The organism is Flavobacterium faecale, from assembly GCF_048320115.1.
Classification (GTDB): Bacteria; Bacteroidota; Bacteroidia; order Flavobacteriales; family Flavobacteriaceae; genus Flavobacterium; species Flavobacterium faecale_A.
Window position 1 is genome coordinate 3344944 of sequence record NZ_CP182943.1, and the last position, 57671, is coordinate 3402614.

The 57671-nt window shown below is 34.7% G+C and carries 45 protein-coding genes (1 of these 45 running past the window's edge); 33 read left to right on the plus strand and 12 right to left on the minus strand.

From position 1 onward, the window contains the following. The 7 genes from clpB to ACNH59_RS13920 form a co-directional block, all read left to right on the plus strand. Positions 1 to 1775 carry the 3' portion of an ATP-dependent chaperone ClpB gene (clpB, locus tag ACNH59_RS13890; protein WP_418263122.1) on the plus strand. It extends 829 nt beyond the left edge of the window, so only the last 1775 of its 2604 coding nucleotides appear in the window; its start codon lies off the left edge, out of view; it ends in the stop codon at positions 1773 to 1775. A gap of 560 nt (positions 1776 to 2335) precedes the next feature. Next, the gene (locus tag ACNH59_RS13895) at positions 2336 to 3541 is read left to right on the plus strand and encodes an HNH endonuclease (RefSeq protein ID WP_418263123.1); all 1206 of its coding nucleotides are present in this window, start codon (positions 2336 to 2338) and stop codon (positions 3539 to 3541) included. 1066 nt (positions 3542 to 4607) lie between these two features. Further along, positions 4608 to 5063 carry an SRPBCC family protein gene (locus tag ACNH59_RS13900; protein ID WP_418263124.1) on the plus strand — a complete coding sequence of 152 codons (456 nt, stop codon included), beginning with the start codon at positions 4608 to 4610 and terminating at the stop codon, positions 5061 to 5063. Between the two features lie 10 nt (positions 5064 to 5073). Continuing rightward, a complete protein-coding gene (locus ACNH59_RS13905; RefSeq protein ID WP_418263125.1) occupies positions 5074 to 5871 on the plus strand; it encodes a DUF1853 family protein in 798 nt (265 codons plus the stop codon). Positions 5872 to 6134: 263 nt separating this feature from the next. Further along, on the plus strand, positions 6135 to 8462 hold the full coding sequence (locus tag ACNH59_RS13910) for a DNA topoisomerase 3 (protein ID WP_418263126.1): 2328 nt from the start codon (positions 6135 to 6137) through the stop codon (positions 8460 to 8462). Between the two features lie 248 nt (positions 8463 to 8710). Then, entirely contained in the window at positions 8711 to 10081 is a 1371-nt protein-coding gene (gene rmuC, locus ACNH59_RS13915) for a DNA recombination protein RmuC (RefSeq protein WP_418263127.1), read from the plus strand. Positions 10082 to 10216: 135 nt separating this feature from the next. Next, positions 10217 to 10801 carry a YceI family protein gene (locus ACNH59_RS13920; RefSeq protein ID WP_418263128.1) on the plus strand — a complete coding sequence of 195 codons (585 nt, stop codon included), beginning with the start codon at positions 10217 to 10219 and terminating at the stop codon, positions 10799 to 10801. Here ACNH59_RS13920 and ACNH59_RS13925 read toward each other — a convergent pair. After that, positions 10798 to 11676: a DUF5777 family beta-barrel protein gene (locus ACNH59_RS13925; protein ID WP_418263129.1), complete on the minus strand. Its 879-nt coding sequence runs from the start codon at positions 11674 to 11676 to the stop codon at positions 10798 to 10800. The genes ACNH59_RS13920 and ACNH59_RS13925 overlap by 4 nt on opposite strands. A gap of 6 nt (positions 11677 to 11682) precedes the next feature. Continuing rightward, positions 11683 to 12069: an OB-fold protein gene (locus ACNH59_RS13930; protein WP_418263130.1), complete on the minus strand. Its 387-nt coding sequence runs from the start codon at positions 12067 to 12069 to the stop codon at positions 11683 to 11685. Positions 12070 to 12164: 95 nt separating this feature from the next. Between ACNH59_RS13930 and ACNH59_RS13935 the strand changes: the two genes are divergently transcribed. Continuing rightward, positions 12165 to 12536 (plus strand): c-type cytochrome, encoded by a 372-nt coding sequence (locus ACNH59_RS13935; protein ID WP_418263131.1) that lies wholly within the window; start codon positions 12165 to 12167, stop codon positions 12534 to 12536. 5 nt (positions 12537 to 12541) lie between these two features. Beyond that, entirely contained in the window at positions 12542 to 13084 is a 543-nt protein-coding gene (locus ACNH59_RS13940; protein WP_418263132.1) for a YceI family protein, read from the plus strand. A 3-nt stretch (positions 13085 to 13087) separates the two neighbouring features. Here the strand turns inward: ACNH59_RS13940 and ACNH59_RS13945 are convergent, their stop codons facing one another. From ACNH59_RS13945 to ACNH59_RS13980, 8 genes are all read right to left on the minus strand, one after another. Then, the gene (locus ACNH59_RS13945; protein ID WP_418263133.1) at positions 13088 to 13996 is read right to left on the minus strand and encodes a TIGR01777 family oxidoreductase; all 909 of its coding nucleotides are present in this window, start codon (positions 13994 to 13996) and stop codon (positions 13088 to 13090) included. Positions 13997 to 14003: 7 nt separating this feature from the next. After that, positions 14004 to 15299, minus strand: coding sequence for a cryptochrome/photolyase family protein (locus ACNH59_RS13950; protein WP_418263134.1), 1296 nt, complete (start codon positions 15297 to 15299; stop codon positions 14004 to 14006). A gap of 2 nt (positions 15300 to 15301) precedes the next feature. Beyond that, positions 15302 to 15760: an SRPBCC family protein gene (locus ACNH59_RS13955; RefSeq protein ID WP_418263135.1), complete on the minus strand. Its 459-nt coding sequence runs from the start codon at positions 15758 to 15760 to the stop codon at positions 15302 to 15304. Next, entirely contained in the window at positions 15747 to 16445 is a 699-nt protein-coding gene (locus ACNH59_RS13960) for a lycopene cyclase domain-containing protein (protein ID WP_418263136.1), read from the minus strand. Before ACNH59_RS13960 ends, ACNH59_RS13955 begins: the two co-directional genes overlap by 14 nt. Before the next feature lie 128 nt (positions 16446 to 16573). Continuing rightward, on the minus strand, positions 16574 to 17014 hold the full coding sequence (locus ACNH59_RS13965) for a carotene hydroxylase (protein ID WP_418263137.1): 441 nt from the start codon (positions 17012 to 17014) through the stop codon (positions 16574 to 16576). Between the two features lie 27 nt (positions 17015 to 17041). Next, entirely contained in the window at positions 17042 to 17881 is an 840-nt protein-coding gene (locus ACNH59_RS13970; RefSeq protein WP_418263138.1) for a phytoene/squalene synthase family protein, read from the minus strand. Positions 17882 to 17884: 3 nt separating this feature from the next. Next, positions 17885 to 19354, minus strand: a complete 1470-nt coding sequence (locus ACNH59_RS13975; RefSeq protein ID WP_418263139.1) for a phytoene desaturase family protein — start codon at positions 19352 to 19354, stop codon at positions 17885 to 17887. 33 nt (positions 19355 to 19387) lie between these two features. Then, positions 19388 to 20287, minus strand: coding sequence for a MerR family transcriptional regulator (locus ACNH59_RS13980; RefSeq protein WP_418263140.1), 900 nt, complete (start codon positions 20285 to 20287; stop codon positions 19388 to 19390). A 676-nt stretch (positions 20288 to 20963) separates the two neighbouring features. Here ACNH59_RS13980 and ACNH59_RS13985 point away from each other — a divergent pair. The 5 genes from ACNH59_RS13985 (at position 20964) to ACNH59_RS14005 (ending at position 28289) form a co-directional block, all read left to right on the plus strand. After that, positions 20964 to 21623 (plus strand): dienelactone hydrolase family protein, encoded by a 660-nt coding sequence (locus ACNH59_RS13985; protein WP_418263141.1) that lies wholly within the window; start codon positions 20964 to 20966, stop codon positions 21621 to 21623. Between the two features lie 353 nt (positions 21624 to 21976). Continuing rightward, positions 21977 to 23206, plus strand: coding sequence for a DUF4856 domain-containing protein (locus ACNH59_RS13990; RefSeq protein WP_418263142.1), 1230 nt, complete (start codon positions 21977 to 21979; stop codon positions 23204 to 23206). A 159-nt stretch (positions 23207 to 23365) separates the two neighbouring features. After that, the gene (locus ACNH59_RS13995; protein WP_418263143.1) at positions 23366 to 24475 is read left to right on the plus strand and encodes an imelysin family protein; all 1110 of its coding nucleotides are present in this window, start codon (positions 23366 to 23368) and stop codon (positions 24473 to 24475) included. Between the two features lie 39 nt (positions 24476 to 24514). Further along, the gene (locus ACNH59_RS14000; RefSeq protein ID WP_418263144.1) at positions 24515 to 25873 is read left to right on the plus strand and encodes an HTTM domain-containing protein; all 1359 of its coding nucleotides are present in this window, start codon (positions 24515 to 24517) and stop codon (positions 25871 to 25873) included. Then, on the plus strand, positions 25812 to 28289 hold the full coding sequence (locus tag ACNH59_RS14005; RefSeq protein WP_418263145.1) for a TonB-dependent receptor domain-containing protein: 2478 nt from the start codon (positions 25812 to 25814) through the stop codon (positions 28287 to 28289). Before ACNH59_RS14000 ends, ACNH59_RS14005 begins: the two co-directional genes overlap by 62 nt. A 542-nt stretch (positions 28290 to 28831) precedes the next feature. Here the strand turns inward: ACNH59_RS14005 and dnaK are convergent. After that, positions 28832 to 30718, minus strand: a complete 1887-nt coding sequence (dnaK, locus tag ACNH59_RS14010) for a molecular chaperone DnaK (protein WP_418263146.1) — start codon at positions 30716 to 30718, stop codon at positions 28832 to 28834. 342 nt (positions 30719 to 31060) lie between these two features. Here dnaK and ACNH59_RS14015 point away from each other — a divergent pair, with 342 nt between their 5' ends. From ACNH59_RS14015 to ACNH59_RS14080, 14 genes are all read left to right on the plus strand, one after another. Further along, on the plus strand, positions 31061 to 31450 hold the full coding sequence (locus ACNH59_RS14015) for a DUF1398 domain-containing protein (RefSeq protein ID WP_418263147.1): 390 nt from the start codon (positions 31061 to 31063) through the stop codon (positions 31448 to 31450). Between the two features lie 162 nt (positions 31451 to 31612). Beyond that, complete coding sequence (locus ACNH59_RS14020) at positions 31613 to 32050, plus strand: acyl-CoA thioesterase (protein WP_418263148.1); 438 nt, start codon at positions 31613 to 31615, stop codon at positions 32048 to 32050. Between the two features lie 129 nt (positions 32051 to 32179). Then, complete coding sequence (locus ACNH59_RS14025; protein ID WP_418263149.1) at positions 32180 to 32479, plus strand: HPF/RaiA family ribosome-associated protein; 300 nt, start codon at positions 32180 to 32182, stop codon at positions 32477 to 32479. A 187-nt stretch (positions 32480 to 32666) separates the two neighbouring features. Next, positions 32667 to 34001 (plus strand): MATE family efflux transporter, encoded by a 1335-nt coding sequence (locus ACNH59_RS14030; RefSeq protein WP_418263150.1) that lies wholly within the window; start codon positions 32667 to 32669, stop codon positions 33999 to 34001. Between the two features lie 132 nt (positions 34002 to 34133). Further along, positions 34134 to 34952: a 3-methyl-2-oxobutanoate hydroxymethyltransferase gene (panB, locus tag ACNH59_RS14035; RefSeq protein WP_418263151.1), complete on the plus strand. Its 819-nt coding sequence runs from the start codon at positions 34134 to 34136 to the stop codon at positions 34950 to 34952. Between the two features lies 1 nt (position 34953). Continuing rightward, positions 34954 to 35643, plus strand: coding sequence for an RluA family pseudouridine synthase (locus ACNH59_RS14040; protein WP_418263152.1), 690 nt, complete (start codon positions 34954 to 34956; stop codon positions 35641 to 35643). A gap of 63 nt (positions 35644 to 35706) precedes the next feature. Beyond that, complete coding sequence (locus tag ACNH59_RS14045) at positions 35707 to 37059, plus strand: DUF5723 family protein (protein ID WP_418263153.1); 1353 nt, start codon at positions 35707 to 35709, stop codon at positions 37057 to 37059. Between the two features lie 158 nt (positions 37060 to 37217). After that, positions 37218 to 37973, plus strand: coding sequence for a nitroreductase family protein (locus ACNH59_RS14050; protein ID WP_418263154.1), 756 nt, complete (start codon positions 37218 to 37220; stop codon positions 37971 to 37973). Positions 37974 to 37997: 24 nt separating this feature from the next. Next, complete coding sequence (locus ACNH59_RS14055) at positions 37998 to 38753, plus strand: hypothetical protein (protein ID WP_418263155.1); 756 nt, start codon at positions 37998 to 38000, stop codon at positions 38751 to 38753. Between the two features lie 652 nt (positions 38754 to 39405). Further along, positions 39406 to 42933: a PAS domain S-box protein gene (locus tag ACNH59_RS14060; protein ID WP_418263156.1), complete on the plus strand. Its 3528-nt coding sequence runs from the start codon at positions 39406 to 39408 to the stop codon at positions 42931 to 42933. Positions 42934 to 43007: 74 nt separating this feature from the next. After that, positions 43008 to 43868 carry a neutral zinc metallopeptidase gene (locus tag ACNH59_RS14065; RefSeq protein WP_418263157.1) on the plus strand — a complete coding sequence of 287 codons (861 nt, stop codon included), beginning with the start codon at positions 43008 to 43010 and terminating at the stop codon, positions 43866 to 43868. A gap of 335 nt (positions 43869 to 44203) precedes the next feature. After that, positions 44204 to 45139, plus strand: coding sequence for a phosphatase PAP2 family protein (locus tag ACNH59_RS14070; RefSeq protein ID WP_418263158.1), 936 nt, complete (start codon positions 44204 to 44206; stop codon positions 45137 to 45139). Positions 45140 to 45395: 256 nt separating this feature from the next. Then, positions 45396 to 46682 carry a DEAD/DEAH box helicase gene (locus ACNH59_RS14075; protein ID WP_418263159.1) on the plus strand — a complete coding sequence of 429 codons (1287 nt, stop codon included), beginning with the start codon at positions 45396 to 45398 and terminating at the stop codon, positions 46680 to 46682. Positions 46683 to 46999: 317 nt separating this feature from the next. Continuing rightward, a complete protein-coding gene (locus tag ACNH59_RS14080) occupies positions 47000 to 48877 on the plus strand; it encodes an ATP-dependent nuclease (RefSeq protein WP_418263160.1) in 1878 nt (625 codons plus the stop codon). A 934-nt stretch (positions 48878 to 49811) separates the two neighbouring features. Here ACNH59_RS14080 and ACNH59_RS14085 read toward each other — a convergent pair. Further along, on the minus strand, positions 49812 to 51347 hold the full coding sequence (locus ACNH59_RS14085; protein ID WP_418263161.1) for a YifB family Mg chelatase-like AAA ATPase: 1536 nt from the start codon (positions 51345 to 51347) through the stop codon (positions 49812 to 49814). Positions 51348 to 52177: 830 nt separating this feature from the next. Here ACNH59_RS14085 and ACNH59_RS14090 point away from each other — a divergent pair. The 5 genes from ACNH59_RS14090 (at position 52178) to ACNH59_RS14110 (ending at position 57671) form a co-directional block, all read left to right on the plus strand. Then, positions 52178 to 53650: a sodium:solute symporter family protein gene (locus ACNH59_RS14090; protein ID WP_418263162.1), complete on the plus strand. Its 1473-nt coding sequence runs from the start codon at positions 52178 to 52180 to the stop codon at positions 53648 to 53650. Beyond that, positions 53631 to 54065: a GNAT family N-acetyltransferase gene (locus tag ACNH59_RS14095; RefSeq protein ID WP_418263163.1), complete on the plus strand. Its 435-nt coding sequence runs from the start codon at positions 53631 to 53633 to the stop codon at positions 54063 to 54065. Before ACNH59_RS14090 ends, ACNH59_RS14095 begins: the two co-directional genes overlap by 20 nt. A gap of 237 nt (positions 54066 to 54302) precedes the next feature. After that, positions 54303 to 55457, plus strand: coding sequence for an amidohydrolase (locus ACNH59_RS14100; protein ID WP_418263164.1), 1155 nt, complete (start codon positions 54303 to 54305; stop codon positions 55455 to 55457). After that, the gene (alr, locus tag ACNH59_RS14105) at positions 55447 to 56598 is read left to right on the plus strand and encodes an alanine racemase (protein ID WP_418263165.1); all 1152 of its coding nucleotides are present in this window, start codon (positions 55447 to 55449) and stop codon (positions 56596 to 56598) included. The genes ACNH59_RS14100 and alr overlap by 11 nt, the downstream gene beginning before the upstream one ends. Beyond that, a complete protein-coding gene (locus ACNH59_RS14110; protein WP_418263166.1) occupies positions 56598 to 57671 on the plus strand; it encodes an alanine/ornithine racemase family PLP-dependent enzyme in 1074 nt (357 codons plus the stop codon). The genes alr and ACNH59_RS14110 overlap by 1 nt, the downstream gene beginning before the upstream one ends.

A 57671-nucleotide genomic window follows, 5' to 3' on the forward strand; every position in this document is an offset into this window, starting at 1 on the left:
AGATTCACACCCTAGTCGGAGCTGGTGGTGGTGAAGGTGCTATGGATGCTGCAAATATCCTAAAACCTGCGCTGGCTCGTGGAGAACTTCGTGCCATCGGAGCAACAACTTTGGATGAATACCAAAAATATTTCGAAAAAGACAAAGCGCTAGAACGTCGTTTCCAAAAAGTATTGATCGATGAACCTGATACTGAAAGTGCAATTTCAATTTTGCGTGGTATCAAGGAAAAATACGAAACCCATCATAAAGTACAAATTAAGGATGAGGCCATTATTGCCGCGGTGGAATTGTCACAACGTTATATTACCAGTCGTTTTTTACCCGATAAAGCCATTGACTTAATGGACGAGGCAGCGTCAAAAATCCGAATGGAAATCAATTCCAAACCTGAGGAACTGGATATTTTGGACCGTAAAGTGATGCAACTCGAAATTGAGATAGAGGCAATCAAACGAGAAAAAGACGAAAGTAAAATCAAAATTCTGGGGCTGGAATTAGCCAATTTGAAAGAAGAACGCAACCAAGTATTTTCTAAATGGAAATCGGAAAAAGATGTTGTCGATCATATCCAAGCTGTAAAAACCGAAATTGAAGATTTCAAACACGAAGCTGACCGTGCAGAACGTGATGGTGATTATGGAAAAGTAGCAGAAATTCGCTACGGTAAAATCAAAGAAGCACAAGAGCGTTTGGATGCTTTAAACGTCCAATTACAAGAAAATCAATCGGGAAGCTCTTTGATTAAAGAGGAAGTTACTCGTGAAGATATTGCCGAAGTAGTCGCCAAATGGACTGGAATTCCAGTAATGAAAATGTTGCAAGGGGAACGTGAAAAACTCTTGCACTTGGAAGAAGAATTGCACAAACGAGTAGTAGGACAAGAAGAAGCCATCGAAGCCGTGAGTGATGCTGTGCGTCGTTCCCGTGCCGGTTTGCAGGACATGAAAAAACCTGTGGGTACCTTTTTGTTCCTGGGAACAACAGGTATTGGTAAAACTGAGCTGGCCAAAGCCTTGGCAGAATATCTTTTTGATGACGAAAATGCCATGACTCGTATCGATATGAGTGAGTACCAAGAACGCCACAGTGTGAGCCGCTTGGTAGGTGCACCTCCGGGTTATGTGGGTTATGATGAAGGTGGACAATTGACTGAAGCCGTACGCCGTCGTCCCTATTCTGTAATATTGTTAGATGAGATAGAAAAAGCACATCCAGATACTTTCAATATCTTACTTCAAGTATTAGATGAAGGTCGATTGACAGATAATAAAGGACGTTTAGCCGACTTCAAGAACACGATCATTATCATGACCTCAAATATGGGTAGTCATATTATTCAAGAAAAATTTGACAATCTTAAAGGAAGTATCGATGCAGCTACAGAGGCAGCAAAAATGGAAGTCTTAGGCTTATTAAAACAAACTGTTCGTCCAGAGTTCATCAACCGTATTGACGAAATTGTGATGTTTACACCGTTGACCGTAGCCAATATCAAAGACATTGTAGGGCTACAATTAAAATCAGTGACCAAGATGTTGGCACAACAAAACATTACCATGGATGCCACTCCTGAGGCTGTAGACTATTTATCCCAAAAAGGATTCGATCCACAGTTTGGTGCACGTCCCGTGAAGAGAGTCATCCAAAGAGAAGTGCTCAACAAGCTCTCTAAGGAAATCTTAGCCGGTACCATCACAACCGAGAGTATCATACTGTTAGATTCCTTTGACAATGAATTGGTTTTCAGAAACCAAAGCGAGTCAGAGAACTAAGCAACCACCGTCAGTTCGAGTAAGTTTTCAGAAAATGCGAATAGCTTTTTCAGAAAATTTGTACCGAGAACCCTAACAACCCTGTCAGAGTTTTGAACTATGACAGGGTTTTATTCCTACACCAGTCATTAATACTGGTGTTCTTTTTTGGGAGCAGAAACCTACCTTTTCATAACAACCTCCCCTCCTGCTCCCGACGCTTCGGGACCTTTATCTTTTTATTTTGTCAGACTGAACTTGTCAGACTGTGCTTGTCGAAGTCATTTCCAATGAGTAAAATCACACTCAATTACCCTAAGTCTAAAAACAAAATAAAAAGTATATCGGCTCGATCAGGGCTATTTTTTACGTTACATTTCCAAAATATCGTATAGTAAAATTTCGTTCAGTAAAATGTCTTACAAATTAAATTCACTACAACTATTTGTAAGAAAAAAAGAATATATTTGAAATAATGAATTACACGCATAAATTCAAACAAAATCATGCGCATATCATACCAATTAAGCATAAAACAAGTTTGATTTATGCGTGTATAAATTAGTTACCAGTAAGTGTAAATGACGACAACGACACCAAATATCAGTAAGGAACTTTTTGTAGAAATTCTGCAAGACAAAGACCTTGTACAACCTGACGACCTTCTCATTTTTCAAACTTTATATTCACTCGACAAACAAGAAGCATCAGCGACAGACCTTGCAAGAATTATCGGCTGGTCAGACAAAAACGGTGTTGTAGGGAAAATTGTTGGACTTGGAAAACGCATCCTTAAAAAACACGACATTAAACAAACAGAACGTGAAGACGGAACGAGAAAACTGTGGGACTTCTTTTTTACGGGATATTACAAAGGGACGTTTTTCATTTATCAACTCAAACCAGAATTAAAAGAGGCATTAGAAGAATGTGGTTTGACAGAAAACATAAAACCGATTTCAATTCAAAATTCTTATCTCTTTGTTTGGAACCCTAACAAATGGAGCCAATGGACAGACCCAAACAATGAACCATACATTGAAAAAAACATTGAAGAACTTAAAAACACAGGTAAGGTAACATTAATGTGGAGTTGCCGAAGCCATAAAAGTATTAGACCAGGTGACAGAGCATTTTTAGCAAGAGTTGGTTCGACACCAAGAGGAATTTTCGCATCAGGGAAAGTTGTTTCAGAACCTTTTCTTTCACAACATTGGAGCGGTGAAGACAAAGACGTTCCGAGAGTATTAATTGAGTTTGACACTTTATTAAATCCCGAAAAAGAACCAATTCTAACAGTTGACAATCTTGACAAAGGAAATTTATCAAAGCAAACTTGGACACCACAATCTTCAGGAATTTCAATAAGACCTGAAGCTGCTGACGAACTTGAAGAAGAATGGTTTGAGTTTTTAAGAACACAGAACATTCGTTACAGTCCATTTTCAGAAACAACCGACACGACAATAACATATATTGAAGGTTCGGCAACACAGGTTACACAGACACGATACGAACGAAATATTTATGCAAGGAAGGAATGTTTAAAACATTTCGGTTACTCTTGTTCTGTTTGCAACTTCAACTTTGAAAAGTTTTATGGTAGTTTAGGTTACAAATTTATTCACGTTCATCATTTGACACAGGTAGCGACAATCAAACAAGAATATAAAGTAAATCCAATTCAGGACTTACGACCTGTTTGCCCAAACTGCCATTCAATGTTGCATAAACAAAATCCACCATTGACAATTGACGAACTTAAAGACATAATAAAAAATGGTTGAGACTTCATCTGGTGCTCGTCTTTGACGAGTACCTACTTAAATTAAACGCAAAATCGTAGCGTTTGCAACGCGGGAAACTAGAACAGGAATGACTTAAAAAATATTCCTGTTTTTTTGTTTACTGAAAAATCACAATTATCACGTTTTGAACAAAGTATCCGCGTTAAAAACGCTTCATTTAGTACTCAAAACTAAGTAGGCACTCGGTGCAAACGAGCTCCAGAACGTATGTGAAAATAATTTGTCGAGTTACTTATTGAGATTGCTTCGTTCCTCGCAATGACAAGATTGTGGATACTAGCAATTAAAAACTAAACTATCCTCCACTGGTGCTCGTCTTTGACAAGTACCTACTTAAATTAAAAGCAAAATCGTAGCGTTTGTAACGCGGGAAACTAAAACAGGAATGACTTAAAAGCTATTCCTGTTATTTTGTTTGCTGAAAAATCACAATTGTCGCGTTTTGAGTAAAGTATCCGCGTTAAAAACGCTTCATTTAGTACTCAAAAGAAAATAGGCACTCGATGCAATCGTGCGCTCAATGTCATTAAGTTAAGAAATTACACGTCACTTCGAGTGATTTTTAATAGTAATGCGACAGCTTTTACTATTAAAAATTGTATCGAGAAGTCTTGTTTAAACTAGAGTTCTCGATACTGAGATATAATTTTCTGTCGCAAATTTCATCTCAACTCGAACTGACGATAGCTTAACTTAATGACATTGAACGAGTGCTAGAGCGTATGTGAAAATACTTTGTCGAGTTACTTACGGAGATTGCTTCGTTCCTCGCAATGACAAGAGCGTGGTTACTGCCTGTTAAAAACCCCAGCTGTACCCATACCGCCAAACCTTTCGGCTTTGTTCTAGATAAACCAAAGGATTCATCGACCAAACTTGGCGGCTTATCTAGATTGTAAATTTTGCCATCGAATCATCTATTCCTATCTCAAGAAATTTTATCTTTAACATAAAATAGTCGGTTCTTAAGTTTGCCGTTTTGCAAAGCTTCAGAACTTTAGGCTTCAAAACAAAAAAACATCTCAAAATTTTAATTCTCATAATCATGAAAAAACTACAATTCAAGAAAGAGATTAAGGCAGCTGCTGAGAAGGTTTATGACGCCATGCTTGGTATTAGCGCTATTGAAACCTACCAGCAATGGACCGCTGAATTTAATCCTAGCTCAACTTATGAAGGCAGCTGGGAGAAAGGCGCAAAAATCTACTTTATCGGAACGGGCGAAAACGGTAAAAAGGGCGGAATGGTGGCTGAAATTGCCGAGAACATTCCTTTTCAATTTGTTTCCATTCGGCATTACGGCATTCTAGACGGTGACAATGAAATTACCGAAGGTCCCGACGTTGAGAAATGGGCCGGCGGACTGGAAAATTATTCTTTCCATGAAAATAACGGTCTGACTACGGTAACTGTAGATTGTGATGTAACTGAGGAATATGTTGATTTTTTTAACACCGCTTGGCCAAAGGCGCTGAATGCACTCAAAGCTCTTGTGGAATAGCAGTAATCCAATGCAAACAAACTCAAGAATAGCTTCCATCATAAATGCAAATAGTCTCGACTTTTCGGTTACGGGTATTCCTGCTTTTGATTTATCTGTTCTGGAACTACCAGATAAGTTACATGTTGAGTTACCAACTAATCTAAGATTGGGACATTTGGTAGAAAAAATTATTTCTGAGCTAATTAAAGCCTCTAGCAATTACAATATTGTATATGAAAACCTTCAGATTATTGAAGACAAAAAAACCATTGGCGAAATTGATTTTATCATTCAAAACGAAATTACAAAGCAGTTAACTCATTTGGAGTTAGCTTATAAATTTTATCTCTACGATCCTACCCTTTCTGCTGAACCTATTAACAACTGGATTGGACCAAATAGAAACGATTCATTACAAGAGAAATTAGAAAAATTAAAAACGAAACAATTTCCTTTATTATACCATGATAGTACACAATCAACATTAGATACTATTGCAATCGATACCGTTTCAAACGCTTTATGTTTGTTGATTTCTTTATTTATTCCTTATGAATATAAAGCTAATTTTGACCCTAGTTTTCAAAAAGCCATCAAAGGCTACTATATTAACTTTGAAACGTTTATAAGTCATCATAGCAAAGGCAATACTTATTATTTACCTCAAAAAAAAGAATGGGGCATAGATCCTTCAGATAACGAAATTTGGTTGGAATTTGAAAACATTGAAAAGAAGCTGAGTTTGAATATCTGTGAAAAACAATCCTCTTTATGCTGGCAAAAGAACAAAGACTCCTATTTAGCTTTTTTTATCGTTTGGTGGTAAAACACTTAATAGTTTATGTTTTCTAGAGATGCTTTGTACTAGCTCTTCGATTGAAACTTCTATGCAATAACAAAACCTAAACGGTATATTAAGGATTCATCCGTTTAGCCCGAAAAAACAGTTTCAACTTATTAAGTCCTTTTGTAACAACCAATAGTGTTGCAAAACTAATCTGTTAACAAAAATGCACTAAACCTATCAATTCTGTTTCTTTACCAAATTGAAAATCCCTAATTTGCATCCTCAAAAAACAGCAGAAATAAATGAAGGTTTGTATTGCCGAAAAACCCAGTGTAGCAAGAGAAATTGCCTCCGTTTTAGGAGCGAATACCAAGCATGACGGCTATTATGAGGGCAATGGTTACGCAGTGACTTATACATTTGGTCACCTTTGTACCTTAAAAGAACCCAATGATTACAAACCCTATTGGAAAAGTTGGGACTTAAACAACCTTCCCATGTTACCCGAAAAATTTGAAACCAAAGTAGTGGAGAATTCGGGCATTCAAAAGCAATTTAAAATCATCAAAGGTTTGTTTGACAAAGCCGAGTTGGTCATCAACTGCGGGGATGCTGGACAAGAAGGCGAATTGATTCAGCGCTGGGTGATGAACGAAGCCAATTACAAAGGGAAAGTCCAACGTTTGTGGATTTCGTCCTTAACAACCGAAGCCATCAAAGAAGGATTTGAAAACCTAAAACCATCCACTAACTATGATAATTTGTATTACGCTGGTTTTTCAAGAGCGATTGGGGATTGGCTTTTGGGAATGAATGCGACTCGTTTGTACACGGTAAAACATGGTGGTTATAAGCAAGTATTATCAATTGGTCGCGTGCAAACACCCACTTTAGCAATGGTAGTGGATCGATGGAAAGAAATTGAAAATTTCAAACCACAACCCTACTGGGAACTTCAAACCTTATATAGAGAAACTCTTTTCAGTTATGAAGAAGGCCGTTTTTTGAAAAAAGAAGACGGTGAATTGCTGGCCAATAAAGTCAAAGAAAGCGAATTCGAAATTGTTTCAATAGAAAAAAAGAACGGTAATGAGTATGCGCCCAAACTCTTTGATTTGACAGGCTTACAAGTTTATTGCAATACCAAGTTTGGTTTCTCGGCAGAAGAAACTTTGAAAATAGCCCAAACTTTATACGAACAAAAAGTAATCACCTACCCTAGAGTAGACACCACTTTTTTGCCCAATGACATTTACCCCAAAGTCCCTGGAATATTGCAAAAATTAACCAATTATGCTGCCCTAACCGAGCCGCTTTTGGGAAAAAAAATAAAAAAATCGACTAAGGTTTTTAATGATAAAAAAGTAACGGATCACCATGCAATTATTCCCACTGGAGTACAATCTAATTTGCAATTCAATCAACAACAGGTGTATGATATTATAACAAAGCGTTTTATTGCTGTATTTTATGATGATTGTTTGGTAGCCAATACTACTGTAATGGGTAAAGCGGCTGATGTACTTTTTAAAACCACAGGTAAAGTAATCTTGAAAAAAGGTTTTAGAGTTGTGTTTGATACTTCGGCTACGCTCAGTATTAAAACAAAAGAAAAAGAAGCCGATTTACTTCCTGATTTTGTCATTGGTGAAAAAGGCCCACACCAACCTTCTTTTTTAGAAAAAGAAACCAAGCCACCCAATCAATTTACCGAAGCCACTTTACTCCGCGCTATGGAAACGGCTGGAAAACAAGTTGATGATGAAGACTTACGCGAATTAATGAAAGAAAACGGCATTGGACGACCTTCCACCCGTGCCAATATCATCGAAACCTTGTTCAAACGTCAATATATTGTTCGAAATAAAAAACAAGTACTGCCTACCCCTACTGGAATTCAACTGATTGATACGATTCAGAATGATTTAATCAAATCGGCTGAGCTTACGGGAACTTGGGAGAAACAGTTGAAAGATATTGAAAAAGGAGAATATTCTGCCGCCGCTTTTATCAAAAACATGAAGCAGATGGTGGACGCCCTGGTCTATGAAGTGCGAAGCGAAACGGTGCGTGCTAATATTTCGCATGTCGCTAGTATGCAGCAACAAGAAGCTAAAGTCGAGAAAAAGAAAGCCGCTGGTATTATGGCTGAAACCTGCCCTAAATGCAAAAAAAACACCTTAATCAAAGGAAAATTGGCCTATGGTTGTGGCAATTATAGCTCAGGCTGCGATTTTGTATTGCCTTTTACTTTTGCAGAAAAAAAGATTTCTGAGAATCAATATTTACGATTGTTACAAAAAGGATCAACAGTCAATTTGAAAGATTTCAAAACAAATTCAGGTACAGTAGAAGGTTTGCTGCGCTTGGATGAAAATTTCAAACTTAAATTGGAACCCAAAAAAACAATTTCTCCAACTCTAAAAACTGAAAACAAAACTAAATCAGACGATTTGCCTTGTCCAAAATGCCAAAAAGGGTATGTTATCAAAGGTAAAACCGCTTATGGTTGCAGCGACTACAAAACGGGTTGTGACTTCAAAGTAACTTTTAATCTTGTTAGAGAAAAAATCAAAAATCAAAAACCAACAAGGGAATTGGTATATGAAATTTTAAAATCAAATTTTTAACGCATCTTGGCTAAAGTTAGTCCTGATTGAAGTCTAGGGACTCAATGAGGCCTAATAACAAATTAAACTTTGTATTATCACGATTAACATAAACGTTATATTCAAACCCAGACTCCGCATTAGACTTCATAACGAATCTTGATTATTCAATATAAAACAGTCGATACAACAAACTACTTTTGATTTTTGAAATTGCTTTTTGAACTTAAATATATGTACTTTTACTTTTTATAAAAAACACACATTATATGCCTACAATTATATCTTTTTTATTGATTTTTATTATTGCCTTAGCGATTGGTTTTGTGATTGGAAAAATGCTTTCTTCAGCAGGATTTAAGGCAGAAAAAAGTGGTCTTGAAGAACGACTTTTAGGAGTACATTCGCAACTAGAACAAACTAAAGAACAACTTGTACAAGAGCGTGCTGGTTTTGAAAAACAATTCTTGTTGAGTCAATCGGAAAAGGAACAACTACGCCATGAGAAAGAGAGCTTGATGGTCCAGCTCTCTAAAAAAGAAGCCGACTTTGAGAACCTTTGGGAGCGTAACAAAGAGCAAAAAGAAGAAGTGGAACAACTTCAGGAAAAATTCACTAAGGAATTTGAAAACCTTGCCAATAAAATCCTAGACGAGAAGTCTAATAAATTCACTGAACAAAATAAAGAGAACCTAAAAAATATCTTATCCCCTTTACAAGATAAGATTCAGTTGTTTGAAAAGAAAGTGGAAGATACTCATAAGGAAAGTATCGACTATCATGCAGCTTTACGCCAACAAATTCTTGGTTTGCGCGAAATGAATTTACAAATGAGTAAAGAAACCTTGAATTTGACCAAAGCGTTGAAAGGTGACAGCAAAATGCAAGGAAACTGGGGGGAATTAGTATTAGAACGTGTCTTAGAAAAATCTGGATTGGAAAAAGGACGCGAGTATGAAGTACAACAGAGTTTCACCACTGAAGAAGGCAATCGTGTCTTTCCTGACGTTGTCATAAACTTACCTGATGGTAAGAAGATGATTGTAGATTCTAAAGTTTCCTTAACCGCTTACGAAAAATACATCAACGATGATGATGATGATACAAAGTCAAGTCATTTAAAAGAACATGTTAATTCCATCAAGCGACACGTTGAACAGTTAGGAAATAAAAACTACCAGGATTTGTACCAAATAGAAAGTCCCGACTTTGTCTTATTATTTATTCCTATTGAACCAGCATTTGCCATGGCACTGAATGAAGACACAACTTTATACAATAAAGCTTTTGAGAAGAACATTGTTATTGTAACTCCTGCTACCTTACTCGCTACCTTACGCACTATTGACAGTATGTGGACCAATCAGAAACAACAGGAAAATGCTTTTGAAATTGCACGTCAGGCGGGCGCCCTATACGATAAATTTGAAGGCTTCCTTGCGGATTTAATCAAAATAGGAAAAAAGATAGATGAAAGTAAGGTGGAATACAGTGGCGCCATGAACAAATTATTTGAAGGTAAAGGAAACCTCATCACTAGTGTTGAAAAACTAAAAAAGATGGGAGCCAAAGCTAAAAAATCGCTTCCCGAAAATATCTTAGCTAGAGCTGATAAAGACGGGAACAAACTTCTCAACTAAAAGAATTTATACCTAATTATCAGAATGATTTTTTAATGTTAAAAAAGGACTAAAATTCATGTTTTTTAGTCCTTTCATATTTTAAATTCATAAATAAATTCGTAACTTTAAGAAGGACCTAAAAGTTTTTCAATCATGAAAAAAACAATACTTTTTCTCTTCTTTTTACTCAGCATTACTTCTTATTCCCAAAAAATATGGAAGGTAAATGATGCTGTGGTCCTATTTGAAGCATCAGTTCCTTTTTTTGAACCTGTAGCAGCTAGAAATGACGCTGTTGAAGTAACTTTAAACACCAAAAGAGGTCACATCAGTTTTGATATCAAAATGAAAAAATTTCGGTTTGAAAGAAGTTTGATGGAAGAACACTTTAATGAGCACTACCTAGAAACAAAACGCTATCCACTTGCCACTTTCAAAGGGATGATTGATAAGTTTGATTTGAAAGTAATCAACAAGACTCCAAAAACTTTTAATATTAAAGGTGTAATAGTGATACATGGAAAATCTAAACCCATTTCGGTTACTGCAACACTCAACAAAACCACTAAAGGAATTGAACTCAAATCTCAATTTTCACTTCAAACAGACGATTTTAATATCGAAATTCCTTTTTTAATCCGAGAAAAAATTTCCAAAACTGTAAATGTTTCAGTAAAAACCCTATTTAGAGTACTCCCTATTGAAGCTAGTGCAATTGTAAACGCCTCTACCTACTAAAATACACGCACCAAATTAAATCCAAAAGAAATTTCTCCCTTTGTCCAATCTCCTGTAGTTTGACCTAAAAAACCTGACTCGTGCATTGCTCTGGCATTTGTAAAATGCATTTGGAATACATGTCCACCTGTTTCTAAATCTACACCTACAGAAAGTGGATTTTTATAATTAGACTGCGAAGCACGATTCAAATGTGCTCCATAATCCATATTAACTGACCAGCGTTTTGCTAATTTATACCTCCCACCTATTCCTAAAGCGATTTGACTATTATCTTGTGGATTAGGTATAATCACATTGTTATTAGTATCCAAAATATCTCTAACTACATTTTCATGATAAAAAGTTGGAGCCAATTCTACGGATAATTTCTCATTTACTTTTCTAGAAATCAGCAATTGACTCACATAAGTTAAACGATGTTTAAATTCGATTAAGGGATAGAACTCTTTTCTCATTTCAGTATTAATAGTAATACTATTAAACCCAACAATCGTCAGCGGAAAACCATTATTCTCTTGACTTATTAGTCTGTACTTTAATCCTAAATCATAGGCTTTTTGAAATCCACTTCTGGCAACATGAACAGTTACACCTTCTGTAAGTCCGTAGGCAAATTTAATTTGGGTAACGGCATCGTCTATTCCGAAGAAATCCTCAAAACCATTTTTAATGTAATCAAATCGATGTGCAACTACAAAAAACAAATCGCCTTTACCGACCAATTTTGTAGATTCAAAATTGACAATTTTAAGCGATTTAAAAGCAGCAATTGATTTATTATCTTCTTTGATAGGTCCTAATTCATCTAATAAACTATTTTGTGAAAACATACTAAAGGGAATCAATAAAACGAGCCAAAAATTCTTCATCATACAACTTTATTTAATTACTACACTTTGATCCATTTTTAATTCTTCAAGTAAGGAATCAAAACCAATCAACCTACCTTTTATTTCTATTGGTTCCCCTATCTTCAATCCATCAGGTAAACTGTCTATAAAAACAGCATGCAATTGATGCTCTATAACAACTGTCTTAGTCACTTCATCAAACGAACTAATAAAACCAGTTACCACAATTGTTTTATCCAGATACTTTAGATTAGCATCGATTTCATTTTCTTGATAGGCCATAAATATATTTTCAACCTGACCATTATATACCTCTTTTTCATTTTCTATATTTCGATGGACTTTATAAATATAAAAATAACCACCTACCATTGTTAGAATTAAAATCCCTATAATAATGATGTATTTCTTCATAATATTTGAATTAAAACATAAATTTATTACAAAATATCTAAACTTTTAATATTTATTACTAAATTTAATGAACTAATCTATTAAAAAACCAAAAAATGAAATTATTTAAAGTCCTTTTTGTTATTACAGCAACAGTTCTATCTTCAAATTGTTCAAGTGATTCTGAATCAGACATTAGTACCCCACCTACTACTCCACCTACTACAACAATAACTTATACGAATACCATACAATCAATTATGTCTGCTAATTGTACCTCATGTCACGGAACTCCAACTACTAATGGTGCATCAGTTTCATTAAACACCTATACCAACGTTAAAAATGCAGTAATTAACAACCAACTGATCGAAAGAATCTCAAAAGCGCAAGGTGAAAGTGGCTTGATGCCTTTTAACGGAACTCGACTACCACAAACAACGATCGATAAAATTATTAGCTGGAAAAATGATGGCTATAAAGAATAACAATTATGAGAAGAATTATTTTAAACATCAGTTTATTATTTTTCGTTTTAACGGTTTTTTCTCAAAATAGAAAAATTACGAAAACGGGAAGCATTACTTTTGAAGCTTCTGTTCCTGCTTTTGAAGAGGTCAAAGCTACAAATAAGACAGTGAGTTGTGTTTTAAATACTAAAACAGGAGAAATTGCCAGTTTAGCACTGGTAAAAGGATTTCGCTTCAAAGTAGCGCTAATGGAAGAGCATTTTAATGAAAACTACATCGAAAGCAATCGTTTTCCAAAAGCTACTTTTAAAGGAGTGATTAATAACTTTGACGAAAAAGCACTAAGTACAACTCCGAAGACATTTGACCTTGAAGGTACCTTACAACTTCATGGAAAAACAAAAGATATAAAATCGAAAGTTATTCTTCAAAAAGCAGCTGAAGATATTGTTTTGCATTGTGAACTAAAGGTAAAACCTTCCGACTTTGATATTATTATTCCAAAGGTAGTTAGCAAGAAAGTGGCAGAATCAGTAATTATAACTATTGATTATACATTGCAATAAAAACTACAAACATTCAATAAGTGCTTGTTCTAATTTTTTGAATCGAAATTGAAATCCGAGACTTTCTATTTTTTCTGAAGAAACCCTTCTTCCTTTTAAAATAATCGCAGCCATTTCCCCCATAACGACTTGAATCAAAAAAGACGGAATATTTGGCAACCAAATACTATAACCTAATACCTTTGCCAAAGTTTTTGAAAAAACACTATTGTTTGTATTGTCATTTATAGCGGCATTATAGGCACCATTCATATTATCATTTGTGAGGGCTAGAAAATATATCGCACACAAGTCATCAATATGAATCCAAGGCATGTATTGTCTTCCTGAACCTATTGCTGAACCTAGGCGCCATTTAAAAACAGGCAATAATTTACCCAAAAAACCTCCATTTTCACCTAAAACTAGCCCTGTACGAACTTTTACAACTCGGTTTGTGAAAGGTTCTAAAGAATCTGCCGCAGCTTCCCATTTCACGCAGGTAGTACCTAAGAAATCTGTTGCCGCTTTTTTAGTTTCAAGACAAATTCTACTTCCGCTTTTAGCACCATAAATCCCAATACCAGAAGCTGAAACAAATACTTCTATTTGCTTTCTGTGTTTCTTTAAAACAGATTCAATAAGTTGGACTGGCTGGACTCTACTATCAACAATTTCCTTTTTTCTTTTTGAAGTCCATCGCTTTCCTGCAATATTAGTACCTGCTAAATGAATTATATAATTGGCATTAAGTACTGCTTCTTCATCTATTAATTGGTTCTTAACATCCCATAGATGATAGGAAACAGAAGGTTCATCTTTTCTTTTAGAACGGCTCAATATGCTTACTTGAAAACCTTTTTGCACTAATAAATGCGTTAGGTTTTTACCTACAAAACCTGTTCCTCCTGTTATTAAAACCTTCTTTTTCATAATACTTCTATTTAATAATCCCAGCTTTGTAAGTCGCTATAGCGCGGTCTCTTGCAAAGGCATGGTCTACCATGGGAGCTACATATCCTAAATCAAATTCGGGAATCCATTTGCGAATGTATATCCCTTTTTCGTCAAACTTTTTCAATTGAATTTCGGGGTTAAAAACCCTAAAATAAGGTGCTGCATCACAACCTGTTCCAGCAGCCCATTGCCAATTCCCTACATTGGCAGACAAATCATAATCTAATAATTTTTGAGCAAAATAGGCTTCGCCCCATTGCCATGAAATCAATAAATGTTTGCATAAAAAACTAGCCACGACCATACGCACCCGATTGTGCATATAACCCGTTGCATTTAATTCTCGCATACCTGCATCCACCATGGGATAGCCTGTATTTCCTGAACACCATTTTTCAAAATCGGCCTCGTTATTGCGCCATTGAATACCGTCATAAGCACTTTTAAAATTTTGTGTCACCACTTTTGGAAAATGAAACAAAATTTGCATAAAAAATTCTCTCCAAATTAACTCACTTAAGAATACGGGATTGGTACTAGAAGCCCAAGTAACTAATTTACGAATACTTATCGTACCAAAGCGTAAATGAGGTGATAAATAAGAGGTTGAATCCAAAGCTGGAAAATCTCGCGTTTCGTGGTAATTTTTTATATGCGTTAAGTTGTATGGCTTTACCTTAATTTTACTTATTATAAAACCTAAAGCTTCTAGACTAGGAAAAGAAAAAGTGATCCGATAAAAATTGGAATAATAATCCTTAGTTTTATAAGGTGTCAATTCTGTACTAGCGTGCAGTTTTTCTAGCCACTTATTTTTATAAGGCGTATAAACAGTATAGGGCAAACCGTCTGCTTTTGTAATTTCATTTTCCTCAAAAATCACTTGATCCTTAAATGATTGAAAAGCTATTTTCTGTTCTTTTAAAACTATTGCAATAGACAAATCACGCTCAATAGCATAGGGTTCATAGTCTTTGTTACAAAATACTTTTTGAATATCAAATTCCTTAATCAAAGACTTCCATACGTCAAGCGTTTTTCCTTTTCTAATCAAAAGTGCGCTTTCTATACCTAGTAATTCTTTATTAATTTTGGATAATGAATCATAAATAAATCCTACTCTAGCGTCATCTTTAGGCAAACTCTCTAATATGGCATCATCAAAAATAAACAAAGGAATCACAGGAAAGCTAGATTGTAAGGCATGAAACAAACCTACATTGTCCTCCAATCTCAAATCTCTTCGGAACCAAAAAAAAGAAGCCTTCAGTTTACTCATGATTATTTATTAAAAATTTGATGGACTGCTTTTTCTCTATAAGCAAATATTTCCTTCAGTTTATTTTTGACAACCAAACTATTCATAATGCGACCCAAAAAACCTAATGGCAATGCATAATGAACCACATCAGTCATCTTTACACCTTGCTCCGTCGCTTCAAAAAAATGTTTATGATGCCACATAGCATAAGGGCCAAAACGTTGTTCGTCAATAAAATAACTTTTGTTTTTGACAATGGTAATTTCCGTTACCCAAGGCAATTTAATCCCCAATAGTGGCGAAACTTTGTATTGTATTATCTGACCGGCATACATATTTTTACCATCATAATCTGTGATTTGAAACCCCATACTTTGTGGAGTTATTTTTTGAAGATTCTTTGGACTCGAAAAAAATGCCCAGCATTCTTCTAAACTGGCATTTATGAATTGAACGGATTCTTTTTTATATACCTTCATTTTTCTGTGTTTTATATTCCAATTCTCTCATAATAACTAAAGTCATCAATAACATTGAAAAAGCATAGCCCACATCTTCCACTGGAATAGTACCTAATCGAATACCTAAATTCTCCATATCATTATAATACACTACTGGCTCATCTATAAAGCTCCCTGTTAGAATTCCGTTTACTATCGCAAATGGCACCAAAATAATCAAAAACGTGATAAAGAAAGTTTGCAAGATTTTTGGCGCTTTAACAATTGTATAAGTTAATAACAGCAACAGTAAACTATAATTAACCGTAGTGTACCATTTGCCCCAATTCCAAATTAAAACGGGTAAAACAACCGCCACTATTATCCAATAAATCATCCAAATGCTTTTTTTACTAATCATTGTTTTTGGAAAAAAATATTGGAAAGCAAAATGAATAAACAAACTAGCGTAGGGAATACAAATAAAAAACAACCATTCCTCTATGGGAAGTCCTGCTATTTCAATACCAGTATGGTAACGGGGATTAAAATGCCAAACACCAATTTTGGTAAAAAAAACATCCCAAATGATAAAAAAAACAGCTGTAAACAAGAGCGCAGGGAAAAAAGTTTTCCATCGACTGCTAAAATGCATTCTTTTCTCAAAACTGTATAAAAACGGAATGATAAAAGAAGCTATATTTAGAATTAGATAAAGTGACATTCGGGATTTGAGATTAAGTGTTAAGGATTTGGAATTTACAATTAAGGATTTCGGATTCTTGATTTAAAAACTGGAATTGATCACCTATCTAACTCCTAACTTTTAACTAACAACCCTTAACTTTTCAACTACATTTTCCAATATTTGAAAGGGACAAATAACATTCCAAAACATTCTCCATCTTCTTTACCTAAATGTTTATGATGTACTTTATGTGCTTTTCGGAGTCCTATCAAATAAGGATTCTTAGTGTTCTTAAACCATTTAAAGCGTTGATGAATCAAAACATCATGTATCATAAAATAACAAAAACCATAAAATGTAATTCCGAGTCCAATGAAGAATAAATAATTCAAACCACCGGCTACACCAAAATAAAAAAGGACAATACTAGGGATGGCAAAAATGACGAAAAAGATATCATTTCGTTCAAAAATATGGGCATACTTAGGCTGGTGATGGTCCTCATGAAAATACCACATAAAACCGTGCATCACATATTTATGTGTCAACCAAGTCACACATTCCATCAATAAAAAAGTAACCAAAAAAATTAAAAATGAAATCATTATCTCTAGTATTTTTTAATTTATAATTTAAACTAATCTCAGTTTATACGAAACAAATGATTGTGCAAGCAAACCTATTTTGGAATAATTGGAGACACGTATTCTCGTATTTCCTATTTCATTTGAAGGTGTGTTTTCTAATTTATGCAACAACTTCTTGTAATAGACATAAGCTGTATAGACTCCAAATTTAGCTTCCATCGGCAATTTTACAATTCCTTGATAAGCAACTCTAAAATCTTCTTCGATTTCTTCGATAATCGCTTTTTTGGCATTTTCATCAAATGAATTCAAATCTACACCGGGAAAATAATTTCGATTCAGTATCAAATTGTCATCTTTTAAATCTCGCAAGAAATTTACTTTTTGAAAGGCTGAACCCAACCGCATAGCTTCCATTTTCAGAGCTTCATATTTTTCCTGATCTCCCTTTACAAAAACTTTCAAACACATCAGCCCCACCACATCAGCCGAGCCATAAATATACTCATTATAGTCTTCTTTATTATCATAATTGAGTTTGACCAAATCCAGTTTCATACTTTTTAAAAAAGCTTGAACCAGATCATCTGCAATATTGTATTGCTTGACAGTCTGCTGAAACGAATTTAAAATAGGATTCAAACTTATTCCTGCTTCGCAAGCTTTATAATATTCTTTTTCAAAATCGTTGATGAGCCCTTCTTTGTCATAGCCATGAAATGAATCTACAATCTCATCAGCAAAACGAACAAAACCATAAATACTGTATATGGCGTCACGTATACTTGGAGAAAGCATATATACTGCTAATGAAAATGAAGTGCTGTAATTTTTAGTAACTAACTTGCTGCACTTAAAGGATATGTCGTCAAATATTTTTTTCATAAGTTATGTTGCTAAAAATTGTTTTATAATTAATTCTGAGACCAGCTTTCCTGAAATTAATGCAGGTGGTACTCCCGGTCCTGGAACTGTTAATTGTCCTGTAAAAAAGAGATTCTTCACTTTTTTGCTTTTTAATTTAGGGCGTAAAAAAGCCGTTTGCATCAAAGTATTGGCCATTCCGTAAGCATTTCCTTTATACGAATTGTATTCCGACACAAAATCATTCTTACAAAATGACTTTTTATACACAATATGTTCTCTTACTTTTTGATTTGTAATAGTCTCAAAACGGTTCATTATTTTATCAAAATAAATTGCCCTTAACTCCTCAGAATCTTCAATTCCCGGCGCTAGTGGAATCAGAAAAAAAGCAGATTCCATCCCTTCTGGTGCTGCTGTGGCATCTGTTATCGACGGGAAATTGGCATAAAACAAAGGTTCATCTGGCCATTTTGGTTCATCATAAATATCATGTGCATGAGCTTCAAAATCCACATCAAAAAACAGATCATGATGCGCTACATTTTTAAGTTTTTTATTAAACCCAATATAAAACAACAAAGACGAAGGCGCAAAAACTCGACTTTTCCAATATTGCTCTGAATACACTCTGTATTTCTGATCCAAGAGTGTTTCTGTATGATGGTAGTCCGCACCACTCAAAACCATGTCAGAATGGATTCTTTCTCCATTGCTAATAATTCCTTTGGCTAGACCATTTTCAACAATGATTTGCTCAATATTGGAATTTGTTTTAAAAACGACACCTAACTCTAGTGCCAGTTGCTCCATCGCTTTGACCACATCATACATTCCCGTTTTTGGATGCCATGTCCCTAAACCAAAATCGGCATAATTCATAAAGTTATAAAAAGAAGGCGTATCAGCGGGTTTAGCACCTAGAAATAAAACAGGAAATTCCAAAATTTGCACCAATTTTTGATTTTTAAATTCCTTTCGAACGTCTCTTTTTATCGTACTGAAAAATTGTCCTAATTTCTTCGTCGTTTCTAAAGTAACCAATTCTAAAGGGGAAACTCCTGGCTGATAAACTAAATCTTTAATCGCAATATCATAATTACTTTTAGCCTTCCCTATAAATTCTCTAAGCTTTTTTCCACTTCCCTTTTCTATAGATTCAAAAGTATGAGTAATTTTTTCCAAATTATCAGCTATGGCGATACAATCATCTTTACCATAATAAACATTATATGCTGGAGAAAGTTTTACTAAATCATAATAATCAGTTGTTTTTTTGTCAAAGTCAGCAAAAAATCGTTCAAACACATCGGGCATCCAATACCAACTTGGGCCCATATCAAAAGTAAAACCTTCTGCTTTAAATTGACGTGCTCTTCCTCCAATACTATTGTTTTTTTCAAAAACAGTAACTTGATGTCCTGCTTTAGCCAAATAACAAGATGCTGACAAAGCGGAAAAACCTGAGCCAATTATGGTGATGTTTTTTTTCATTCGTTCAATATTGTTAAAAATAAATAAACACAATTACAACTTTTGAATTAAGTCTAATATTGTATTAAAAACGATTACTTGCTCAGGTAAATTCTCTAATTGTAACTTCTTAGTCATCCTCCCTAACAACCAAATTTCTGTATTATCATCTATCAATTGATCCGATAGATTGATCACATAATCTTCTAACTCATCTATTGATGGCTGTACCGTTAGATAACCTACAAAGACTATATCATTAAAATGCTTCTTGAGTTCTTGTAAGTTATCTACTGGCATACTTTCGCCTAAATAAACTACTGGATAGCCATGATTGGCTATTTCGTAATTCAAATACAACAAACCTAAATCATGAATTTCATTCAAAGGTAAAGACAAAACAAAGGTTTTACTAAGATTGAAACGGTCTCTCAACTGTACCTCATGAATATTCAAAATCACTTTTTGCCTAATCAAATGACATATAAAATGTTCATGAGCAGGAGTTATAGTGTTCGTTTGCCACAAACTACCTATTTCTTCCATTAAGGGAATAAAAACTTCTAGAAATATTTGTCTAAATGTCTTTTCCTCAGTGAGCCAATTATAAGTCTGTGCAAACAATTGATGATCAAAATTCATCATCGCCATTTTGAAAATATTAATGGCATGGTTCTGGGCATTCTTTTCTGAAACGATACCTGTTACCATCGTTCTAATTTCATCATCAGAATAAGATGCTATCTTAGAGATTTTATACCCATATTCATGTAAGAAATTAATATTTAATAGCTTTTGCAAACTTTTTATATCATACACTCTAATATTGGTGTCCGTTCGCAATGGCTGAAAAACGTTATATCTTTTTTCCCAAATCCTAATGGTATGTGCTTTGATCCCCGAAAGGTTTTCGAGGTCTTTAATACTGAACGCCGTTTTTATATTGTTTAACATAATCTATTAAATATTAAACAAAATTACTTTAAATAATTGACATATCCCAGAAAACCCACAAATATTCTCTTTTAATTGCTTGATTACTTCAACTATAAAAATTTAAAAATCTTAACTTTTAGTTGCATTAGCGCTAAAGTTATGCCTACTTCAATATCGATTACATTCAATTGATTTAATTATAAAATTAGAACTAATAAAAATAATTAAATTATCGTGAATTTATTACGTAGGTGTAATTAGTTTTGAAGTTGATTTTCATCAGTATTAGTGATTTTTTTTCCCGATATCTCCAACGGGATGAATTTATTATGGTATTTCACTTTCAAATTAAATCATTAAATAATAACAACCCCAACAAAACAAATATAATAAACTAATTACCAGTATTTTATTAAAAATTTAAATTAAAAAAACACTAAGAATTAATGGATTTTAATTACCTTTATAATGGTGTTTTTTACTAATTCTTAACAATTCAATAATTCACATATTTCCATTTGTTAAAATACCATCTGTGAGCATTGGAAAATTTAAAACACCTAAAAAAATCCAATTTCACGTTTAAATAATAGCATATTTCAATACTAAGTTGATTAAATAGAATTAGAATTTTCCCCTCAATCTTTTATTCGAACCTACAGTCTAAATTATTTGTAATTTAACAAAGATCGTTATGAAAAATTATGAAATGGAAATTCCATTAAAATCCGTGACTCTCAAAGGAACCATGGTGATTCCTGACAACGCTACAGGAATGGTCATTTTTTCAAATGGTAGTGGTTCCAATATTTCTAACACCAGGATAAAGACCTTGGCAGAGTTAATCCAAAACAAAAACATTGGAACATTAGTTTTTGATCTACTTACTGAAGAAGAGGATGAAATTTATGAAAACAAATACAATATTGATTTGTTAGTAGGACGATTAATAGAAACTACGGAGTGGTTGATGCAAAACAAGCACACCAAGGACTTACCTATAGGTTACTTTGGTTCCAGCACAGGCTCTGCAGCAGCAATGAGAGCAGCCGCCTATTTTGGAAAAACCATAAAAGCCGTCGTCTCTAGAGGCGGAAGACCCGATATGGTCATCAACACCTTAAATCAAGTATTATCACCAACTCTATTAATTGTTGGAGGCATTGATGTTCCAATTATAGGTATGAACAAAATGGCATTTGACGAACTAAGGTCCGTAAAAGAAATGAAAATTATCCCTAAAGCTACCCAACTTTTTAAAGAACCGGGAAAACTCCAAGAAGCAGCTGAATTAGCCATTGTATGGTTTAAAAGATACTTCATGCAAAAAAATATGGAAGCTAGACTTGTCTAAACTTTAGTATTACCTTCAAATTTAAAGTATTTCCATATTGATTATTACTATTAACACCAACTTCAACTAGCTAATTTTTACTATTAATTTGAATAGTATAAATTAGCTTTGTCGCATCTACACATCATCATTACACTATTAAAAACAAATAACACAAAACAATTAGCTCGCTCACAACTTCAACAAAATTCCACATAAAAAACTGTTAATCAACAACCTATTCCAAACCAATCTAAACACAAAATTACCTTGTTAAAACTTATTTATAAATAATCTAAATAAAAATTTGTTTTTCTTAAATCTGATTTTATCTTTGCAGAAAATTATTCTTATTCATTCTAAATAAATAAAAAATGACTCGATCAAATTTTCTTTTTTCTGCTTTAGCAATTACTACTTTAGCATTTACTTCATGTTCAGATGACAACGATGATTCTGCTGTAAGCTACAATGTTCCAACTGATTATACTTTTGAAAGAAATAGTGCAACAACTGTTGATTTCTCTGGTCAAACTAGCAGATTATTAATGCTTGGTGAAATGGGTTCTTACATTAGCACTGCTGCTAAAAACAAAACAGCTGTTGATAAAACAGTTTTAGTTAATATGTACTCCAACACTAATAATGCATTTTCAACTACTGAATTAAATACTTCAGGAAAACAGTTAAAAGATAAAACCGCAGCTTCTAAAGATTACTTTTCTTTATTTTTAGGAGGTGGAAGCACTACTGAAAAAGTTGCCGTTCAAGCATTTTTTGAAACTCAATTAACTAATGCTTCTATTGCAGGTGCTCTTCCACAAGTTTCCGCTTCTGCAGGTGTAGCGGGAAGCTATGTTGACGGTTCTTCAACTAGATTATTTGCTCCAAATGGTTTAGAGCCACAACAAGTATTATTAAAAGGAATGATGGGTGCTTGTTTATTAGACCAAACAGTAAACAACTATTTAAGTCTAAATAAATTAGACGAAGCTTCAAATACTGAAAACAACACAAACAAAGTAGTAGAAACAGGTAAAAACTACACTACAATGGAACACCTTTGGGACGAAGCCTATGGTTATATCTATGGTGCAGGCGGTGGAAAATACTGGGACAGTTATATCAACCAAGTAAATGCTGATGCTGATTTCAACACTGTAACTGCTGATATTAAAAATGCTTTCATCAAAGGAAGAGCTGCAATTGTAGCTAACGATTACAATACTAGAAATGCACAAATTGACATTATCAAAACTAAACTGGCTTTAGTACCTGCTGTACGTGCTGTATTCTATTTACAAGAAGGAAAAGGGAAATTGGTTACAGCTAATGGTGCAGCCGCTTTCCATGCCCTTTCAGAAGCTTACGGATTTATCATGTGTCTTCGTTATACTAATAAGCCTGGTACCAATGCTCCTTATTTCACCAGAACTGAAGTAGACACTATCTTAAGTACATTGACAGCTGGAACAAATGGTTTTTGGGATGTTGATTATTTAAACCCAGCAGCTGCTAATCAACCAAAAATACTAGATAATTTATCAACTCAAATAGCTGCTAAATTTGGTTTTACTGTTGCACAAGCTGCCACTGTAAACTAATACAATAAAATCAAAGCAAGAGTAAGTAACTGCTCTTGCTTTTTTTGTATTTTTGCAAAAATTTTTGAGAGCTATAGAACGGGACAACATATTCTATTGATTTTTACCACAAATCATTAAAAAAACAATAGCTTTTAAACAATAACAATACAACATTTCATGAAAAAAATTTTTTCTTTATTCGGAATTATTGCCCTAATTGCAGCTTGTTCTTCTAATGACGAAGGAGGTAACAGTAATGATGGTTATGATAGAACAGCACTTTTAACACATTGGGCAAATAACATTATCATCCCAAGTTATACCGACTATCAAGCTAAATTACAAACTTTAGTAAGTAGCACCAATACTTTTACTACTAACCCTACAGAGGCAAATTTACAAACAGTAAGGACTTCATGGTTAGAAGCATACAAAGCCTTCCAGTACGTATCCCAATACAGCTTTGGAAAAGCAGAAGAAATTTATTTTAAAGAAAGAAACAATACCTACCCTACTGATGCAACGGGAATCAATGCCAATATCACTTCTGGTTCATACGACCTTAGTTTAGTTTCTCAAGTGAGTAAACAAGGATTACCAGCTGTAGACTATGTATTGAATGGTATAGGAAATACAGATTCTGAAATTGTAGCTTTATATACAGGTACAAATGCAGCTAAATATAAAAAGTACTTAACTGACCTAGTGGCAGCCCTTAAATCAAATAACGACACTGTTTTAGCCGATTGGAACGGAAGCTACAAAGCTAGTTATATTGCCAATAACGGTACCTCTGTAAGCAGCTCTGTAAGTATAACAGTAAATAATTATATTAAGAATTTTGAAAAAGATGTTCGTGCTGGAAAATTAGGGATTCCTGCAGGTGTATTTTCTGGGGGAACTCTATATCCTGAAAAAGTAGAAGCTTATTATAAAAAAGATGTTTCTAAAGTGTTATTAAATACAGCAGTACAAGCAGCTCAAGATTTTTTTAATGGTAAAAACTTTGCCAATAGTACTACTGGACCAAGTTTAAAAGCTTATTTAGATTTTTTAAATACGGTTCGTAATGGTCAAAATCTAAGCACAACCATCAACGACCAATTTGCATCTGCATTTACTAAAATTAATGATTTAAGTGCTAATTTGTCTTCACAAATCACAACAAGTAACAGTAAAATGCTTACTGCTTATGATGCATTACAGCAAAATGTGGTTTATATCAAACTAGACATGATGCAAGCGTTAAAAATCACGGTGGATTATGTAGACAATGACGGAGATTAAGTCTTAAATCTCTTTTATTACTTATCAAGTTAACAAAATATGTTTCAAAATTATTTCAAACAAAATACATCAGCCGCAACGCTAGCCTTCTTTAGGCTAGCGTTTGGTTTAATGATGCTATTGAGTTTGATTCGGTTTGCGAGTTACGGATGGATTGAAAAGTTTTATATCGATCCCGTTTTTCATTTTAGTTATTATGGCTTTGAATGGGTTCAACCTTTCGGGATATACACTTATTTGATTTTTATCATTTGTGGAATTGCAGCTTTGTTTGTAGCTATTGGCTATCAATACAAATGGGCTATTTGGAGTTTTTTCTTGAGTTTTACTTATATTGAACTCCTAGACAAAACTACTTATCTCAACCATTATTACTTCATTTCGATTGTAAGTTTGGTACTGTGTTTTTTGCCTGCAAACTGCTACTTTGCTATTGATGCATACAAAAACGAAAATAAACGCTTCGAAAAAATTCCTCGTTGGACTACCGATATTCTCAAAGTACTTTTGGCTATTGTGTATATTTATGCTGGAATTGCCAAACTCAATTCCGATTGGTTATTAGAAGCCATGCCATTGAAAATTTGGCTTCCTGAAAACACCACTATTCCCGGTTTAAGCTACTTGTTAAACCAAACATGGATGCATTATGCCTTCAGTTGGATTGGTGCTATCTATGATTTATTCATTGTTTTTTTGATGTTAAACAAAAGAACCCGAAACATAGGCTTTCTACTAATTGTAGTTTTCCACGTATTGACTCGAATTTTATTTCCGATAGGTATTTTCCCCTATGTAATGATTATTAGCTCCTTGATTTTCTTTGATGCTTCATTACACAAAAAAATCTTGAACTTAATTGCTAAGCTTTTTTCTACCAACATTAATTTATTCGAAAATGGTAAAGAGAAAATTCAAAGCTTCGCTCCTATTCAGCAAATAAAACTTGGATTTTTAGGACTTTTTCTAGTTTTTCAATTGGTATTTCCATTTCGATACTGGTGTTATCCTGATGAATTATTTTGGACCGAAGAAGGATTTCGGTTTTCTTGGCGCGTAATGTTAATGGAAAAAGCAGGTTACGCTGAATTTACCGTAATTGATAAAAAAAACAATAAAAACATACGGGTTAACAATGCACAATTTCTTACTGCATTTCAAGAAAAACAAATGTCATTTCAACCCGATTTTATTTTAGAATATGCCCACTTTTTAAAAGATTATTACAAAAATCAAGGTTTTGAAAATCCTGAAGTATATGTAAACAGTTACGTTGCGCTTAATGGAAGATTAAGCCAACGATATATAGACCCAACAATCAATTTAGCAAAAGAATATGAAAGTTTCAAACACAAAACTTGGATTCTCCCATTTAATGACACTATCAAAGGTTTTTAAAGTGATGCTGCTTTTAGTAGCAAGCTTAAATAGCTATGCCCAGCATAAAATTACTGGAACTATCACGGATAGTAAAGGAAATAAATTGGCCGCTGTGGAGGTTTTCAATAGAACCACTGGAACTAAAGATTTATCCAAGTCTAATGGCGAATTTGAATTGAATTTCAAAAGCAAAGGCAGCCATGATTTAATTTTCTTTAAAGATGGTTTTAGTATTCTAGAACAAATTAGCATTACTACTGGCAGTCATTTAACGGTTGTATTAACAAGAATCAACAAACTTTCGGAAGTAATTATCAAAAAGCAAAATGACCGTTTATTTTCTGTTCGAAAACTAAAAGATATCGAAGGAACTTCCATATTTGCTGGAAAGAAAACTGAGGTGGTTGACATCAGTAAATTGACCGCAAACAAGGCTACGAACAATGCGCGACAAATATTCTCGCAAGTAGTGGGTTTGACTATTAATGAAAGTTCTGATGGAGGTTTGCAACTCAGTATTGGTGGACGCGGTCTAGACCCTAACCGAACGTCTAATTTTAATACCCGTCAAAATGGTTATGATATTAGTGCCGATGTTTTAGGATATCCTGAAAGTTATTATGCGACACCTACAGAAGCTTTAGAAGAAATTCAAATCATCCGTGGAGCAGCAGCATTGCAATACGGAACACAGTTTGGAGGTTTGGTTAACTTTAAATTAAAAACACCTACCCAAAAACCATTTGAACTCATTACTAGAAACACTGTGGGCTCCTTTGGGTTGTTTACTAATTTTACGTCTGTAAGTGGTACTAATGATAAATTCAGTTATTATTCCTTTTTCAATTATAAAAAAGGAGACGGTTTTAGACCAAATTCTGATTTTGAAAGCAAAAACTATTTTGCCAATTTGAATTATAAATTCAATAAAAAAACATCTTTACATTTAGACTATACCTATTTTAATTATCTAGCACAACAAGCAGGTGGATTAACAGATGTTATGTTCCAAAAGGACCCTACACAAAGTAACCGAGAAAGAAACTGGTTTGCTGTAGACTGGAATTTATTTGCCTTAAAACTAGAACATAAATTTGATCATGATGCCGATTTCTCACTGCAATTATTTGGATTGGATGCCAGTCGTAAAGCTGTTGGATACCGTTCTAATAGAGTTTCAAATCCTGATACCCCAGGAACAGTAAGGGATTTATTAGTAGGAGACTTTGTCAATTGGGGAGCTGAGGCACGTTATTTAAAACGTTATCATATCAAAGAACAAACAAGTGCTCTCTTAATAGGAACCAAATATTATCAATCAAAAAATACTGGTTTACAAGGACCTGGAAGCTCAGGAACTGATGCTAATTTCAATTTAGCTACAGATGAATTCCCATTTTACGCAAGTCAATCTAACTATACCTATCCTAACTTGAACCTTTCTGTTTTTGGAGAAAACATTTTCAAAATCAACGCTAATTTATCAATTACTCCAGGATTTAGATTAGAGCATATCCGTACTCAAGCCGATGGTTATTACAGACAAATTAATCAAGATTTAGCCGGAAATGTAATCTTCGACGAAACCCAAAATGAAAACATCGTAAAAGATAGAAACTTTGTTTTATTGGGTGTGGGTGTGAGCTATAAACCAGAAAACAAAATAGAAATGTATGGTAATATCTCCCAAAACTACCGTTCCGTAACTTTCAACGATATCCGAACTGCCAATCCGAGCAGTGCTATCGATCCTAACATTACTGATGAAAAAGGTTTTACATCTGATATTGGTATTCGAGGACAACTGAGCGATAAAGTTTCTTTTGACACTAGTATTTATGGACTTCTCTACAATGATAAAATAGCCGAATACCAAGCACGAAACCCTAATGGTTCAGCTGGAATTGTACGCTACCGTTCTAATGTGGGAACCGCACTGACCTATGGTTTTGAAACTATGTTTGACTGGAGTTTGTGCAAAACTTTCTTTCCTGAAAAAGAAAATTTAATTTGGAATGCTTTCTCTAATATTGCCATTACAGATTCGCAATATTTAAAATCAAACGCACCTAATATTGAAGGAAATAAAGTTGAGTTTGTACCACTTTTAAATGTTAAAACAGGAACAAGTATTGGATATGAAAACTTTTTATCTAGTATTCAATTCACCTATGTGTCTTCGCAATTTACAGATGCAAACAATAATCCAACTGATAACGATGATAATACCTATGGAATCTTTGGTAAAATTCCGGCCTATTATGTTGCAGATATTTCGACATCCTATAAATGGAAAAATTTCAAACTAGAAGCGGGAATCACTAACTTTACTAACAACAGTTATTTTACCCGAAGAGCTACTGGCTATCCTGGTCCTGGAATTATTCCATCGGATAGCAGAACGTTCTACACTACATTAGAGTTCCAATTTTAGATTAATCATTAAAAGACAAATCATAAACTCCTCCCCCCTCTTAAGAGGGGAATTGGAAGTTTTAAAATTCAAAAAACACTACCTTAATATTCCTTTTTTGGGTATAACTCAAATTCGGCATTAGAAATTCTACTGCATCTAAAAACTGTTTCAAAACAAGTATTTTACTCTTTTTTTGAAAATCAAAACACAAAAGCATACCTCAATTAAAAACAGTCGAAAGCGCTTGTATTATCGCTTAAATTGACCTGATACAAAAAACATTTATCTATCCTATACCAGTCTTAAAGAACCGTTTTAAAAGAACATTTTCTAGTTCATAAATCTCCGGATGCTCTGGATATTTTTCAAAATTGAGCTGTTATTTTAATAATTTCAACCAAGGGATTATTATTTGGTTGTGTCCAATAGTAGTTTTTACTTTTAATTTAAACAGACGAGATAAATCATAGGTCATTTTTGGGCAAAAAAAAACCGAACTATTTCTAGTTCGGTTTTATATCAATTATAGAGACGGACTGCAGTCCATCTCTATAAAATAATTATTTTACTTCTTCGAATTCAACGTCTTCAACGTTGTCTCCTTGAGATTGCTCTCCTTGTGCTTCGGCACCACCTTGAGCTTGTTCTCCTTGAGCATACATTGCTTCAGTAGCTTTTTTCCAAGCTGCGTTGATGTTATCTAAAGCAGTTTGAATAGCTGGAATGTCTTGAGATTGGTGAGCCATTCTCAATTCAGTTAAAGCGTACTCAACAGCTACTTTATTATCATCAGATAATTTATCACCTAGTTCTTTCAACTGAGTTTCAGTTTGGAAGATCATAGAATCAGCTTCGTTTAATTTCTCAGCTCTTTCTTTAGCAATTTTATCTGATTCAGCGTTAGCTTCAGCATCTTGTTTCATTCTTTCGATTTCTTCAGCTGTCAATCCAGAAGAAGCTTCGATACGAATGTCATGAGATTTTCCTGTTCCTTTGTCAGTAGCAGAAACTTTGATGATACCATTTGCATCAATATCAAAAGAAACCTCAATTTGAGGAACTCCTCTTGGTGCTGGTGGAATACCATCTAAGTGGAAACGACCAATAGTTTTGTTATCAGCAGCCATTGCTCTAGCCCCTTGTAATACGTGGATTTCAACAGATGGTTGAGAATCAGCAGCAGTAGAGAATACTTGAGATTTTTTAGTTGGGATAGTCGTGTTAGCCTCGATAAGAGTTGTCATAACACCACCCATAGTTTCGATACCTAAAGATAGTGGAGTTACGTCAAGCAACAATACATCTTTAACATCTCCAGAAAGTACACCTCCTTGGATAGCTGCACCAATAGCAACAACCTCATCAGGGTTAACTCCTTTAGAAGCTTTTTTACCGAAGAATTTTTCAACTTCTTCAACAATTCTTGGGATACGAGTAGAACCACCTACCAAGATAACTTCATCAATATCAGATGTAGATAAACCTGCATCTTTCAACGCTCTAGCAACTGGAGCCATAGAACGTTTCACTAATGAATCCGCTAATTTCTCAAATTGAGAACGAGATAATTTTTTAACTAAGTGCTTAGGTCCTGAAGCTGTAGCTGTAACGTAAGGCAAGTTAATTTCTGTTTCAGCAGAAGCAGACAATTCAATTTTTGCTTTTTCAGCAGCCTCTTTAATACGTTGTAATGACATTGGATCTTCACGCAAGTCAATTCCTTCTTCAGCTTTGAATTCGTCAGCTAACCAGTCAATAATAACTTGGTCAAAATCATCTCCTCCTAAGTGAGTATCTCCATTTGTAGATAATACTTCGAAAACTCCGTCACCTAATTCAAGAACAGAGATATCAAAAGTACCTCCACCTAAATCGTAAACAGCAATTTTTTGATCAGTTCCTTTTTTATCTAATCCATAAGCTAATGCAGCTGCAGTAGGCTCATTGATGATACGCATTACTTTAAGACCAGCAATTTCACCAGCTTCTTTAGTAGCTTGACGTTGTGCATCATTAAAGTAAGCAGGAACAGTAATAACTGCTTCAGTTACTGTTTGACCCAAATAGTCTTCAGCAGTTTTTTTCATTTTTTGAAGTGTCATAGCTGACAATTCTTGAGCAGTATATAAACGACCATCAATATCTACACGTGGTGTATTGTTGTCTCCTTTTACTACTTTGTAAGGAACTCTTTTTGCTTCAGCCGAAACCTCACCAAAACCTTGTCCCATAAAACGTTTGATAGAAGCAATAGTCTTAGTTGGATTAGTTACCGCTTGTCTTTTTGCAGGATCCCCTACTTTAATTTCTCCACCTTCAACAAAAGCGATGATAGATGGTGTTGTTCTTTTTCCTTCAGCATTAGGAATTACAACTGCTTCATTACCTTCCATTACAGAAACACAAGAGTTGGTAGTACCTAAATCAATTCCGATTATTTTACCCATTTTTACTATATTTAATTTTATTATATATTCGTTTTAATAACTTGCTGACTCTAACGCAATCATTGTGCCAACAGAAAACCCCTTATAAAATTGTCAGTTTTTGTTAAAATGGCGGAAATCCATCTGACAAGTTGGCATTTTTAAATTACTGACATTTCAATTATCATTGACATACTTATTGTCATAAGTCGTCTTTTGCTGTAATTTGGGATTCAGGATTGAGGAATTAGGATTCTGAGGTCTATCCACTAATCTTTAACACTTAACTTCTCCCCCCAAGCAACATCATTCTTTTTTTAAAATTGATTTTTACAGTATATTTGTTTTTCAAAAAATCAAACTATGTTCACCCTTTCCCAAATTAAAACAGCATACGAAAAAGTTCAAACAGGTGCTGACTTCCCAATTTACATTAAAGATTTAATTCAGCTTGGCATTCAAGGCTACAATACAATGGTTAGCGATGGTAGTGTCGATTATTTTGGAGCCAATGAGTATTCAGTTAGTACAGAAAAAAAATATGACAAACTCACTATAGCTCCAGCAGCTAATAAAGAACGCTTCATTGAATTTTTAGTCATGCATCAAGATGGTCAAACAGATTATTTTACCTTTTGTAAACAAGCTGCTCAATGTGGTATTGCGAAATGGCAAATAGATATTATAGAAATGGAGTGCACCTATTTTGATCTTTTAGACAATGCAGTTGTGATAGAAAAAATTCCTGTTTAAACAAGATTCAAATACAATAGCTATTAAAAAGCTTGAATTTCATTTCGCAAAATGAATTCAATTTCTAATTTTTCAGAAAACATGCTTGAATACTATAATTCTATTTAGTATATTTACCTTAGACCTTGAACGGAATAATAACTATACACCAGTAAACAGATTATGACTTCTTTTTGCAAAAGATTATCCTTCCGATGGTCAGATCTTGACCCCAATTTTCATGTTCGTCATAGCGTTTACTACGACTTTGGAGCGCAACATCGTATCGAAATTTTAGACAGCCTAGGACTCACTATGAACGTTTTTCAAGCACTACATTTTGGTCCTATAATTTTTAGAGAAGAATGTGTTTTTAGGAAAGAAATTAAACTCTCGGATATTATTGCCATACATACTAAAGTGAGTAAAATGAAACCTGACGCTTCTCGGTGGACTATTGTCCATGAGTTGCGTAATGAAGAAGATCAACTAGTTGCTACCATAACTGTTGACGGTGCTTGGATGGATACCAAACTCAGAAAACTAGCAAACCCCACACCCGTGGCTGTTTTACAAGCTCTTTCTATTTTTCCTAAAAGTGAAGATTTCACTGAACTTTAATACCCAATTGCAAGGTCTTTTTTGAATAAATTCCGTAAATTTGAATAGAAGCATTTCTATACAAATATTGCAAATCGACTTCAAACCAATCCAAAATAAAATACGATATTAACCAATAATTATATATTTATGGAATCAACTATTCAATTTGTACACTCTGAAAGAAACAAAACCGCCGAACATATTGTCACTAAAAAATTAGATTCCTTAACAAACCATTTTGATTGGGTCATCCGAGCGAGCGTCATCTTTAAAGAAGAAAAACATTCTCACGGAAAAGGAAAAATATGTGAAATTACCCTAAGTTGTCCTGGCCCAAGAATATTTGCAACCTCAAATGAAACCTCTTTCGAAATTGCAGCCGCAGAGACAGTTAAAGATATTGAAACCCAGCTAAATAAAAGAAAAAGCGAGATGAAAACGTATTAATATTGGTTGTATTAACGGCTATTTTCGCTTTATAAAATCAAAAATAATATACAAATCGGATGAACTTCAGCAATCTTATTAAGAGATGGTTGAAGTTCATTTTTATTTAAAACCAACTACATTTGCATTTTTAACCTATAAGAAAATCTAAATAATCTTTTTTTTTTCTTATACGTATGCCACTAAAATGACAAAACATAAATTAGTTGACATGACTTCGGGGCCAATTGCCCCACAAATCATCAATTTCACAATCCCATTAATTATTGGTAATTTTTGTGTTTTAACTTATAATGCCACTGACTCTATAATCATCGGGCGTTATGTGGGAGCCAATGCACTTGCCGCATTGGGAGCTGCTAGTCCTGTCATGAATATTATGCAATTTTTCATTATTGGAATCTGCCTAGGGATGTCCATATTAATGGGGAATTTATTTGGTGCAGGTGATGTTTCAAAACTCAAAAGGGAAATCAGTACATCCTTAATTTCAGGCGGAATTTTTACATTTTTACTGGTGATATTAGGCTATCATTTTTCAAAAAAAATACTTTTATTAATTAATACTCCCATTGCTATTTTATCAGATGCAACGAGTTATTTACGAATCATATTTACAGGCTTTATCTTTACCTTTATTTACAATATTTATGCTTCTACCTTACGAAGCATGGGAAACTCTAAAATCCCGCTTTACTTTTTAATTTCATCAGCCGTACTGAATGTTTTTATGGATTTACTGTTGGTCGTAGTCTTTAAAAAAGGCGTTGAAGGCGCTGCTTATGCCACGGTAATAGCTGAAGCCTTATCGGCACTATTTTGCATCGCTTATGTCTATTTAAAAATTCCGATGTTAAAATTCAAGTTTAATGAGTTTGTTTTTGACAGAAGTTTGTTCCGAGAAACGGTGAGTTACAGTTCAGTGGCAGCTATGCAACAAATCACCTTGCATATTGGAAAATTCCTCATTCAAGGAGCGGTAAATCCACTCGGAATTTACACCATTGCAGCCTTCAATGCTGTTACTCGTATTGATGATTTTGTGATGATAGTACAACAAAATATTGGTCATGGAACCACTGTCTTTTTGGCCCAAAATAACGGAGGTGGCAAAAAAAACAGAGTTAAAAGAGGATTTATAACGGGCTTAAAAATGGAAGTCATTTACACCCTTTTATTCTCCGTTATTATTTTTGTATTTGCTAGGCCATTAGTCGGTTTATTTGTTGATCAACAAGCCGATGAAGTTATCGAATCTGGTGTCGATTATTTAAGAATAATGGCACTTTTATACCTATTACCGGCTGTAACAAATATCATCCAAGGTTATTTCCGTGGGTTAGGTAAAATGAAAATTACTCTTGGCGCTACCTTTGTCCAAATTGTTGCCCGAGTGATTGCTGCCTATCTTTTAGCAGACCATTTCGGTATAGAAGGATTAGCTATGGCTTGTTTGGTAGGTTGGATTTTCATGCTGGGTTATGAACTTCCCTTATTCAAAAAAACCTGGAAAGATCATTAATTCTAGACTAAAAAAATCATTTCTAAAACAGTAACACAGCAGACAAAAAGTAGTTTCATTGAAAGACAAAACCATTTTTTTGTTTGATACGCTTTTGTTTTACTACTTTTACACCTCCAAAACAGCATTACTATGTCAACAGCAAAAAAAGATTACAAAAGAGTTACCACAAAGTCCTTAATCGACATGAAAGAACACGGAGAAAAAATCTCCATGCTTACTGCATATGATTATACGATGGCAAAAATTGTTGACACTGCTGGTGTTGATGTGATCTTGGTAGGTGATTCAGCATCCAATGTGATGGCAGGACACGAAACCACCTTACCCATTACCTTAGACCAAATGATTTATCATGCATCTTCGGTTGTACGAGCGATTGAAAGAGCCTTGGTTGTCGTTGATTTACCCTTTGGTAGTTACCAATCAGACCCTAAAGAAGCTTTACGTTCCGCTATTAGAATCATGAAAGAAAGTGGAGGTCACGCGGTAAAACTGGAGGGTGGAAAAGAAATCAAGGATTCAATTAAAAAAATCCTGAACGCTGGTATTCCTGTGATGGGACATTTAGGATTGACCCCACAATCTATTTACAAGTTTGGGACCTATACCGTTCGTGCCAAAGAAGATCAAGAAGCTGACAAACTAATGGAAGACGCGAAACTGTTGGAAAAATTAGGATGTTTTGCTATTGTACTAGAAAAAATTCCAGCACATTTAGCTGAAAAAGTAGCCAAAAGTATCTCCATACCTGTAATCGGAATTGGAGCTGGTGGAAATGTCGATGGTCAAGTATTAGTGATTCATGACATGCTAGGGATGAACAATGAATTTAGCCCCCGATTTTTAAGACGTTATATGAATTTATACGAAGGCATGACTGCCGCCATAGGACAATATGTGACCGATGTAAAATCACTTGATTTCCCTAACGAAAAAGAACAGTATTAAATTGAAAATACTATCCAATAAAGACAACTTACAAGTCCTTCACGAGGACAACCACATTATTGTCATCAACAAACGTGTGGGTGACATTGTGCAAGGTGATAAAACAGGCGACAAACCGCTTTCTGAAATTGTCAAAGAATATATTAAAGTAAAATACAACAAACCAGGCGAAGTTTTTTTGGGTGTGGTACATCGTTTGGATCGTCCTACTTCAGGAATTGTCGTATTTGCTAGAACAAGCAAAGCACTTACACGTTTAAACGAACTTTTTAAAAATAGAGAAACTCAAAAAACCTATTGGGCGGTAGTGAAAAATAAACCACCACACCAGCAGGACAAATTGGTTCATTTTTTAAAAAGAAATGAGAAAAACAATACCTCCAAGGCCCATTTAAAAGAAGTTCCAGATAGCAAAATAGCCAGTTTGGATTATAGTATTATCAAAGAATTGAACAACTACTTTGGACTTGAGATTAATTTACACACGGGAAGACACCACCAAATTAGAGCGCAGTTAGCCGCTATAGGCTGTCCTATAAAAGGTGATTTAAAATATGGCTTTGACCGAAGCAACCCTGACGGTGGGATTCACTTGCATGCCCGAAAATTAATCTTTACGCATCCCGTTAGTAAAGAAAACTTAACATTAATTGCACAAACGCCTAATGACATTATTTGGAATGCAATTTAAAAAAAAAGTGTAAATTTGCTTACAAATAAAAAACAAAAAAAATATAAATTAAATTTCATCTGTATGAAAAAAAAATTGCTTTTCGTTTTTGGATTATGTGCTTTTAGCATGTCTGCTCAAGACCATTTTTCGGGATTAAAAAATTCTAATAAAATTGGTATTTTTAGCGCTAGCAGAAACCCTGCTGAACTTTCTAATTTAGGTTCTAAATACGATATTAATCTTTTCTCCTTTAGTATCAGTGCCTCTAACAACAAAATAGGTTTTCAAGACCTTATCAACTCTGACAGCGACATTGAAGAATTAGTATTTACTGGCTCAGAACCAATCAATTTGCGTATTGACGCTGAGGTGTACGGACCAGGTTTCGCTATGAGATTAAACAAATGGGCTTTTGGTGTTACAACTAAAACTTATGTAAAAGCTAATTTTGTTGACATTGATTCTCAATTAGGTAAAGCTATTATTGATGGAAACGATACAGCTATTTTAAGTGCAACCCTTTTAGAAAGCAAATACAACCAACGTATGAATGCTACGACTTGGGGAGAATTAGGGTTTACTGTTTCTAGAAATTTATTCGAAACTGAAAAACATAAATTCAATGGTGGTGCTTCTGTCAAATTATTGTTTCCTGGTGCTTATGCGAACGTGGGTATCGATAAATTCAAAGGTCAAATTAACTACCAACTTAACGGAACAACTCCTACTGCTTATTTAAACGGTATTGATACCAATTTGAATATTGCATATTCAGGAAATTTATCAGACAACAGCGATTTTTCAAAATCACTTTTAGGAAAAATGAACGGCGTCGCTCTTGATTTTGGAGCAAACTACCAATTGAAAGACAAAGAAGGTTACAAATTAAACACAGGAGTTTCTGTTAAAAACATTGGATCCATGACTTTCAAAGATTCTGGAAATTCTTCAACCAATTATGCCTTCAAAATACCTACTTACTCTCCTACCAATCCTGGACTTGATTTAAATCAATTTGAGGATGTTGAGGGTGTAAAAGAGGCGGAACAAATTTTATTAGCGTCTCCTTATTTAACTAAAAAACAAGGACAATCAGACATCAAAGTTAAACTGCCTACAGTATTCTCTGCTTATGCTGATGTGAAAATTATACCTAAATTATTTGTATCACTATATACACAACAAAAATTAGGAAATGATAACGACAATGACCAAGTTACCACTCAAAATGTAGTTTCAGTAACACCACGTTTCTCATTGATTAATTTTGAAGTTTTCTCTCCTTGGGCTAGCAATGAAATTTCTGGTACTACTGGAGGTTTTGGATTGCGTTTTTACGGATTCTATCTAGGTTCAAGTTCAATTGTAACAGCGGTAATTAACGACTCTAAACAAGCTGATTTCTATATGGGATATCGTTTAGCTTTGCGATAATTTATCTCGTAATGGGAGACACTAAAACTTAATTTTATAAAACTCCTAACTTTATAGTTTCAAAAAATTCCCTTAAACTGATTAATTGGTTATCCAAATAAAATCAGTTTAAGGGTTTTTATTTAAAAAACCTTTAGATTACTTTTACAGTCCATAAAATGGAAAACGATAGATACATGGAATTCACTAATGAAAAAACAGTAAGCGAAGCAATAAAATATAGGCGCTCTATACGTGTCTTTAAAAAAGAAGCTATAGATACTGAAAAAGTAAAAGAATGCATCCATCTAGCATCCTTAGCTCCTACTAGTAGCAATATGCAACTTTGGGAATTTTATCATGTATGTTCACCTGAAAAATTATTACAGATTACCGAGGCCTGTTTTTTTCAAAACGCTGCTAAAACAGCCAACCAAATGGTAGTAGTCGTTTCTAGAAAAGATTTATGGAAGAAAAGAGTGGCTGCTAACATCCAATTTTTAAAGAAGTCATTCGGTAACAAACCCGAGTCAGAATACAGTAAAAGAGAAAAGTTTGCTTTGTATTATTACCAAAAAATTGTTCCTGGACTTTATTTTGATTTTATTGGAATTCTAGGTTATATTAAATACCTCTATTTTCATATTTTAGGTTTTTTTAAACCTACCTATAAAGAATCCAGACGAAGCGACATGCGCATTGTAGCCCAAAAAAGTGCAGCTCTTGCGGCTCAAAACTTTATGATCAGCATGGCGTCCATCCATTACGACACCTGTCCGATGGAAGGTTTTGATTCCAAAAGAATTAAAAAAATTCTAAACATTGATCGTGCTGCGGAAATTAATATGATTATCGCCTGCGGAATTCGAGAGGAAAATGGCGTTTACGGCGAACAATTTCGTATTCCGATGGACGAAATTTATTTTAAAGTTTAATTACAGAAAGAAGAAAATCCCCAAATGACACACATCACAGACCGAATCGAGTTTATCAAGCAAAACGGGTATCAACTAGATTTTGAAACTATTTTCACCAAGGTTTTTGCAAACTATAAAAAAATAGCCATTTATGCTGGTTTAGTACTTTTTGTATTTGGTATTCTACTAATTGCACTCATTTACGGTGGTATGCTTTCGTATTTTGGTATCGAAACCGTGACCGATATGCTAAAACCTGAAAACTTACAAGCTCAGAATTTTTCCAAGGAATTTCTAATTATCTATTCGGCTTCAGCGATTTTGTTTACCGCAATGATTAGTCCTTTTACGGCTGGATTTATAAAAATGGCTTACAGCGCTGATCAAAACGAAGAGTTTCATGTAAGCACTATTTTTGAATTTTACAAACCATCCTATTTTATTCCCCTTTTTACAGCTACCTTTATCATTACACTAGTCAATACTGGAATATCATCAGCCTTAGAGCTAATAGGTCTTTCTTTTGTTGGAACCATAATGACCATGCTTGTCTCCTTTTTTACCTTGTTAGCCATACCCTTAATTATCTTTGGAAAATTAAATGCCATAGAAGCCATTCGTAACAGTATCATGGTGATTTCTAAACAACCTTTTACCATCATTAATTTAACTGTAGTTTCAATATTGGCATCCCTTGTGGGACTTCTAGCTTTTTGTATCGGAATCATTTTTACTATTCCATTCGTATATTCTTTATACTATATTCTTTACAAAGAAATAATTGGATTTGAACAATAAACTCATTTTGTGATACTTACAAGGATCACAGTTGTAATTAAAATCCATAAATAGAGATTAGAAAGTTTTTTTTTCTTAAATTTCATCTTTATAATGGCAAATCATTGAAACTTAAATACCACCTATGTTTTTTTGCTATCTATTTGTATATGAATTCATTTCACATATATCATCCATTTGTTGGAATATAATACCATTAGGTATTAATTATTTTTCACCTTTGGACAATATTCCTATTGAAAAAAGTTTTTTTAGAACGATTGCGGTATTTTTTACCATTATCATTTTTGTGTTTTTATATATCTATTTCAGACCCAAAACAATACTTAGACCTCAATTTTCGGAAAGTTATATTAATGAGCTTTCAAAAAATCAAGAATACCAGCTCTATTTTCTTTACATTGGTGTTTTCTTCGTTGTTTTTGAATCCATTTTAGAAATATTCAAAATAAGACCTCAGAGTCTTTTTATAACCAATTTTAGTATTGGAATTTCGTTATCCTTATTCTATTATGCTAGTAAGAAAATTAATTTTTTATTCAAGCATACCCATCTAATATTCAAAATTTTATATTGTCTATTTTTACTAAACATCACTAAGAACATTGTAAATAATCCTCAAGACAGCATTCCATACATCGGGTTTGTATTAATGTTTCTGTTTTCATACAGTATTTTTAAGCCTATTCGCTCCTATTGGTATTTCGTCGCTTATGTTTTTGTGATTTTATCCCAATTGTATCTTTTTGATTTACTTCCTTCTAAATCGTTTATCGTACTATTTAACTACAGTTTAATTGTACTTTGTGTTAATATCATACGTCATATTACTTTTTTAAACATTCGTAATGAATTTCGTTTTTCTAATGAAATTGTTCATAAGGGAAATTCCTTAACGATTGCTATTAACAAAAACAAAGAAGTCATTTTTTGTAGTGAAAGTATCTTTTCTATTTTGGGTTACACCAGCAATGAAGTAATGGGTTTACAATTTTTGGAATTAACCCAAAGTCATGAGTTGTTAAATAATATTTTCGATAAAGATTTTAAGCAAGAAAAACTCTATCTCAAAAATATTAAATGTAAAAATGGCAGTTATAAATACATTCAATGGAATTTACAAAAATATTCAGATGAGTTATTTATTGGCGTAGGTCAAGATGTTACAGAGCAAATTAGAATTCAAAAATCCTATGAAAATTTAGTAGAATCTGCAAATGACATTATTTTTGAATTAGACCGTTTCGGAAATTACATTTTTATCAACAAATATTCTGAAACCATTACTGGATATAGTCTTCAAGAACTCTACAGTTCTAATTTTAAAAAACTTATTCGCGAGGACTACAGGGAAACGGTCATAAATTTTTACAGTCATCCTGCCGATAATCTTAAAAACTACCCTCTTTTAGAATTCCCTTTAATCAGAAAAAATGGCGATGAAATTTGGGTATCTCAAAAGGTGGCTATCAACCGTAACGAATCGGGTAAAATCATAGGTTTCTATGCGATTTCTCATGACATCACCTTCATGAAAAACAATGAAAAGGAAAAAACAAACCAACAAATTAAAAATCAAAAATACAGCTCAGCACTTAAAATTTTTACCGAAAAATGCTATTCGAATGATGAAGGGCTCAACTCTAAATTAAAATCAATTCTAGAATTAACTGCCAAAACAGTTAAAATAGAAAGAGTAAGTTTTTGGAATTATAATGACGCACAGATTGACTGCTTGTACCTTTATTGCAAATCTGAAAAAAGCTTTAAGAAAGAAGCCTCCCTAGTCAAAAGTAAATATCCAAACTACTTTTCGATTATTGAAAAAAAACATCAAGTCGTTGCTTCTGATGTGTATGCTAACCAACTCGCCTTTGAGTTTTGTAATGATTATTTTCCGCAAAATAACATTGTTTCACTCCTGGACACACCTGTCATTATTGATGGAGTACTAAAAGGAATCCTATGTTTTGAAGCCACACAAAAAATTCACAACTGGGACAACCAAGACATTAATTTTGCACGTTCCATTTCAGATATTATAGCAATTGCATTTGAATCTAAACTGAGATTAGACATTGAAGCTAAACTTAGATACAAAAGTGAATTATTAGCAGCAATGACCATTTGTACTGAAAAATTTCTAATTAGTAAAGACATTGATGATATCTTCTCTAATATTTTAATTTTGATGGGAAAAACTACCCAGTCTCATCGCGCCTACTATTACAAATCAAACTTAGAGGATAAAACCATAAGTCAAAAATATCGTTGGATAAAAAATGCGGAAAAACTCACTGAAAACAATCCAAAACTTCAAAATATTCCATTTGAATATTTTGAAAACTTATTGCACCCTTTATTAGACAACAAAATATATAATGCAAAAATTTCTTCTATTTCTAACCAATCGCTTAAAGACAAATTAATAAATCTAAACGTCGTATCCTTAATCTTATTCCCTGTTTTTGTCAAAAACAAATTTCATGGTTTTTTAGGTTTTGACGACACGAATACCGAAAGAGATTGGTCCGAAGATGAAATCAACATCTTGCAAACTCTTGCCAAAAATATTTCCGCATCTTTAGAACGTATTGATTCAGAAAATGCTATTTACGAAAATGAACAAAAGTTCCGATTATTAGCCAACAACATTCCTGGAACAGTTTACTTATCTGAAAATGACCATGACTTTACGAAGCTTTACTTAAATGACGAAATAAAAAAATTAACCGGTTATAAGAAAAAAGACTTTCTTAATAAGAAAATCATTTTTACCGACTTAATTCACCCTGAAGATGTAGAAAGTGTTTTAGCCGATTCAGCCGATAAACTAGCCAAGGCAGAGCCTTTTCATTATACCTACCGAATCATCAAAAAAAATAAGGAAATAGCATGGGTAGAAGAGTTTGGAGATGCAGTAATCAAAGACGGTAAAATTGCCTATATCGAGGGAATTATGCTTGATATCACCAAACGAAAAGAAGCCGAAAAAGCAGTTGAAAGACAAAAATATGCAGAGGCAGCCAATCTCGCTAAATCAGAGTTCCTCGCCAATATGAGCCACGAATTGCGAACGCCTCTCAATGGAATCATAGGTTTTACTGACCTATTGATGAAAACCCGTTTAAGTGACAACCAACTCAAGCACATGGTAACCGTCAATCAATCCGCTAATTCCCTATTAGGAATTGTGAATGACATCTTAGATTTTTCTAAAATAGAAGCCGGAAAACTCGAATTATATGTTGAACGCGTGGATATCAAAGATTTACTGAACCAAATTATAGATTTAATTTCGTATGAATCCAATCTTAAAAATATTGATTTACAATTACACATTGCCTCCAATGTGCCAAAATATTTTTGGATTGATAATGTGCGTATCAAGCAAATACTAATTAATCTATTGTCCAATGCAGTCAAATTTACGCATCATGGTTTTGTAAAATTAGAGGTGACCAACCTCAAAGCAATCAATAATTCTAAAAGCCAAATTCGTTTTACCGTCAAGGATTCAGGAATTGGTATCTTAGAACAGAACAAAGACCGCATTTTCAATGCCTTTTCGCAAGAAGATAGTTCTACAACTAAAAAATTTGGAGGAACAGGATTAGGACTAACAATATCCAACAAACTCCTTAGTTTAATGAACAGTCAATTGGAATTAGACAGTAAAATCAATGTAGGAAGTACTTTTTATTTTGATTTAGAAATAAAAACAACCAATATAACTGATGGTTCAGAAAACTTAAATATTGAAGAAACAGAAAACAATCACCTTAATAATTTAAAATTTCTAAAAAACAAAAAGCCCACCATCATGCTTGTTGAAGACAACAAAATCAACATGCTATTACTTAAAACAATACTAAACAATATTTTTCCAAAAGCTTCCATACATGAAATCCAAAATGGTCAAGAAGCTATAGAACAATTTGAAAAAATCAGCCCTGATATTGTTTTTATGGACATTCAGATGCCTGTAATGAATGGATACGAAGCCACTAAAGCCTTGAGAGAATTAAAATCAGGTATTAATACCCCTATTATTGCCATCACTGCAGGTGCTGAAAAAGAAGAAAGAAACAAATGTATTGAGATAGGAATGAATGACTATATATCAAAACCCATTATAAAAGGAATTATAGAAGAAAAACTTGCACAATGGTTAAAATAATTTAAAAAAAATTCCCTTAATGCTATCCCTATGCTTATCTTTAATTTTGTAAAACGTTTAAAACAATTAAGAATATGAAATGGAAAGACAGAAGACAAAGTGATAATGTTGAGGACAGAAGAGGCATGTCAGGCGGTGGAAAAGCCATCGTAGGCGGAGGAGTTCTAGGAATCATTATTTTACTACTCAATGTTTTTGGAGGGGAAAATGCCCAAATGATTACCCCTATTCTGGAACAAATGAATCAGGGACAATCAGCACCTACAGAACAACGCGACTTGACCGCTACCGAAATCGAAGAACAGCAATTTGTTAGAACCATTCTAGCCGATAGTGAAGATGTATGGAGTAAAATTTTTCAAGAAAACAATCTCAGCTATAAAAAACCAAAAATAATTTTATTTGCTGGAGGTGTAAATACTGCCTGTGGGTCTGCCACCTCTGCCTCGGGTCCTTTCTACTGTCCTGGTGACCAAAAAGTGTATATGGATCTAGCTTTTTTTGAAGAACTCAAAACCAAATTTGGTGCCCAAGGGGGCGATTTTGCAACGGCTTATGTCATTGCACACGAAATTGGTCATCATGTACAAACTTTATTAGGAACTTCCTCCAAAATGCGCAAAATGCAACAAGGAAAAAGCAAAGCCGAAGCCAACAAACTTTCTGTTGCTCTGGAGTTACAAGCCGATTTTTATGCCGGTTTGTGGACACATTACAACCAAAGAATGAATAATGTACTCGAAATTGGCGATATCGAGGAAGCCCTAAGTGCCGCTCATGCCGTGGGGGACGACGCCATTCAAGCTAAAATGCAAGGCCATATTGTCCCTGAATCCTTCACACACGGAACCTCAGAACAACGTAAATATTGGTTCATGAAAGGCTATAAGTCTGGTGATATCAATCAAGGAAACACCTTTGCCGAAATTCGATAGCAAGCCACGAATTCATTGAGAATAAGTTGCTACAATTTTACATAAATAAAAATGAAGTATCCAAATAAATGAAATTAGTGTAATTATATTTTTAACCTTAAAGCACGCTAAGAATGATTTTATCTTGTCGTTAAATACGCAATGAACACAAAGCTTTGCGGACCTTGCGTAATGCTTTGTGTACTTTGCATTTAAAAGTTAACAACTCTTAGTCAAAATCCTAAACGCACTTTCTTTAAATTCGTGGCAAAAAAAAGAAACGTACTCCTCTTAATTTCATTTCCTTTCAATAAAATGTATATTTGCTGCAATTGACAAAATCGCACTAATTGTTTATGAAAAAAATTACTTTATTATTTTTTGTATTTGTATCCATCAACTGTTTCGCTCAAATGGACAGTATTCCAGTTCAAAAATCAAATCATTTTCAAACAGCAGGAAGAGTAATCAAAAACAGCGTCTTGAGTGTTCCTGGTGATTTTACTGAAATGGGGCATACCGTTTCCTGTGATTGGAAGCGCACCGCACTCTATGCGGGAGGAATTGTCGGATTAATTGCTACTGATAAAATCACCACTGGTTTTTTACACGACCATATCGAACCTACAGTAAATTATTCCCTTCCTAAAATCGATGTGATTAAAACAGGAATTGATTGGGCACAAGGAAACAATGCTTATATGCTCTACCCTATCTTAGGATTGTACGCAGGTTCACTAGTAGCCAATCACGAAAAAGGCCAACAAGTGGCTGTCAATGCCGTAAAATCGATCACCTATTCTTATGTAATTTCCCATTTATTTTTAAAAACCATTTTTGCTAGAAACAGACCGCAACGTCCCGTAAATGGTAACGAACCAGCTGAAGCTCCATGGACCAAAGACAACTGGGATTTTGGAAACTTTCACAGACCTTATATACAATCCCGAGCAGACGGAACAGCCTTTCCTTCCTTTCATGCCACCTTTTATTTCTCAGTAGCCAAGGTGTTCCAGATGGAATACAACAATTACTGGATTCCTTATACTATTGCAACGGGAGTTTTCCTAGCAGATATCAAAGGACACAACCATTGGGTTTCCGACTTGTTAGTGGGTGGATTAGTGGGAACCATCATCGGAAAATCCGTAGTCAACAGCAGCCGCAAACAAATAGCTAAAAACAACGGTACCGCTGTAATCGAAAATCCTAAAAAATTCAGAATGCAAAAACAACTCGTACCTACCATTTCGAGCTCCTTAGTCGGATTTCATTTTGTAGGAAGTTTTTAACAATTACACCCAACGGGTTAAACAAACCATTTAGCAGCGTAAAAAAGCCACGAATTCACGAATGTACTATCTTAATTCGTGAATTCGTGGTTTACAATATTAGCAAAGTCGCTCCCAAGAATCACTTTTATCTCTTCAATTAAAAGTCATTCCACTAAACTTATTGAGATTCCATCACTTTATCGGGAAAAATAGCTGCATCTTTGCACAAAATTAAAGTAACCTAACCATAGTGTTTACTTTACAAACACTATTTATGTCATTCAACTCATTAGGATTATCTGATGCTTTACTTAAAGCCATCAACAAAAAAGGATACACAACCCCTTCACCCATTCAACAAAAAGCCATTCCCTCGATTTTAGAAGGCAAAGATGTTTTAGCATCAGCGCAAACAGGAACTGGAAAAACAGCAGGTTTTACATTACCAATACTCCAAATCCTATCACAAGGAAAACAACTAAGCCACAGACCCGTTCGTGCCTTGATATTAACGCCAACAAGAGAACTAGCTGCACAAATATTTGAAAACCTTAAAGAATACGGCACTTACCTTGATATTCGCAGTACCGTAATTTTTGGAGGAGTAAATCAAAAACCACAGGTGGCACAATTACGTAACGGCATTGATATACTGGTAGCCACTCCAGGACGCTTAATCGATTTGCAAAATCAAGGCTTAATTTCGCTTTCCAAAGTCGAAATCTTAGTTTTAGACGAAGCCGATCGCATGCTCGACATGGGATTCTTGCGTGACATCGAGCGCATCTTGAAAGTATTGCCCGCCAAAAGGCAAAACTTACTGTTTTCAGCCACTTTTTCTAAGGATATCAAGAAACTAGCGATGGGGATTTTGCATAACCCTGTTCATGTGGAAGCAACGCCAGAGAACACCACTGTTGACGCCATCATCCAAAAGATATATCCTTGTGCCAAACAGAAAAAAACCGAATTAATCATAAAATTGATTTCTGAAGGAAACTGGAAACAAGTCTTGGTTTTTACCCGCACCAAACAAGGCGCTAACAAACTAACCGAAGCCATGATTAGCGCAGGTATCAAAGCAGCTGCCATCCACGGAAACAAAGGACAAGGCGCTAGAACCAGAGCTTTGGCAGGTTTCAAGGACGGAACCTTGACTGCTCTAGTAGCTACAGATATTGCCGCTCGTGGTCTTGACATCCCGTTGTTACCGCATGTTATCAATTTCGAATTGCCTAATATCCCTGAGGATTATGTACACCGCATTGGTCGTACCGGAAGAGCTGGAGCCAGCGGAGAAGCGATTTCGCTAGTAAGTCCTGACGAAACCGTGTTTCTACGTGATATTGAGAAATTAGTTGGCTTAAAATTGCCAAAAGAACAAATCCCAGGTTTCGAGCCAGACCCAAACGCCTCTACCGAGCCTATCAAAGCAGGACAAGGAAGACCGCAACGCAACTCGACACCCAAGAAACCAAAAACCGATAACAAGGCTCGAAGCAACAACAGCTTTGGCCCAAGACGCCCTAGTCAAAACAACGACCGACGTTCTAATCGATAATAATTAGCATTTATTTTAGGAGCATAACGATTTCGTTTCTTATGGAGTCTCCTCCCGCTTTCCGTTGCAATCTCCCGAAGAAAAATCGGGAGGATTTCCACTGCAATCGGGGCTGTTTTTTACGTTTTGTTTTATTAATATCGTTTTTAAAAAGTTCAAAATTTAAAGACACTAGTAATTTGTAGGATAAATTCAATATATTTGGTTTTGAATAAATTCAGACAATAGTTAGACTTAGCTACCCTGTTTTGGGTGGCTTTGTATGATTTTGTTATACGTATAAACTAGTTACCAGCAATTTAACATAAAATCAAAATATGATTAATATCCCTATTGATATTCAACTTCCTAAATTATGGGCAACAAAGACATTTACTAAAAATGAATGGGGAGAAATAAATTTAATTGTTGGACCAAATGGAACTGGTAAATCATTATTTGCTGACCAGCTCAAAGCCCAACTAAATTCAAAAGGTTATAAAACCAGAATCTTAAATGCTGAACGTCTGACTGGTCTTGAAAAACAAAATTATTCATATTTCGGTAATAGTAATTTTAATGATGGTTTAAACATCTCACAATTTGACGGTATTAGAAGTAATGGAGAATTATTTGGATTATCAACATCAGCTTTTATAATTTTAAAAGAAAGACTAGATATTAGAGTAAAAATTGAGGCTTTGTTATCTGATATTTTTAATAAAACAATACGTTTAGTTGAAGAAGGAGGATTTCTCAAACCAAGAATTCAAAACAATAATGGTGGAGACGAATATGGTCTGAAAGAAAGTGAATGTCACGGTTTGAAAGAATTAATGACACTTCTGACTTTCTTGTATGATGATAGTAAAAATTGCCTAATATTAGATGAACCTGAATTACATCTTCATCCCCAATTTCAATCTTTTTTGCTAAGTGAAATCCGAAAGTTTGCAGGTGATCCAATTGCTGACCCAACAAAAAAATTAATTTTCATAATTACTCATTCACCTTACTTTTTGGATTTAAGAAATATTGATGATTTAAAAAGTATCCTTGTTTGTCATTATAATGAACCTCCAAATTTTGTAGACACATTAGATTCTCAAGATGAGTTTATTTTAAAAAAATTTCTACCTCGTTTTAATACTCATCATAAGCAATTTTTCTTTTCTCCAAATCCAGTATTCGTTGAAGGATATACAGACCAACAAATAATAACTTTACTTTTTGATAAATTAAATTATAACATAAGTGCTTCTGGCTCTAGTGTTATTGATGTTGGTGGAAAAGATGAGTTGGCAGTTTTTTTTAGACTCTGCAATAAACTTCAAATTAAGGCGAGGATAATAGCAGATCTCGATGCATTATTCAAAGGTAAATTAAGAGAAGTTGCGCAAGAAAATTTAAATTGCAATATTTATGTGCAAGACGAAGGTATAGGAACTGATTTAGCAATTCTTATTGGAGAATTAGAAAAAAAGTTAAAAGAAGTTGCAGATGATTTGATAACAAAAACTTCATCTGATACTAAAATAAATCACTTAATCGATTTCTTAAAACCTATATCTCTGATAGCGGATAAAAGACACACAGTGATAACCTCAATGCTACTTGGATTACTAAAATTTAAAGAAAAAATTATTTCTTATGTTTCTGAACAGCAAAAAGCTAAAATAAATTTTATAATACCTCGATTTTATCAATTATTAGAAGCTTTAAAATCAGCAAACATTTATATTTTCCCAAAAGGTGAAATAGAAAACTATTATACCCAAACTTCTCTTGATTATTTAAATTTCACTGATAAAGATAAAAATTCATCTTTCCACACAGAAAGAGAATATATTTTAACTAGTGATGATAATATTAAACTTGAGCAAAATTATCACGAACTCATTCCAATTTTGAAAGCTTCTGTCCCACAAATAAAGGTTGACTTGAGCAAACATTTAAAATATCAAGTTGTTGAATGGATTCAAACTGTACAAAGAGCAATATCAAAAGGAGATATAATTGATTTTGAAGGACTAAAAACAAATGCCAAAATTAACTACAAATTATTTAGTCAAATAATTCAAGCTGAATCATTGGAAGTAGAAGATGATAAAAGATTTATTTGTAAAATAAAAATAAGTAAATCTTTAACAATCAATGACAAAGAAATTGAATTTAACGAAAAGACTATACCTCACGATTTCGAATTCAAAATATAAACTGCTGTTAACACACGTAGCCGTTGCCCCCGATAGCGCGGACCCCAAACTGGTGCTCGATTGCATCGAGTACCTACTTAAATTAAAAGCAAAATCGTAGCGTTTGCAACGCGGAAGACTAACACAGAAATGACTTAAGAGTTGTTCCTGTTTTTTTTTCGGTTTTCTAACAAATAAACTACCCGCGTTAAAAACGCTTTGAATGGCAGGCAAAAGTAAGTAGGTACTCGATGCAATCGAGCACCAGAATTATAGGAAATACTTTGTCGAGTTTCTTGTGGAGATTGCTCCTAGGTCGCAAAGACAAGATTGGGGTTACTGTATGTCATAATGATAAAGAATGTAGTTGATAAAACTTTACCTCCTTAAAATTCAGCATACAAAATCCATTTAAAACTCATCTGGTGCTCGATTGCATCGAGTACCTACTTAAATTAAAAGCAAAATCGTAGCGTTTGCAACGCGGAAAACTAAAACAGAAATGACTTAAGAATTGTTCCTGTTTTTTTTTTCGGTTTTCTAACAAATAAAAAACATCATGTTTTGAATAAACTACCCGCGTTAAAAACGCTTTGAATGGCAGGCAAAAGTAAGTAGGTACTCGATGCAATCGAGCACCAGAATTATAGGAAATACTTTGTCGAGCTACTTATGGAGATTGCTCCTACGTCGCAAAGACAAGATTGGGGTTACTGTGACTTAAAACTTAGTGAATCTTTGTGTCTTTCTTTGTGCGTCTTAGTGAAACAACCTACCTACCACTTGTGCTCAAGTCCTCATTCTTCGCAAAGACAAGATTGGGGTTACAGAGACTTAAAAACTTCGTGAATCTTTGTGTCTTCCTTTGTGCGTCTTGGTGAAACAACCTATCCGTGTTTTCGCTTTAACGAATCCGTTACATCTGTGTCCCATTTCGCAACAGTGAGCAATCAACCTACCCCAACCACCCATCACGATCCAAACTGCGATACTGAATCGCCTCGGCAATATGTGAAGGGCCAACATTAGGCGAAGCTTCCAAGTCGGCTATAGTTCTCGAAACTTTCAAGATTCGGTCGTAAGCACGTGCCGAAAGGTTGAGTCGCTCCATGGCGGTTTTTAACAATTGTTTGGACTCCTCATCAAGGGCACAAAATTCCCTGATGTGTTTGGTGTTCATTTGCGCATTATAATGAATATGCTCCATCTCCTGAAAACGAAGGGATTGAAACTCGCGAGCTGCAGTAACTCTTTTACGAATATCCACACTGGCTTCGGCTTTGCGATCATCTGATAATTTCTCAAAAGGGACTGGAGTCACTTCAATATGAATGTCGATTCGGTCCAATAAAGGCCCTGATATTTTGCTCAAATAGCGTTGCATTTCGTGTGGCGAAGACGTTTGTGGCGCATCGGGATCGTTAAAAAAACCACTCGGACTTGGATTCATACTCGCCACCAACATAAACGAAGAAGGATAAGTCACGGTAAATTTGGCTCTCGAAATCGTCACTTCACGGTCTTCTAACGGTTGGCGCATCACTTCGAGAACATCCCGTTTAAATTCGGGCAATTCATCCAAAAACAAAACCCCATTATGTGCCATCGATATCTCCCCTGGCTGTGGATAACTTCCACCACCTACTAGCGCCACATTCGAAATCGTATGATGCGGACTCCTAAACGGTCGTTGGTTCATTAACCCAACTTCTTTCAACTTACCCGCCACACTATGGATTTTTGTCGTTTCTAAGGCTTCGCGTAAGGTCATTGGCGGTAAAATACTCGGCAAACGTTTGGCTAACATGGTTTTTCCCGCTCCGGGTGGCCCAATGAGAATAATATTATGACCACCAGCCGCTGCAATTTCCATACAGCGCTTAATCGACTCCTGTCCTTTCACATCCGAAAAATCAAATTCGGGAAAATCCAAATCTTTATAGAATTCGGCTCTGGTATCTATTTTGGTAGGCTCTAAAGTGCCTTTTCCTGCAAAAAAATCAATCACTTCAAGTACATTCTCTACTCCGTAGACATCAATTCCGGCAACAATGGCCGCTTCTTTGACATTTTGTTTTGGAAGAAAAAAACCTTTAAAACCTTCTTCTTTCGCCTTGATGGCAATCGGCAAAGCACCTTTGATGGGTTGCAAACTCCCATCGAGCGACATTTCTCCCATAATAATATATTGAGCCACAGCTTCCGACTTGATTTGTCCAGAAGCGGCCAAAATCCCGATAGTCAAGGTCAAATCGTATGCCGAACCTTCTTTGCGTAAATCAGCAGGAGCCATATTGATGATGATTTTCTTCCCTGGGAGATAATAACCATTGTTTTTGAGTGCGGCTGCAATTCGGTAACTGCTTTCCTTGATAGCATTATCAGGTAAACCTACCAAATGATAGCCAACACCTTTATCAATATTTACTTCTACAGTAATAGTGGTCGCCTCCACTCCAAAAACGGCACTTCCAAAAACTTTTACTAACATAGCAGGAATTTTATTAAGATTTTGCAATCATAAAAATATAGAATTATCTTATAAAAACAACATTGGCTCAAAAATAAATAATAGACTGTGTTTTAACCGCAGAGGCGCAAAGGCAAAAGCGCTAGGTTCGCAAAAGGTTCCTTCATAAAAACTATTATTTTCAGTTATCTACGAGTCACTTATGTACTTAGTTTCCGCAGTCGAGCGTCAAATATTTGAAGAATGTGTAAAAAAGAAAAGCTGTTTGATTCGCCGCGACAGAGAGTTTTTTTTGTTTTAGACTTCGAAAACTCATTTGACCAACGAGGAAGCGTGAGACTTGAAATCGAAGATTCACTAAATCCATAATTATAATATTATCCTGAGTATTTTTTTGTTTCTTTTTTGATCAAGCAAAAAAAGAAAATCATATTTAATAACAAAAAATTGTGATTTTTTAATATAAAGCTTTTCTAAATAAACATCGTGACAGCACTCCATCTGACAAAACATTATCATTAAATCTAAAATACAGCTATCAGTTCGAGCAAAGTCAAGAACCGTTAAAACCTTCAGTTTCTCTTAACAAAAAAACATCTCTATAGCTAACAATGCAATAGCACCATTTCCACTTTTACTAGCTTTTTAGATATAAATCCTTACCTTTGCACTATAATTATTCGGTTTTCAGGACTAAAAGTGATTTTTATTCAATATTTCACGCCAGTCATTCTAGGATTTCAATGGATCGAAATCAAACTGAAACACCATCAATAGGTGCAGTTTACTGCATTCTTTGCCTTTGGAAAAATTCCATAATCAGGCGTATCAATAATCTGAAATACTAAACAATGCACGTAATAGATTATCTAATCTTTATCGTTTACATGCTAGCCATGCTTGGAGTTGGCTATTATTTTTTCAAAAAAAACAAAACCGCAGAGGATTTTTACGTCAGTGGTCGCAATATGAGTAGTTGGCACATTGGACTGTCCGTAGTCGCTACAGATGTAGGTGGAGGATTTTCCATTGGACTGGGAGGCCTCGGTTTTACAATGGGACTCTCAGGCTCATGGATGCTTTTTACAGGGTTGCTAGGTGCTTGGTTAAGTGCCGTTTTTTTGATTCCGAAAGTCAGTGAACTGGGTCACAAACATAAATTTTTCACTTTCCCACAGATTTTCAATCACTTTTATTCGGCCAGAGTCGCTTTATTAGCTGGAATTATTTCCGCCATTGGTTACATTGGTTTTACTAGTTCGCAAGTATTAGCAGGAGCCAAATTAGCCTCAGCCACCATCGAAGGTTTGAACTTACAAACTGCACTGATTATCATGGGTTTGATAGCGGTTATCTATACTGCTATTGGAGGTCTTAAAGCTGTGATTTATACCGATACCATCCAGTGGGCCATACTGATTTGTGGACTTGTTTTCCTCGGGATTCCAATGGCCTATCATGCCGTAGGAGGTTATGAAGCGATTAAAAACTCCTTAGCTCCCGAGTATCTCTCACTCACAAATATAACAGGTTACCAGCTCTTCAATTGGTCCATCACCATCATCCCCATTTGGTTTGTAGGAATGACCTTGTACCAACGTATTTATGCCAGTAAAGGCGAAAAAGAAGCCAAAAAAGCATGGTTGATTGCAGGAGCTTTTGAATGGCCTATCATGGCCTTTATGGGAGTTAGCTTAGGACTATTGGCAAAAGTAGCCGCCAATCAAGGATTATTTATAGGAATTACGGATGCGACAGCTATGGATAGCGAAATGGGATTGCCTATTTTACTAGCGACCATTTTACCTGTAGGATTAATGGGACTGATGCTTTCCTCCTATTTTTCGGCTATTCTTTCTACTGCAGACAGTTGCCTGATGGCGGCCTCTGGAAATATTGTCACAGATATTATTGCCAAGTTTTCGAAAAAGGAATTAACCCATAAAAAAGAACTCCAATTATCACAAATTGTGACCTTAGCGGTGGGATTCTTTGCTATTTTATTGGCTTCGCAAATGCAAAACGTATTAGAACTCATGCTTTACTCCTACGCCTTTATGGTTTCAGGCTTGTTTGTTCCCGTTTTAGGCGCTTTATTTTGGAAAAAAAGCCACCCTATTGCTGCTTTTTGGAGCATGTTATTAGGAGGAACGACCACAATTGTTCTGATACTAACCAAAAATCAATTACCTTTAGGACTACAACTACCTCCAAACTTAGATGCAAATACTTATGGTATTAGTCTATCAGCACTAGTTTTTATAGCCTTATCAATTTATCATACTAATAAAAAAGAAAAACAGAATGGAATTCAAAATAATTAATACAACCACAGGAGAAGATGCAGTACATACTAATGAATTACTCGCACAATTTCTTTTTACCCACTTAGAACAATACGGAGATAAAGTCGAAGACATCTTAAAATGCATTGACTTTGTAATGAATCCAAACAAAGGTGGAAACATTGTTGTAGGAATTGACGAAGGTAAAGTTGTAGGGATTACTATTTTGAACAACACAGGAATGAAAGGATTCATTCCTGAAAACATCTTGGTATATATTGCTGTAGACAACAGTCAGCGTGGTAAAGGATACGGGAAAAAGCTAATGCAAAAAGCGATTGAAATCACTGATGGCGATATTGCACTACACGTTGAGCCCGACAATCCTGCAAGAATATTATATGAAAAACTAGGATTTACTAACAAATATCTTGAAATGCGTTTAATCAAATAAACAAAATATGGACTTAAAGTTCATAGATTTTGTTGACAGATATAAAGTCTGCAAGGATGAATTAAAAAAAAATTAGCCACTGATTAAATTGATCTGCTTCGCCTGTTCGCTATCGCTCGGGTTCACAGATTAAATCATTCTAATCCAAATAATCTGTAGCAAAAAAATTTTAGAAGCTAAAACAAAATACACTAAAGTACATAGTTTTAACTATAATTTGAGATCAATAAACAAAATATGGAGAATCTAAATCTAAATACAAACGAACTAATTACTTTACGTAAAGATTTACATAAACATCCAGAAGTAGCTTTAAACGAATTCAATACAGTTAAAAGAATTTGCTCTTTCCTCGAAAATCATCCACCTGATGAACTGATTACCAAAGTTGGAGAAACAGGTATCCTCGCCATTTACAACGGTCTAGAAAAAGGAAAAACAGTAGTCTTTAGAGCTGAGTTAGACGGATTGCCAATTGAAGAAATCAATACTTTCGAGCATAAATCTATTTACGAAGGCACTTCCCATAAATGTGGACACGACGGACACATGGCAATTTTATGCGGACTGGCTACACAATTACATGCCAACAGACCCAAATCAGGAAAAGTAGTCTTACTATTTCAGCCCGCCGAAGAAGATGGTCGTGGCGCAGTTAGTATTGCCAATGATGCCCGTTTCAAAGCACTAAATCCCGACTACATCTTTGCTTTACACAATTTACCAAGTTATCCCAAAAACCAAATTGTAGTTAAAAATCATACGTTTACCTGTGCCGTGAACAGCATCATTATTAAATTAAACGGAAAAACCTCACATGCAGGTGAACCTGAAAAAGGAATTAATCCGGCTTTAACTTTAGCTGAAATCACCATGCGTTATCTAGCTCAAATTCAATCCGATATCACCAAAGATAATTTCTGTTTAATTACTCCCATTTATACCAAAATGGGAAAGAAAGCTTATGGCGTTTCGGCAGGAAGTGGCGAAACACATTTTACCGTGCGCTCTGACAGCAACGATCAGATGAAGAAAATTGAAACTAGTCTAGAGCATATTGCAAAAACTATTGCTCGGAAACACCAACTGGAAATTAAAATCCGCTGGACGCAAAGTTTTCATGCTAACGAAAACAATCCTACAGCTGTAGATTATGTACGTCAATCGGCACAAATTAACGGATTTGAAAAAGTAGAAAAAGAATCGCCATTCACTTGGGGAGAAGACTTCGGGATTTTCACCCAGCAATACTCAGGCGCTATGTTCGGTTTGGGCGCTGGTCTAGAAACCCCTGCGCTTCACAATCCTGATTACGACTTCCCTGATGATATTATAGAAACAGGAGTCGCCATTTTTTATCAAATAGCCAAACAAATCACCAATGCACACTAATTCCATCATAGAACTAAGCCGAACTGCTTTAGAAAAAAACATTGCATTTTTGCGAAAAACCTTTGGAAAGAAAGTTATTCTTTCCTCGGTAGTCAAAGGGAATGCTTATGGTCATGGAATTGCCGAATTCACCTCTATGGCTCACGATATGGATGTCAATCATTTTTCTGTTTTTGATGTAGAAGAAGCCAAAGCAGTCTATGCTAATTTACAAGATAAAGTCACTATAATGGTGATGGGATTGGTATCCGATGAAGATATGAAATGGGTGGTTGACAAAGGTGTGGAATTTTTTGTTTTTGAAAAAACCCGCCTAAATAAAGCCGTCAAAACTGCTAAAATTTTACAGAAAAAAGCAAAAGTTCATATCGAAATAGAAACAGGAATGAACCGAACAGGTTTTGACAAAAAAGACCTAAATAGTATTATTTCAATATTAAAAAAAGAAAGCAATAATATAGTATTCAAAGGACTTTGCACCCATTATGCTGGAGCCGAAAGCATCGCTAACTATTACCGAATTGACAACCAAATCAAGAAATTTGAAGAAGCTTATCAAAACTTCTGCAACCATGGATTAAAACCAGAAATAAAACACTCAGCCTGTTCTGCTGCCTCGATTATGTTTCCACAAACCCGAATGGATCTCGTTCGCATCGGAATCATGCAATATGGACTTTGGCCGAGTCCTGAAGTCTTTGTCAATTACCTTAATGCTAAAAAAAGTAAAATAGACCCTTTGCAAAGAGTAATCACTTGGAAAAGTAAAATCATGAACATTAAAACGGTTAATTCAGGGGAATTCATCGGATACGGCAATAGTTTTTTGGCCGAAAGAAAAATGACCATCGCCGTGATTCCAATTGGTTACGCTCACGGATACAGTCGCTCCTTGAGCAACCAAGGACGTGTTTTAATCAACGGACACCGCTGCGTAGTCGTTGGCTCTATCAACATGAATATGATGACTATAGATATCACTGATATTGGCAATGTTAAAAAAGAAGATGAAGTCATCCTAATTGGAAGACAAAACCAAGTCTCAGTATCTGTTGCCTCATTTAGTGACCTTAGCAACCAACTCAATTACGAATTATTAACCCGAATCTCCAAAACAATACCTAGAAAAATAATCGAATAATGGCTTTTATAAAATTATATAGAAACAAGCTACAAGAGAACTTTACGTATCTAAACACAATTTTCAAATCCCGAAATATTGATTGGGGAATTGTATCTAAACTTTTGTGTGGTAATACGATTTATCTCAAAGAAATAATTGCATTAGGCGTGACTGAAATTCATGATTCCCGTGTAAGCAACCTTAAAAAAATAAAAAAAATCAACCCTGACATCCAGACCGTATACATCAAACCACCCGCTAAAAGAAGTATTGAGCGCATTGTACGGTATGCCGATGTGAGTTTCAATACCGAAAAGTACACCATTCAACTGCTTTCTGAAGAAGCACAAAAACAGAACAAAATTCACAAAATCATCATCATGATTGAAATGGGTGATTTGCGCGAAGGTGTTATGGGTGAAGAACTCATTGCTTTTTATGGTGAAATTTTAAAATTACCCAATATCGAAATTAGAGGAATTGGTACCAATCTCAATTGCCTAAGCGGTGTAATGCCTACCCAAGACAAACTAATTCAACTGAGTTTATACAAACAATTGATTGAGGCCAAATTCAACATCAGCATTCCATGGGTTTCTGGAGGAACTTCAGTAGCGGTGCCTTTGATTTTGAAAAATGCACGTCCGATGGCTGTGAATCATTTTAGAATTGGAGAAGCTTTGTTTTTTGGAAAAGACCTCTTTACGGGTGAAACCATGATTGGCATGCACAATGACGTATTCAAACTTTTTGCCGAAATTATCGAAATCACCGAAAAACCAGACACTCCTACAGGAGAACTGGGAGAAAATGTGGCAGGGAACGCATTTACCGTAGCTGATGATGTGGATTTTAGCACCACCTCCCTACGAGCTATTCTAGATATAGGGCTACTAGATATGCAACCGCAATACCTACAATCTGAAGACGAAAAAATCACGATCGTAGATGCCAGCTCAGACATGCTTGTCATAGACATTACCAATTCAGATAAGAAATACAAAATTGGAGACCTTGTTAGCTTTAAGCTTCAATACATGGGCGCTTTGTACTTATTAAATTCTGATTATATCGATAAAACTATTGAATAG

Excerpts from the sequence above, each read along its gene's own strand:
- panB (WP_418263151.1), top strand. The coding sequence starts at position 34,134 with ATGTCAACAGCAAAAAAAGATTACAAAAGAGTTACCACAAAGTCCTTA.
- ACNH59_RS13975 (WP_418263139.1), bottom strand. The coding sequence starts at position 19,354 with ATGAAAAAAAACATCACCATAATTGGCTCAGGTTTTTCCGCTTTGTCA.
- ACNH59_RS14055 (WP_418263155.1), top strand. The coding sequence starts at position 37,998 with ATGACACACATCACAGACCGAATCGAGTTTATCAAGCAAAACGGGTAT.
- ACNH59_RS13920 (WP_418263128.1), top strand. The coding sequence starts at position 10,217 with ATGAAAAAAACAATACTTTTTCTCTTCTTTTTACTCAGCATTACTTCT.
- ACNH59_RS14000 (WP_418263144.1), top strand. The coding sequence starts at position 24,515 with ATGTTTCAAAATTATTTCAAACAAAATACATCAGCCGCAACGCTAGCC.
- ACNH59_RS13990 (WP_418263142.1), top strand. The coding sequence starts at position 21,977 with ATGACTCGATCAAATTTTCTTTTTTCTGCTTTAGCAATTACTACTTTA.
- ACNH59_RS13940 (WP_418263132.1), top strand. The coding sequence starts at position 12,542 with ATGAGAAGAATTATTTTAAACATCAGTTTATTATTTTTCGTTTTAACG.
- ACNH59_RS14110 (WP_418263166.1), top strand. The coding sequence starts at position 56,598 with ATGGCTTTTATAAAATTATATAGAAACAAGCTACAAGAGAACTTTACG.
- ACNH59_RS14020 (WP_418263148.1), top strand. The coding sequence starts at position 31,613 with ATGACTTCTTTTTGCAAAAGATTATCCTTCCGATGGTCAGATCTTGAC.
- ACNH59_RS13995 (WP_418263143.1), top strand. The coding sequence starts at position 23,366 with ATGAAAAAAATTTTTTCTTTATTCGGAATTATTGCCCTAATTGCAGCT.
- ACNH59_RS13960 (WP_418263136.1), bottom strand. The coding sequence starts at position 16,445 with ATGTCACTTTATCTAATTCTAAATATAGCTTCTTTTATCATTCCGTTT.
- ACNH59_RS13970 (WP_418263138.1), bottom strand. The coding sequence starts at position 17,881 with ATGAAAAAAATATTTGACGACATATCCTTTAAGTGCAGCAAGTTAGTT.
- ACNH59_RS14050 (WP_418263154.1), top strand. The coding sequence starts at position 37,218 with ATGGAAAACGATAGATACATGGAATTCACTAATGAAAAAACAGTAAGC.
- ACNH59_RS13945 (WP_418263133.1), bottom strand. The coding sequence starts at position 13,996 with ATGAAAAAGAAGGTTTTAATAACAGGAGGAACAGGTTTTGTAGGTAAA.
- ACNH59_RS13910 (WP_418263126.1), top strand. The coding sequence starts at position 6,135 with ATGAAGGTTTGTATTGCCGAAAAACCCAGTGTAGCAAGAGAAATTGCC.
- ACNH59_RS13900 (WP_418263124.1), top strand. The coding sequence starts at position 4,608 with ATGAAAAAACTACAATTCAAGAAAGAGATTAAGGCAGCTGCTGAGAAG.
- ACNH59_RS14060 (WP_418263156.1), top strand. The coding sequence starts at position 39,406 with ATGTTTCTGTTTTCATACAGTATTTTTAAGCCTATTCGCTCCTATTGG.
- ACNH59_RS14095 (WP_418263163.1), top strand. The coding sequence starts at position 53,631 with ATGGAATTCAAAATAATTAATACAACCACAGGAGAAGATGCAGTACAT.
- ACNH59_RS13980 (WP_418263140.1), bottom strand. The coding sequence starts at position 20,287 with ATGTTAAACAATATAAAAACGGCGTTCAGTATTAAAGACCTCGAAAAC.
- ACNH59_RS13955 (WP_418263135.1), bottom strand. The coding sequence starts at position 15,760 with ATGAAGGTATATAAAAAAGAATCCGTTCAATTCATAAATGCCAGTTTA.
- ACNH59_RS14075 (WP_418263159.1), top strand. The coding sequence starts at position 45,396 with ATGTCATTCAACTCATTAGGATTATCTGATGCTTTACTTAAAGCCATC.
- ACNH59_RS13905 (WP_418263125.1), top strand. The coding sequence starts at position 5,074 with ATGCAAACAAACTCAAGAATAGCTTCCATCATAAATGCAAATAGTCTC.
- ACNH59_RS13935 (WP_418263131.1), top strand. The coding sequence starts at position 12,165 with ATGAAATTATTTAAAGTCCTTTTTGTTATTACAGCAACAGTTCTATCT.
- ACNH59_RS13950 (WP_418263134.1), bottom strand. The coding sequence starts at position 15,299 with ATGAGTAAACTGAAGGCTTCTTTTTTTTGGTTCCGAAGAGATTTGAGA.
- ACNH59_RS13930 (WP_418263130.1), bottom strand. The coding sequence starts at position 12,069 with ATGAAGAAATACATCATTATTATAGGGATTTTAATTCTAACAATGGTA.
- ACNH59_RS14090 (WP_418263162.1), top strand. The coding sequence starts at position 52,178 with ATGCACGTAATAGATTATCTAATCTTTATCGTTTACATGCTAGCCATG.
- ACNH59_RS13895 (WP_418263123.1), top strand. The coding sequence starts at position 2,336 with ATGACGACAACGACACCAAATATCAGTAAGGAACTTTTTGTAGAAATT.
- ACNH59_RS14025 (WP_418263149.1), top strand. The coding sequence starts at position 32,180 with ATGGAATCAACTATTCAATTTGTACACTCTGAAAGAAACAAAACCGCC.
- ACNH59_RS14005 (WP_418263145.1), top strand. The coding sequence starts at position 25,812 with ATGAAAGTTTCAAACACAAAACTTGGATTCTCCCATTTAATGACACTA.
- ACNH59_RS14015 (WP_418263147.1), top strand. The coding sequence starts at position 31,061 with ATGTTCACCCTTTCCCAAATTAAAACAGCATACGAAAAAGTTCAAACA.
- ACNH59_RS14070 (WP_418263158.1), top strand. The coding sequence starts at position 44,204 with ATGAAAAAAATTACTTTATTATTTTTTGTATTTGTATCCATCAACTGT.
- ACNH59_RS14045 (WP_418263153.1), top strand. The coding sequence starts at position 35,707 with ATGAAAAAAAAATTGCTTTTCGTTTTTGGATTATGTGCTTTTAGCATG.
- dnaK (WP_418263146.1), bottom strand. The coding sequence starts at position 30,718 with ATGGGTAAAATAATCGGAATTGATTTAGGTACTACCAACTCTTGTGTT.
- ACNH59_RS14065 (WP_418263157.1), top strand. The coding sequence starts at position 43,008 with ATGAAATGGAAAGACAGAAGACAAAGTGATAATGTTGAGGACAGAAGA.
- ACNH59_RS14030 (WP_418263150.1), top strand. The coding sequence starts at position 32,667 with ATGACAAAACATAAATTAGTTGACATGACTTCGGGGCCAATTGCCCCA.
- ACNH59_RS13985 (WP_418263141.1), top strand. The coding sequence starts at position 20,964 with ATGAAAAATTATGAAATGGAAATTCCATTAAAATCCGTGACTCTCAAA.
- ACNH59_RS14080 (WP_418263160.1), top strand. The coding sequence starts at position 47,000 with ATGATTAATATCCCTATTGATATTCAACTTCCTAAATTATGGGCAACA.
- ACNH59_RS13965 (WP_418263137.1), bottom strand. The coding sequence starts at position 17,014 with ATGATTTCATTTTTAATTTTTTTGGTTACTTTTTTATTGATGGAATGT.
- rmuC (WP_418263127.1), top strand. The coding sequence starts at position 8,711 with ATGCCTACAATTATATCTTTTTTATTGATTTTTATTATTGCCTTAGCG.
- ACNH59_RS13925 (WP_418263129.1), bottom strand. The coding sequence starts at position 11,676 with ATGATGAAGAATTTTTGGCTCGTTTTATTGATTCCCTTTAGTATGTTT.
- ACNH59_RS14100 (WP_418263164.1), top strand. The coding sequence starts at position 54,303 with ATGGAGAATCTAAATCTAAATACAAACGAACTAATTACTTTACGTAAA.
- alr (WP_418263165.1), top strand. The coding sequence starts at position 55,447 with ATGCACACTAATTCCATCATAGAACTAAGCCGAACTGCTTTAGAAAAA.
- ACNH59_RS14085 (WP_418263161.1), bottom strand. The coding sequence starts at position 51,347 with ATGTTAGTAAAAGTTTTTGGAAGTGCCGTTTTTGGAGTGGAGGCGACC.